Source organism: Aquirufa avitistagni, from assembly GCF_042715545.1.
GTDB classification, from domain to species: Bacteria; Bacteroidota; Bacteroidia; order Cytophagales; family Spirosomataceae; genus Aquirufa; species Aquirufa avitistagni.
The window spans coordinates 234041-291711 of record NZ_JBBKXZ010000001.1 but is presented as its reverse complement, the minus strand read 5'-3'; the positions used below and the strand labels follow the sequence as shown (position 1 = coordinate 291711).

Genomic DNA, 57671 nt, shown 5'->3' with positions numbered 1-57671 from the left:
GATCAAATCCCACAGATATCTTAGCGTACATTGGACCTTGCATCAGCCTGGAGCATTTCGAAGTGGGTGATGAAGTCGCGGAGCAATTTGAATCTAAGGAAAAGCGGGGCACGCGCTGGCATGTGGATTTAAAGTTGGCAAATGCCACGCAATTGCGCGATTTAGGCATTACCCAAATTGAAATTTCTAACTATTGCACGGTGGCGAATAACGATGTGTTCTATTCACACCGGAAAGAGAACGGGACTACGGGCAGGATGCTGGCGGTGATTGGATTTCAGCGAAGGGGGTAAACTGCCTGCCGCCCTTTACTTCCGATTCAAATCCCGCATAAACTGCGAAGGCGAAATCACCTGCTTCGGTTGAATCTCAAAAGCTGGCTTCCAATCCTTCCGCTTCAGATCTCCATTTTTGACCGATTTAATAAAACTCATCCACGCAAAAGGATTCGTTAAGGCGAGCATCGGACTCGCAAAAAATGTTCGATTCGCCTGAGAAGAAACCATCATGTCTGAGAAATTTCTAAAATTGGCACTCGCCCCCATCCCCGCCTGCAACGCAAAAACGTTCAACTTCGACTGCTCTAAATTATCGGCCAATATCCGCTTTTGACGCTCATCACGCACTTTCATGCTCAAAAAGGCTTTCTTGAATTCGTCCTCATTGGCATGTAAAAAAACCTTCACCTCCGACAACATCTTATTATCCTCCTGCATCTCAATGATCGCCTGATGCACCACATCCGTCTTCCGCGGAATCACATAATACTTCGGCTTATACCCAATGTACGTGAATACCAAACTATCCCCCGGAAAAACCAATAGATCTACTTGACCGAAATTATCACTTAACGCGCCCCGACCAGCCGCTGGATTGTAGACATATGCTAAAGGCAAATACTCAGAATTGGTGGATGAAACGACACGGGCATTGAATAATACGGTTTTGTCCTGCCCTTGGGCAAAGAGACGACTCGAGAAAGAGACGAAGATCAGAAGACAAAGTATACACCGACTAAACATCTTGCAAGATAAGTCAAATTACGATTGACGAAACATTAAAATTCGTTAACGAACTAATTTTAGAAATGTTATAATAAATGGAATAGAAAGTAACAAACCATCGAAACGATCCAGAAATCCACCATGACCCGGAATCGTATCCGCCGAATCTTTAATGTTGATGCTGCGCTTAAACAACGATTCCACCAAATCTCCATACGTTCCCGCGACCACAATAATAATCCCAATCGCATACCACTGAAACGCGGTGTAATTCGTAAAATAATTTCCTAACAGTGTAGCCACCACCATCGCTGTCACCAAACCACCAATACTTCCCTCCCAGGATTTCTTCGGGGATACACGCTCAAATAATTTCGTCTTGCCAAATTTCGTCCCCGCAAAATACGCCCCCGAATCACTCGCCCACAACAAAAACAAACAACCCATCACGATGTTGGGGTCATATTTTTCATCCTTGATAAAGGCTAAAACGGTCAACAACGCAAAGGGTAGTGCGACGTAAATAATGCCTAAAAACGTGTAAGCAATGTTTTTAAACGGCTTTTCATCTTTAGACTTATATAATTTGATGAAAAAAATCAGCGTCAATAAGGGTGAGAGTATGTAGTAATTCTGATACGCCACATCCCCCTTTTCAATAAAGAAGGTCAATAAATGCAATACAATGCCGCAAAATGTTCCGTAAAAGGTCAAGGGTAGGTTGTCACCCATGCTGCCCACCAGCTTGTAAAATTCCAACTGGGCTAATGCCCCGATGATCAAGAACAAGCCCAAAAACGTGTAATCTGAATAAATGATGCAAAACAACAAAATCGGGACGCCAATCAGCGCGGCGATAATCCGTTGTTGTAAATTTGACATTTGACGTAATCCCATATTATTTCACGACTAAAGTTCTCGCCTCCACTTCATCCTCCACATGTACATACAATTCCCAATTCCCTAAATCATAGGCACTCACTTTCTGGTTCAATACCACGGCGCGAATCTCCGCCTGCTCCCAAAGCAATGCTTTGTCCATTTCTAAATCGATTCCCGTGCGCGATTCCGCGATTTTGACCCAGTCTTTCATGATTCTTCTGTCCGCAAAAGGTACAATCTACGTAAATAAAACACGATCAATACCACGGATAGGGCGGCCGACCACCAAGGAATCTCCGAACCTAACTGCTCCGGATTGATTGAAATACTTTTCTTTTGATACATATAATGCATCGTCAGCGTCCATGCATTATTGAAGAAGTGTGCCAAAATCGGCACCCAAATACTTCCATACCACACATATAAATACCCAAAAAACGCACCCAAAAACATGCGTGGGAAAAATCCATAAAACTGGAAATGTATGAAACTAAAGATCGCCGCGGCCACCCAAATAGCCACATGCTTATTGCCGAAATACCGAACAAACATCGACTGCAACACCCCTCGGAAAAAGATCTCCTCACCTAGCGCCGCGATCCCAGCAATGACCATAATGGCCATAGCGAAGTCCATGTCCGACTGGAAATTCAATAAAAATTTAGTCAATTCCGCTAAACTACTTTCCGACGATTTCATCCACTGTTCCACCCCCTCAAATCCCGCCGGCAACACGATGTTTTCATTCCACTGAATGACATATTCCATGAAAGGCATGGATACCAAAACCGTCAAAACAGCCCAAATAAAGATCTGAAATCGAGGTGTTTCTCCCTGATTTAATTCCAAAATCGAACGCTTCTCCACAAATGATAAATAGGCCCAAGGACCCAAAACGAACGTGAATAAGGCCGAAAACCACTGCAAGGCCATCATGCCATGAAAGGCATTTCCATACTTTTGCGGATGCGCAATGAAGTCAATAAGTAATTTCTGAAACTGGTTTACATCGGTTGTGGGCAATTCCAAAATGGCCACCACCGCAAGCAATCCAAAAAACTGTCCCAAAAAGCTTCCCAAGAGGAAAAAACCAAAGAGACTTAAGAGGTTCGAAGCGAGGCCAAACCAACGAGTTGGCCCTGAATACTGGTTTTCTTGCATAATGGTCGTAAATTTACACAATTTTTAAACAGCATGGTAAAAATCGGCAACATCGAGCTAGGCTCATTTCCTTTACTTCTTGCCCCCATGGAGGACGTCTCAGACCCTCCATTCCGTGCAGTTTGTAAAGCAAATGGGGCAGATTTGATGTACACCGAATTTATTTCTTCGGAAGGCCTCATTCGTGACGCCGCAAAAAGCGTTCAAAAATTAGATATTTTCGAATACGAAAGACCGATCGGCATCCAGTTATTTGGCAGTTCCATCGAGACGATGGCTTCCTGCACGGAAATTGCCACCAAAGCTAGCCCCGATTTAATCGACATTAATTACGGTTGCCCCGTTAAACAAGTCGCCTGCCGCGGAGCTGGAGCCGCACTCCTACAAGATATTCCCAAAATGGTCGCGATGACGCAAGCCGTTGTCAAAGCTACCCACCTACCCGTGACCGTGAAAACGCGCCTCGGCTGGGATGACTCCACGAAAAACATTGAGGAAATTGCGGAACGTTTACAGGATATTGGCATTCAAGCATTAACGATTCACGGTCGGACCCGCGTGCAGATGTACAAGGGCGAGGCCGACTGGACGTTAATCTCCAAGGTCAAAGAAAATCCCCGCATCAAAATTCCGATTTTCGGTAATGGCGATATCGATTCACCTCAAAAAGCCCTCGAATACCGGGACAAATACGGCGTGGACGGCATCATGATCGGTCGGGCATCCATCGGTTATCCGTGGATTTTCAACGAAATCAAACATTATTTGGCCACAGGTGAGTTTTTAGCACCACCTAGCCTAGAGGAACGCATCGCCGTTTGTGAGTCACATTTGGACTTTTCAATTCGTTGGAAAGGTAACCATGGCGGCATCGTCGAAATGCGCCGCCACTATTCGAATTATTTCCGCGGCATGGACCATTTCAAACCATTCCGAATGAAACTGGTTACGAGCTATTCACTCGAAGAAATCAAAGAAACCCTACACGAAATTGCCATGCATTATGCCGGAGAATAAAAAATCAACACTTATTATTTTCCTGTCTATTTTGGCATTGGCTTTGATTTGGGGCAGCTCATTTATCCTCGTTAAAAAATCACTCGTTCATTATTCGGCCCTGCAAGTAGGCGCACTGCGCATCTGCTCCGCCAGCCTCTTCTTCTTCCCCATTTTTTTGAAGCGGTTCAAATACATGGAGAAAAAACATACGAGCTCATTTTTGCTCGCAGGTCTGACGGGCAACTTGATTCCTGCGATGTTGTTTGCGATCGCCGGCCAACACCTTTCCAGTGCCTTATCGGGTATGCTCAATGCCTTTACCCCACTTTTTACGCTATTTATCGGCATCGCATTTTTCGCCCAACCCTTCATTTGGAAGCAAATGACTGGGATTTTAGTGGGACTCGCAGGTTGTCTAGGACTTTTGTTTGCTGGCCAAGGATTGAATATAGATTTTAACATCCATGGGCTTTGGGTCGTATTAGCGACGTTCTTGTATGGCATCAACATGCACATTGTCAAAACCCGTTTGAGCGATATGCATCCCTTGACTTCCACCGCGGGTATTTTCATGGTGATCGGTCCATTGGCGCTCGGCGTATTGATTTACACGGGATTCTTTAGCCTTCCACTGGATCAAGAACACCTGTGGTCATTCATCGCGGCGATGGCTTTAGGTCTTTTCGGCTCAGCCATCGGGATGCTGGCCTTCAACCAAATCATCAAATGGACCAGCGCCATCATCGCCAGCTCGGTCACTTACATGATTCCCATCGTCGCATTAGGTTGGGGTTTCGTGGATGGAGAAGCCATTTATATGCTGCAAGTCGCGTCCATGTTCGTCTTATTGGCCGGTATTTATTTGGTCAATAAATCAAAAAACTGATAAGCTTTTCGCGTTTTTACATTTACCAAAAACCTGATTAAAAGAGCCCGTACATTCGTTCATCCAAGCACAAACGATGAACGAGCTCACCATGGCCTACCTCTGGAAAAATCAGGAATTTTCCAGTAAATCCTTATCCCTCACAAACGGCGATCAGGTACACATTTTGCATCCCGGGATCGAGAATAGGCATGCGGGGGCAGATTTCCAACAAGCCAAAATTAGGATTAACGACCTGCTGTGGGTGGGTGCCGTGGAGTTGCATGTGCGCGCATCCGATTGGAATGTACATGGGCATCACACCGACCAGAGTTATGAAAATGTCATTTTGCACGTCGTCTGGGAACATGACCGGGAGATCAGCTATGTGAATGAACAGCAAATCCCAACCTTCTGCTTATCCACCTGGGTTTCCCAAACCGCCATCTTAAACACGACATCAGGTGAACTCGCCTGCGCCGCATTTTTCCCGAGCATCGCACAGGCAACCAAACAAGAAATGCTCGACCGTTGCCTCGAGGAGCGCCTCCTCGAAAAACAGGCACATATCACGACTTTGTTACAAGCCACTGGCTACGATTGGGAGGAAACATGTTACCAGTCACTCGCGAAGTCCTTTGGCTTTTCACTCAATGCAGAACCGATGCTACGACTGGCTCAAAATTGTCCACTCAAACTCATCTTGCGTTACCGCGATCGTCCTTATGCCGTCGAGGCAGCGCTGTTTGGTTTAGCGGGTTTATTGGAAGAACCTGTCCACGATGCCTACCAATGGGAACTGCGGCGTGAATACATTCATTTGAAAAAGAAGCATGGCTGGGAAGCAAACTACCTGCATATCACCGACTGGAAATTATTGCGCCTCCGCCCGTCGAATTTTCCGAGTATCAGACTCGCGCAATTTGCGGAGGTGGTTAGATCCAACTGTTCGTTGATTTCCCTCCTGCTCGAAATGCAGGATTTGAAAACACTGCGCCAGCTCTTTGAAATTCCCACGATTGACTACTGGGCGACCCACACGCATTTCGGTAAAACGAGTAGCACCCATCAAACCCGCTTGGGTCAAGGAGCCTTTGAATCCATTTGTATGAATACCCTCATTCCATTGCTTTTTGCCTATTCTACAAGTAAGAGTACCTCTATTTATGCAGAAAAAGCGCGGCGCTGGCTTAGGGAGCTCAAGGCGGAAAACAATGTGATTACGCGGAAATTTACTTCACTAAATACGACCTTGCGGCATGCAGGCGACTCGCAAGCCGCGCTCCAATGGCATAAAAATTACTGTGCCAAGAAACGCTGCTTGGCCTGTGCCGTGGGGGCAGAAATTCTTACTCCGACTTAATTATCGGCCCGCGCGTTCCGATTCCATTTTCATTAAACGCTTCGATTTGGAAATAATACGTACGGTCTTTATCCATGGATTTGAAGTAATATTCGTTGGCCCCGAATACCTGCACCGACGTATACATTTTATCTGGCGCGATGCCCGAATAGATCACATAACCAGTCGCATTTGTTACATGACCCCATTTCAACCACGCACTGCGTTTGTCATGATCGCCACGTAAAACAAGTAAATCTTTCACCGTTGACGGTTTTTCATCATGCCCTAAACCGAAAACACGCAAACCGCTAATCGCAAATTTACCTGCCGCCATGTGGCGATTCGTCAAACGGATAATGCGCGCTTCAATCGGTTTGGCTAATTCGATGTAATCATGCGGCACATCGGTTTTGTTTTTTGATTTATCTACGGCTATAGTCCAGCGTTTCCCATCCACACTGTATTCGATGACGTATTGATGGTAAATACCATTGATCTTACCTAGAAAAGAGGAGTCTACATCTTGATCAGCGTAATTTACTTGAATCGCACGCACGGTGGAAACCGCGCCTAAATCAGACTCGATGAATTCACCGGGCTTCGCAGACCGCGCCGACCAGTACGTTTTCATTTGTTCGTCCACCGCGTAATTTGCCCCGTAGCCCGGCAAACTCGATGACACGCGCACGGGTTTGTTGTAATTTAAGAGCATCCAGCCCGTGAATAAATCACGTGGATTTTCGGTGCGCGTTGTAGGCATCCGATGTGGATAATCGCCATATGCCGTATTCGTATACAATATTCCATCCGCGTCGAAAGCCGTTGGCCATAAACCTAGTCGGCGTTCAAAACTATTTTTCACCGCAATTGTAATCGTGGACACATGCCACCAATTTCCATAACGCCCTTCAAATGTGGCCCCATGCCCCGCCCCGCGTGTAAATCCACCCGGCTTAAACGAGAACGGATTATGTGCTTGATAGGTAAATGGCCCGAAAGGCTTGTCGGCCGTATACACCCCATCTCCATACGCTGAAAACTCCGTACCCGGCGCGCCGTATTGCAGGTAATATTTTCCTTTGTATTTATTCATCCAGGCACCTTCCATAAAGGGTTTTAGGAACGTGTTGTCTTGGTATTCACCAAATCGCTCCCAGCCATGTACATCATCATGTAAACGAATTAAATCATGGCGCTCGCCGATGGGCTGAAGTGTTTTTCGGTCGATTTCCTGCCCATACATCGGGTAAAAATTGCTGGACCCGTGATATAAATAAACGCGTTTGTCGTCGTCTTCAAAGAATGCGGGATCCCAAGCTCCGGCGGTGAAAGCATGAACGGCTTCTTTCCAGGTATCGGTTTGGGGTTTTTGGCTATACCACAAGGTGAAATTTTTCTCATAAGTGGACCCGATGACCAATAAACTATCGCCTAACACGAGGGTGGCTGGTGCACATAATTCATCGTACACCTTGTTGTAGGGTTGTAAAAATTTACGTGAAATAAATTTCCAATCCACTAAATCATCACTGACCCAATAGCCCCATTGGTTGGTTGAGAACAAATAATATTGGTCTTTGAAATAGGCAATGACCGGATCTGCGGTGGCCCGGTGACGCCCTTGCTCTGAAAAATTAGGGATGGGTGTAAACCCGTAATCCAAATTCATCGGATTGCAAAAAGTCTTTTGGGCGTAGGTGGCAGTGGAAAGTGAAAGAATGAATATCAGAATGGAAACAATTTTCATCTTTAATTGTATTAATTTTGAAGTCATCAATTAATCATGGGCAATTTAAAAAAATTCAAGGGAATATGTTGGGGCATTTTGCTAGTGACCTTGTGGTTTGCCCATTTGGCCTATTTGCTCAGTCGGCCTTTCGATCCCGCCAGCCCCTGGACCTACCTGGGCATTCTGATTCAAATGCATTTATATACCGGTTTGTTCATCACGTCTCACGACTCGATTCATGGTGTAGTTAGCGTGGAATATCCTGTTGTAAATAATGCGATTGGTCGGTTCTGCACGATTTTATTTGCCTTCAACAACTACACGGTTTTGCGCAAGAAACATCATGAGCATCATGCCCATGTGAATACGGCGGGTGACCCGGATGTGCATCAGGGTAATTTTTTTGTATGGTGGTTTAAGTTTATGTGGCAGTATGTGACGTGGCAACAAGTCCTCGCGATGGCCATTACCTACAATATTTTGAAATTATGGATTCCGATGTGGAATTTGATCCTTTTCTGGGAATTGCCAGCGATTTTGAGTACGCTTCAATTGTTTATTTTTGGGACGTATTTGCCACATCGCGGGGAGCATACACCGGGAAATAAAACACAGTCACGGAGTCAGTCCCGGAATCATGTATGGGCATTTATTTCCTGTTATTTCTTTGGCTATCATTATGAGCATCATGACCAACCGTATTTGCCGTGGTGGAAATTAGCGGCGGCAAAAGATCAGGCTGAAAATTTTACCAAATAGCGAATAAATTTTCTAAATTTGCACCGCACAAATCACGACAAACACCCTTTTTCCATGCAAGAAACTAAATACAAACGTATCCTCTTGAAGCTTTCTGGCGAGGCATTATCGACAAAAGATGAAGTGATTGACCCGGTTATTTTAGGTCAATACGCCGCAGAAATTAAAAAGGTACATGATTTAGGGGTAGAAGTAGCGATTGTGATCGGCGGAGGAAATATTTTCCGTGGTGCGAGTGCTGCCAAAGCGGGCATTGACCGCGTGCAAGGAGATTACATGGGTATGTTAGCCACCGTAATCAATGGGATGGCTGTTCAAGCTGCTTTAGAAAAACAAGGATTATATACGCGCATGATGACTGCCTTAAAGGTAGAAGCGGTCTGCGAACCATTTATTCGTCGGCGTGCTATTCGTCACCTCGAAAAAGGCCGTATTGTGATTTTCGGCGCAGGTACGGGTAACCCGTATTTCACGACGGATTCCACAGCCTCGTTGCGTGCAATTGAGGTGGAAGCGGATGTGGTTTTAAAGGGTACGCGTGTGGATGGTGTGTACACGGCGGATCCAGAAAAAGATCCTACGGCTACTCGATTTACCCAATTAAGCTTTTCGGATGCGATTCAAAAAGGCTTGAAGATTATGGATACAACGGCATTTACTTTATGCCAAGAAAATAATTTACCGATCATTGTTTTTGACATGAATAAGCCAGGAAATTTGGCAGATTTAGTGTCTGGTGCGGATGTGGGCACGTTAATTAGTTAATACAACATGGAAGAATTAGAGTTTTTTATTGAAGCAACGCAAGAGACCATGGACGGTGCGATTAAGCACTTGAACATTGAGTTATCTAAAATTAGAGCTGGAAAAGCGAGTACGTCGATGCTGGATGGATTGATGATCGATTACTACGGCATGCCTACGCCTATTTCAGGTGCGGCGTCTATCACAACTCCTGATGCGCGTACGATTGCCATCAAACCTTTTGAAAAAGGGATTTTTGGTGAAATCGAAAAGGCGATTCGCAATTCAAGTTTGGGTTTAAATCCCATGAATGACGGCGAGTTAATTCGTTTAGCCATTCCACCGTTGACAGAAGAGCGTCGTCGCGATTTAGTAAAGCGGGTAAAGCAGGAGATTGAGGTGGCGAAAATCAACATTCGGAATGCACGCCAAGATGGCAACAACAGCATCAAGAAATTAAAAGGCGATGGTGTATCGGAAGATGCAATCAAAGCCAGTGAAGATAAGATTCAAAAAATCACAGACGGATTTATCTCCAAAATTGACCAAATCTTTACGGACAAAGAGAAAGATATCATGTCGGTGTAAACCACAACCCAAGCCCGGTCATCGATCGGGCTTTTTTTATGCCTGACTTTTCACGACGGCGTAACCTACTTCGAGCATCCGCCGAATATCTAATTTAGTGAAATGCTGCATGTCCACAGTCAAGGGCTGAATAGGTCGAATGTTCTTGATTTTTACGCGCTGGAAACCTGTAAATGGCCCCTCGGCCTGAGGTGATCCATCGATGGGTAAGGTACTGTTGATTAACATGGTTTCGCGCAGGTCAGCATTTAGAATTTCGTTAACGGCGATGTCCATGACCCGGTCCACGAGGGCCAATAAATCACCGGTATCAAACATACCACCTTCGATGGTTTCGGGGTGACAACTTACACAGACAATTTCCGTGGCGCCGTCTTCGAGCGCTTTTCGAATGGGTGTCACATCGCGTAAACCTCCGTCTAAAAAACTTCGCCTGGCTTCGCCGTTGATTTGGACAACTGGCATCAAAATAGGAATGGCAGATGAGGCCATCAAATAGTCAAAAAATGCCTCCTCACTGGGATCAACATAATGCATTCCTCCATCGATGACATTCACCGCGCCTATTTTCAGTGCGACGGGACTGGCATTTAAATTACGAGGGCTCAACTCTTCTTCGAGCAGCGTGCGCAAAGGTTGTGTAGAGACTAAACCTTTAAACTTTTTCTTCAGTGCGGACCAACCCAATTCGAAAATAGACAAGGGTTTAGATAAGCTATCTGGGCTCGTGATGCGCGTCTCCCAAAAATCCCATAAATCACCTGCCGCTTGGGCGAAAGAAACATGTCCTGTCGCTAAGGCTTGTTGGCCTATCCGATTCACCAAATATGCCGCATTCAAACTCCCTGCTGAAATTCCATAAATCGCGTCGGGTTGAAATCCTTGCTCGGCCAAAGCTTTGATGGCGCCGGCCTGAAAAGCACCTTTGACGGACCCTCCAGCGAGGACTAATATCTTGCTCATATATTTTAGTTTATTTAGCGGAGCGGAAACAATTTATTCCAATAAGTGGTTAAATTTACACAAATTATAACGCCACCTACTAGGCTCTTCCACGAAAATATGCCCTATTCCATCTCCTCCATTCAGGCGCCCATTGCGGAACCCATGAAGGCATTTGAAGGTAAGTTTCGGCAGTTCATGAAGACCAAGGTCATGTTGCTCGATACGATCATGAATTACATCGTGCAACGCAAGGGCAAGCAGATGCGTCCGATGTTCGTGTTTTTGATGGCAGGGACGGTGGGCGAAATCTCCGAGAAAACCCATCGCGGGGCCGCATTAATCGAACTATTACACACAGCAACTTTAGTGCACGATGACGTCGTGGATGAATCGGATTATCGTCGGGGTTTTTTCTCCATCAATGCCGTTTGGAAAAATAAAATTGCGGTTTTGGTAGGCGACTACCTGCTCTCGAAAGGACTTTTGCTTTCGGTTGATCACAAGGATTTTGATTTGTTGACCTCCGTGTCTACCGCAGTACGCGAGATGGCGGAGGGAGAATTACTGCAAATTGAGAAAGCACGAAAATTAGATATTACCGAAGATGTTTACTTTGACATTATTCGTAAAAAGACGGCTACGTTGATTTCAGCTTGTTGTGCCGTGGGTGTACAGTCGACTAAAGCGGATGAAAAATATGTGGCTTTAGCTACTGAGTTTGGCGAGAAAGTGGGAATCGCATTTCAGATCAAAGATGACTTGTTTGATTACGGGGATGCGGAGATTGGAAAGCCGCTAGGCATTGACATCAAAGAAAAGAAAATGACGTTGCCGCTGATTTATGCCTTGCAAAACACGGATAGGTCAACACGGAAATTCATGATCAATACGATTAAAAACGATTCGGAGAACCCGAAGAAAGTACGCGAGGTGATCGAGTTTGTTAAATCAACTGGAGGCTTGACTTATGCGACAGCGAAGATGCATGCGTTTGCCCAGGAAGCCAGAAGCATTTTGGCTCAATTCCCTGAATCCAACTACCGAGATTCGCTCGGGGATTTATTATCCTATACCATCGAAAGACAGAAATAAAAAAGGAGACCACATAATGGGTCTCCTTTTTTTTGCAATCTATTTAGAAATATTTCTAGCGAGGTCCGCCGAAGCCTCCGCCTCCGCCACCCATACGCATGCCTGGCATACCCATTGGTGCAGGAGATGCTGGAGCGGCATCGCCACCACCTTCACCTTTGGTATCGTCATTATTCACCGACTTCTTCTTTTTCGTAGGACCAAAAGTCATCTTACCGATTCGGTACGTGAAATTGATTTTAAAGTTCATGTTACGCAACGTATTTTTTGACTGTTGGTCAATCGTTGGCGTCTTCGTCTCGCTACGAATCACAAAACCGTTTGGTGTAAAGAAGTTTTCAGCACCAAAACCTAAACTTCCTTTTTTGTTCTTAAAGTCTTTTCTAAAGCCTAGGCTGTAAATTCCAAAGCCCCCTTGAGATCCTTGCAATTGAATTTGATTCACACGATAGAATGAGAACACTTGCGCACCCCATCCGTTACCGATATTGTAGTTACCAAACACACGGAAGTTTGATTGCAAACCTTCATTGCGAGCTGACAACATTTTATCGGCAACATTATTCGCCAATACCATGTAAGACAAATCACCGCCACCACCTAACATCAATTTGTTAGATAGATTTACGTTCAAGTTAATATTCACCCCATACGCATCTTCATTACCAATGTTCATGGCTGTGGTTTTCACCGTATCTCCGTAAACGGTACGAATGTTACTGATCGCTCCCGTGGTATTACGCATGAAGAATGACGAAGAAATGTAAGTCTGCTTGATGAATTTACTGTACGAAACTTCGTAGTTATTGGTAAACTCAGGCTCCAAATTTGGATTTCCTTGCGAAATATTCAATGGGTTTGTCGCGTTGATATTCGGGTTTAAGTTTTGAATACCTGGACGTTGAATACGGCGGTTATAACTAAATCTCCACGTACCTGACTTGAACGATTTAGACATATTGAAACTTGGTACTAAAACACCATATGGAGGGATCTTCGTATTTTGACCTTCGTTCTTCAAGAAGCTCGCTGTAATGTCTGTTTGCTCAAAACGTGCACCTGCTTTGATTGACCACTTATTTTTAGTCGTCAAGGTGTAAGACGAATACGCTGACCAAATGCTTTGGTTGTAATCGAATACGTTACTTGGTAAAATTAAATTATTTACCGGCGTGTAGATTCCGTTCTTGTCTCCTGTAAACGACGCATAATCTGAAGTCACATCACGTGAGATGGCTTTGGCACCAAACTCAACCATGGACATTTTATTAATTGGCGTTTGATAATCCATTTGAATCGTCGCCTCTTGATTGTACGAATCATTCACGTTTTTGATCGAACTCATGATTTCACTCATCGTAGAATTTGGATTCAAGATCGAGTTATAAAAATCGTTCGTCCGGTTGTTCCGACTAAACATCGTTAATACCGAAAATTCTTTTTGCGCTTTGGCAAACGTTTTCGTGTAATCGATATTGATATCGACGTTGGCCGACTGATCCAAGGCGTTCGTGTTACGTAAGCTAAACAACTTATCGTTACGAATCTGTGACAAACCATCTTGCCAGTTATTTCCATTACGTAAACCAAAACGCACACTTGAAGTCACGGAATTGTACTTGTTGATATCCCAATCAAAACCCAATTGGTAGTTTCCGAAAATACCTTCGCGACGCGTTTCAGCTGTTTGAATGTTGGTATTACGAACTCCATTAGCTGCGTTTGTGATTTGCGTACTTTCAAACTTTCCGTTCACATTGTATTCCGAACGACCGAAACCTCCCAAAGAAAGACCCCAGTTTTTATTTCTGAAGTTACCATTTAAGGACAAATTAGACCCTCGGTAACCAGCACTTGTATCTAAATTCAACGTCAAACCTTGTAAAGTATTCTTCTTTGTCACAATATTAATGATACCCGCAGAACCTTCTGCATCATAACGTGCTGATGGCGAAGTAATTACTTCAACCGTCTTAATCATATCTGCAGGAATTTGTCTCAAGGCATCTGATAAACTAGACGCCATGATCGTTGAAGGCTTGTTGTTGATTAACACCTTCACGTTGGTAGAACCACGTAAAGAAGGATTTCCATCCAAATCCACCGATAACATCGGAACCTTTTTCAATACATCCGTTGCGTCACCGCCGCGGTTTGTTGCATCTTTTTCCGCATTGTACACGGTACGATCGACACGTTCTTCGATCAAGGCGCGCTGTCCTTCCACAGTTACCTCTTCTAACATTTTTGTGCTAGATGCCATAGAAATCACGCCCAAGTCTTGGTCGTCATTTTTGGCAGAAATAGAAACAAATAACGTTTTGCTATTGTAGCCAATGAACGAGACGATTAATTTATAATCACCTACGGCTACTTTACTGATGGTAAATTTACCTACTTGATCAGCAACCGCCCCATCGACTGGTCGGCCTGTCGTTTTGTTAATCAATGCAACCGAAGCAAATTCAACGGGTTTTTTGTCGGTGGAATCTAATAGATATCCAACAATCTTAGCTGATCCTTTAGGAGCGGCCTGTGCAGTTCCTGGAATAACTGCTTCTTTTTTCGCTGGTGCCATTCCGAAGCCTCCGGGAATTTGAGCATCTACAGTGAAGACGGTAATTAGGCTGGTAATTAAAATAAAAAGGTATTTCATATATAATTTAGTTTGGCAATAATTCGTTTCAATCAATTCCGGTCACAAAAATCTGCATACATTTAGTATACCTTTTAATTTTGCGACCAAAACAGGTAATTTGTAGGTCAATTTGTACAAGCCCTTATGATCTCATTGAAATCTTCACGCCTGCAATTGATTCCGCTAGACAATAGTCTATTGAAAAAATGGCATCAAATGGGTCGTCAGGCGCTCGAAAAAGAATTGAACTTGAAACCTAACAACTTAATGTTGGAAAAGTTTTATGCTCAGGAAATGAATGATGCAATGGTCAATTTTTGGCTACCCATGACCCATAAATTCCCGTTGGATTTCATGTGGTACACAAATTGGGAAATAATCCTAACCGAATCATCCTGCTCTATCGGGGGGATTGGCCTATCAGGATTGCCTGATGATGCAGGAACGACGGAAATTGGCTATGCGCTAGATCAAAAATACCGAGGGCATGGATATGCGCGCGAGGCGGTGGATACATTGAGTAAGTGGGCATTTCAAGATTCCGGTTTACGGGTTATTCGGGCAGAAACGCCTTGTGAAAATTTAGCTTCTCAGCGGGTTTTAGAAGCAAATAATTTTCAGCAAACCGACAAAAAAACGATTCAATGCCCAAATCCCATCGACGTGTTCATGTGGGAACGCCTGCGATAAATTTCATTTATCTCGCAAAAATGGTAATTTTACCGGATTGCCAATATTCTAAGGTCGCAAGACCACCCTTTATATGCAGCATTTTACTTCCGTTAAAGACGCGTACAACATCGACAAACTTGTCAATGAGGCTTTGTTGATGAAAAAATCTCCGTATGCCGATAAGCACATAGGCAAAAATAAAACCATGGGTTTGTTGTTTTTCAATTCCAGTTTACGGACTCGTTTGTCTACGCAAAAGGCGGCTCAAAACTTGGGAATGGAAGTTATGGTGATGAATGTGGGTACAGATGGCTGGCAATTAGAGATGAATGAAGGCGTCATTATGAATGGCGACAAGGCGGAACATGTGATGGAGGCCGCGGCCGTGATTGGTCAATACTGCGATATCGTGGGCGTTCGGAGTTTTCCGGGCTTAGTCGATCGCGATTTAGATTATTCCGAATTGGTAATTAACCAATTCATCAAATATACTGGCAAGCCGATTGTTAGTTTGGAATCAGCTACGAGACACCCGTTGCAGTCGCTGACCGACTTGATTACGATTACGGAAACAAAGCAAGTGGACCGTCCCAAAGTGGTATTAACCTGGGCGCCACATGTGAAAGCATTACCGCAGTGTGTTCCTAATTCCTTTGCGGAATGGATGAATATTGCGCATGTCGACTTTACTATCGCCCATCCCAAGGGATACGAATTAGCTCCTGAATTTGCTGGAAATGCGAAGATCTGCTACGATCCACAGGAAGCGTTTGTGGGCGCTGATTACATCTACGCGAAAAACTGGTCTTCCTATTCAGACTACGGAAAAATACTTTCTTCCGATCCTGCCTGGACGGTCTCAAAAGCGAAGATGGATTTAACCAATAATGCCAAATTCATGCATTGCCTACCGGTTCGTCGGAATGTGGTCGTGGATGATGCGGTGATTGATTCGGAGAATTCGATCGTAATCCAACAAGCGGGAAATCGGCTTTGGGCGGCGCAAGCAGTCATCAAAGAAATCTTATTGTCGCAAATGCGGGTAGAAAGCCCCTATTTATTTTAATGAAAAAGCAGGCCTTACATATGGTTAAAATTGGCGGGAACATCATCGATGCCCCCGAGGCCTTAGCTTCCTTTTTAGCAAATTTTGCTTCGATGCCAGGGCCAAAATTACTGGTGCATGGAGGTGGAAAAATCGCTACATCCATGGCCGCAGATTTGGGGATTCAAAGTCAGATGATCGATGGACGCCGTGTAACAGATACGGAGAGTCTGCGCATTGTAACCATGGTGTATGCGGGCTGGATTAATAAATCTATTGTCGCATCCTTACAAGCATTGCAATGCAATGCAATCGGTTTAACTGGGCCAGATGGCGGGTTTGTGGTGTCGAAAAAAAGAAATCCAGTGCCTATTGATTATGGATTTGTGGGCGATATTGAACACGTCAATGCAGCAGGTTTACGTAATTTGATCAGCGCAGGATTAAGTCCTGTTTTTGCCCCAATCACAGCCGATGTTTCGGGACAATTATTAAATACCAATGCGGATACGATGGCACAAGCGTTGGCCATTGCCTTAGGCGCACATTTCGATGTAACGCTCACGTATTGCTTTGAAAAGCAAGGTGTTTTAAGGGATCCCTCGGACGATACTTCGGTGATTCCGCAGATTAATCAGGCAAATTTTACGCAATTAAAGGCAGATGGTATTGTATCAGCAGGTATGATTCCCAAGCTCGAAAATGCATTAAAAGCGATTGACGAAGGCGTTCAAACCGTCCGCCTTTGCCATGCAGATTTTGTTTCACAGCCCGATAAAGGCACGTTAATTCAAGCCTAGATGTATACGGAACAACAATTTCTTGATGCAAAAGTCCTGTTGGCCCAGCTTCTCGCCTGCTCGTCTTTCAGTCGGGAAGAGCAAGGAACTGCTGCCATCATTCAGGATTTTTTGCGTGCTAGAAATATTCCGTCTCATACCGTTGGCCATAATGTCTGGGCAAAGAATCTTTTATTCGACGCAGCCAAGCCTACCATTTTATTAAATTCCCATCACGATACCGTCAAACCGAATGCCTCTTGGTCATATGAACCTTTTGCGGCGACCATCCAAGATGGGAAAATGTTTGGGCTCGGAAGTAATGATGCGGGAGCTAGTTTAGTGTGCTTAATTAGTGTTTTTTGTGCATTTTTCGACCGAGAGCTGCCATTTAACCTCGTTTTAGCGGCAACAGCTGAGGAAGAGATTTCAGGAAGTGGCGGTATTGAATCCGTTTTAAAATCAGCCGATTTTCCGGTGATTTCGTGGGCGATTGTGGGGGAACCGACGGATTGCCAACTGGCCATTGCGGAAAAAGGATTGATGGTGATTGACGCGGAAGTTCGTGGAGTGGCTGGGCATGCGGCGCGGAATGAAGGAGTGAATGCGATTTACTTGGCATTAGAAGATATTAGTAAAATCAAGGCATTTGAATTTCCAGAGGTCTCCCAGGTACTCGGACCTGTAAAATGCACCGTTTCGGTGATTAATGCGGGAAAACAACATAATGTGGTACCGGACGTATGTCACTATACGATAGACTGTCGGGTCAATGAATGTTATTCACTCGAACAAGTACTCGAGATTTTACGTGGTTTGGTTCAAGCGGAATTAACGCCTCGGAGTACCCGCTTGCAATCGAGTAAAATACCTGATGGACATCCGGTGCTCGCGGCAGCTGCTACGTTGGGAATGCCGACTTTTGGGTCTCCTACCCTTTCGGATCAAGCTTTGATGAGTTTCCCATCCGTGAAAATCGGACCAGGGCATTCCGGAAGAAGCCATACGGCGGATGAATTTATTTATTTGGAGGAGCTGAAACAAGGAATCCAAACCTATCAAAATTTACTTTCACACTTAATCTAAGAAGATCGTGGCAAAACTTTGGCAAAAAGAAAATCAAAAAACGGACGCAATCATTGAGCAATTCACGATTGGGAATGACCCTGTTTACGATTTGCAGCTAGCGCGCTACGATGTCATGGGTTCGCTTGCGCACATCACCATGCTCGAGCATGTGGGCCTATTGCCTGCTGCAGAATTAGAGCCGCTTTGTGTGGAGTTAAAAAATATTCTAGAAACCATCGAGGCTGGGACCTTCGTCATCGAAGAAGGCATGGAAGATGTCCATTCCCAAATCGAATATTTACTCACGCAAAAACTCGGCGATTTAGGAAAGAAAATTCACGCGGGCCGTTCGCGGAACGACCAAGTTTTAGTTGACCTGAAGTTATTCATGCGGGCTGAAATCATGGAAATCGCTGACGCGGTGGAGGATTTATTCGATCTTTTAGTAAGCAAAAGCGAGGCGCATAAAAACGATTTATTACCTGGCTACACGCATTTACAAATCGCGATGCCATCTTCTTTTGGATTGTGGTTTGGTGCATATGCTGAATGCTTGGTCGAAGACGCAGAATTGTTGGAGGCCGCATTTCGTTTGGCCAATAAAAATCCATTAGGTTCAGGCGCCGGATATGGTTCTTCCTTTCCCTTAGACCGGAAATTAACGACCGTTTTATTAGGCTTCGAGGCGCCGCATGTGAATGTGGTCAATGCCCAAATGTCACGTGGTAAAACGGAATTTTATGTACTAAACGCCATCAGCCAAATCGCAACGACGCTGAGTCGGCTTGCGATGGATGTCTGTTTATACAACTCCCAAAACTTTGGCTTTATCGAATTACCAAGTTCCCTAACGACTGGCAGTTCGATCATGCCGCATAAAAAGAATCCCGATGTCGCGGAATTATTACGTGGCAAATCGAATAAACTCAAGGCAGTTCCGAACCAAATGCAATTGCTTATGAGCAACTTGCCTTCTGGCTATCACCGGGAATTCCAATTGACCAAAGAATTGTTGATGCCAGCCATCGACGAAATCAAAGATTGCTTGGAAATCACGCAGTATATGGTTTCCAACATGCAGGTCAAAGCTGATCTATTGAAAGATTCGAAATATGACTTATTATTCTCCGTCGAAGAGGTGAATAAATTAGTCGTTGCAGGCATGCCATTCCGGGAAGCGTATGTACAAGTAGGCAAAATGATTGAGGCAGGAAAATTCAATGGCAGCTCACGCGAGCTTAATCACACACACCTAGGAAGCATCGGAAATTTAGGACTGAACGAAATTCAAGCCCAAAAAGATGCGGTTTGGAGTCGCTTTGGATTTGAAAAAGTGGAGGACGCGATTGATAGTCTATTGAGCTAGTTGGCGCGCCAACAACTTCTGCATATACTTTCCGAGAATATCGAATTCTAAATTCACGCGATCACCCACGTTCAGTTGGTGAAAAATCGTGTGCTCATACGTGTACGGAATAATCGCCACAGAAAACGTATCGACTCCTGATTCAACCACAGTTAAACTCGTTCCATTCACGCAAATAGAGCCTTTTTCAACCGTCACATGGCCTGCAGGATATTGAAAATGGTATTCCCACGATCCGTCGTGCGTTTTAATCGAGGTACAAATTCCCGTCAAATCTACGTGTCCTTGCACGATATGTCCATCAAAACGACCGTTTGCGGGCATGCAACGTTCTAGATTTACTTTGTGGCCAACAGCCAAATCACCCAAATTCGTTTTTTGTAAGGTCTCTTGAATCGCGGTTACGCGGTATTGCGGGGATTTAATTTCGACAACAGTTAGGCAAATGCCGTTGTGAGCCACCGATTGGTCAACTTTCAATTCGTCTGTGAATGGAGATGAAAACCAAAAATCAACATTCGAACCGTGCGCTTGCTTGCTTTCCAAAACGCCCATTGATTCCACAATACCTGTAAACATCTGATTAATTTTATATTTTTACGAACCCAAATTTACACGCATTCCTATGAAATTCAATCGCTGGTTCTTGATTCTCATTCCGATTCTTGCTATTCTCACCTATGTGAGTCTTCCCAAAAGCAAGCCAGCTACCGCGCAATCGACCATAGACTCCTTAGCGAGCGTTGAATCCCGCAAAGCAAAAGATGAAGATTTAAGAACAGCCGAAGATTCTCCTATCCCCAATAAAGCCGAATTTACGGGTTTACATTATTTTCCATTTAAGGCTGAATGGTCCATTTTATTTGATGTGACGCGCGCAACGAAAGTAGAAAAAATTGCCTTAAACATGACGGATGGAAGTTTGGATTCGCTGATTGCATTTGGGAAGATAACAGCCACCATTCAGGGAAAAAGTGTTTCGTTGACCGTGTACCAACATGACTCTGGCGATTTTTTCATCCCATTTAAAGACAAAACCGCCCCCACAGAAACCTATGGAGGCGGTCGGTATTTGGAGTTACCCCTAACTAATTTGAGAGAGAACCAACTACGCGTTGATTTCAATCAAGCTTTTTTTCCTTTTTGTGCCTACAACAGCACATTTGCGTGTCCGATTCCCCCGCGTGAAAATGAGTTAGACATCCGTGTGGAAGCGGGAGAGCGTAAACGTTAGTTGGCCCTTCGCACAAAAGATGCCCCCGACAAATCCTTACTAACAGCAGGATTTCCGAGATATGTAATTTTGGAAGCGCCGGAAGCTTCCACGCGCAAGGACTTTTGGACATTCAATTCCACATGGCTGGCCCCGCTTGCATCTACATCTACATCACGTGCAATCATATCAGATAAAACAAGATGACTTGCACCAGAAAGATCGATGGATAATTTCAACACTTGACCTTTCATTTCAATTTTTGATGCGCCTGATAAATCCAGTGTAAGCTTGTCGGCAACAAGCTTCGAAGACATCAATTTAACGGCTCCGCTTCCATGAAGCGTCATTTCTTCTTCGTCCACAAATCCTTCTAAGGTAACTTTTGCAGCTCCGCCAAATTCCGCATCCTTCAAACGCGGCATGGTGATGTTTAGGACGATTTTGCTATTTCCACTACTCCAAGTAATCCATTTAGACATTTTATAATCAATAGATACTTCTAAGGTTGAACCAACTACTTGGACTTCTAAATCTTCTAGATTAGATTCAGTTCCTGTTGCAGAAATGGAATAGGTATTCCCTTTAAAAATATGAACTTCAAATTCATTACCAATTTCGAGGGAATTGAAATTGCCAACTTTATATTTTTTAGTGGTTAGGTCGGCAGAGGCCAACAGGTTGATGGAGACTCCTAGTGCCGCAATCAGTAAGTAGATTGATTTTTTCATAAGATTTTTTTAACGGTTGGCAAGATGTTTCTTCTTCCCAAAAGGTTGCATGTTACTTTAAAATAGTCCAAATTTCTTTCTTTCCGAGCGAATTTGAATTGTTCGCAGTAGCTGATGCATATTTTTTCCCACGTAAAGATTCCGATACATTCAGATCCATCCGGGCTTTCTTATCAATCCAAACGGTCGCATTTTTTACTTTAAAACCAGATGCATCTAATTCGGACCGATCGTAGGTAGAAGCGGCTAGCGCATCCGAACGACCTTCTAGTTTCAAACTATGGAAATCGTGCAGAATCACTTCCATTTTGGCCGCATCGAAACCAGAAATTTCTGTGCGACCAGTTCCCCCTAAATCTACTTTACGCAAATCTGGTGTTTCAATGGTTACTGTCACGTTGCTGGGCAAGGACTTAAAGCGCAATAAGCTACCGTCCACGGATGCGATTTGGCTCCAATTATCCACCGGATCCGAAGATTCCATGGAGATTTTATATTCGGAAGCTTGCTTGATCTCAATCTTAGCCCCATCTGTTTGGCTAATTTCAACCTGTGTAAATGGATTTACCGTCTTGGAGATGGATAAATTAGACGAAGTTGTCCCCTCCTCAGTCTCGGATTCGTTAGAATCTGAAGAGTCATTCGAGCGATTTGGTTCACGATTCAAACAAACTAATCCTTTGTCGGCCGAAAACGTCCACTTAGAACCCACAAATAGGTCGGTACCATTTTCATTGAAATAACCGCTATCCAATACATTTTCGATATAAAGCGCAAACTCCTTCGTCATGCCAAAGCTGACGCCGTACGGAACCAAAATCTTCACACGCATGCGCTGATTTCTAAACTTAAATTGCTTTAGCCCAAAATGTGAATCTAAAATGATTTGATCTCCTTTTTGGTTGAAATGATACTCAATGGATTTGGCATTTACTTCAGCTTCGGCACGGGTTCTACCATTTGATTTAGCAAATTGAATCACTTGAATTGTTTTCCCGTCGTAACCCGCCATCGTTATTTGGGCACGAGAAAATCCATCCCGATTGAAATCATGCAATTCTTCATCATCTAAAAACTGCTCCAAAAACACATCCATTTCCAGGGTATTGCCCAGCATCTTTTCCCAAACACTTTCTTGGGATTCCCGGTGTAAACTAAACACATACGAAGAATCTGTAGGGATATCTTTCACATAATTGACAGAAGCCGTTCGCTGAAAATTACGTCCAACAAAACTAAAGGCAGAAAACAAACCAATCCAGCCCACAATTAGGATTGTTGTAGAAATATATGAATAGGTTTTATTCGTTAATTTCCGGTTGGCCAATAAAGAAACCCCACTAATACCAATTCCCAAAATCATCGGAACAATAGCTGCGTAAGCCGCCCATATTGCCCAAGCAGGCAAATCCTGAGCTAACAGATAAAAAGGAATTCCTGTTTCTCCAAAATTAAGACCGACTACCCCATGATCGAAACCAGATACACCAGCAGTTGTTGCAACAATTAAAGCAAAAGCTAGTGCGATGGAAATGATGATCAATACAATTCCGACAAGGTATTGGACAAACCATTTAACCCCCATCATGACGGGTTTTAGTGCTGTAAAAATCGTTGCTAAGGTGCGAAATGGGAATAATAATAAACGAGTTAGCGGCTTTTCCTCTGTAGAATCTGGCTGAAAAGTATCTTTGATATTTTTCTCTATGTTCTCCAGTGTGATGGGCTCGCCCGTCATCGCCATTTTGTCGGTGACTGTTTTTGCCTTAGGCGTAATGGCCATGATGATGATGTAAGCGACCGCACCGGTACCAAAAAAGAATAAAGAAATCACTGCGAGTACACGTAATAAACCTACGTCCCAGCCGGTATATGCGGAGATTCCGGCCATCACACCGCCCACTACTTCATTTTCCGGATCACGGTAAAATTTGCGGTAAGACTTGTCAGTTTCAACAGTGATTTCACCAGGAATAGCGATCCAACAAGCCACATAGGCCCAGAAAACAAGGTTAGCCGCGTGTAATAATGGGAAAAGACCAAAGAAACCTACGATTAAAATTAGTCGAACCCAGATTGGATCAATTTCAAAATAATTAGCCACACCGGAAGCCACACCACCAATTTGCTTGTTGGTCAAATCCCGACGGAAAATCTTCTTTTCCCCAGTATGCGTGGACGAATTTTGTGTCTGCTCCTGCTTCCCATCCTCACCTTCGATTTCTTTAAAGTCGGCAACCGTCCCTAGCGAAGCAATTAAAGCATCTACATGCGCTTGTGTGATTGCCTCCGTTTTCTCGGTCTCGCGGATGTTCCAGAATTTTTCTGCGATACGCGCTTCGATGTCGTCAACGATGTCTTTGGCGCCTTCGAAATTTTTGAAATATGCATGGATGGATTTTAAATATGCATCCAATGTTGCGAAAGCATCTTCCTCGATGTGGAATACAATGCCGGCTATATTAATTGATAACGTCTTTTTCATATCTGAAAAGTTTATGCTTGGGGTGGTTGAGGATGAATGATTTGGGAGACAGAGGCATGTAAATCATCCCAAGTTCCGTGTAACTCCGCTAAAAAGGTGGTTCCCTTTTCAGTTAAAACGTAATACTTACGTGGCGGACCTGAAACAGATTCCACCCATTTGTAATCGAGAAATCCCGCATTTTTTAATCGAGTCAATAAAGGGTATAAGGTTCCCTCCACGACCATGATTTGAGCGGAGGTTAATTCAGTCAGCATCGTAGACGCATAGACCTCACCCCTCGAAATAATTTGCAGAATACAGAATTCTAAGATTCCCTTCCGCATCTGCACCTTGGTATTTTCAATATCCATCGGTTTATTTTTTTAATTTGATGGGACAAATGTATAAAAGGTACTATGTATTGCAAAGTACCTTAGAAAAAATATTTTTGATTTGTGGATAAACGGTGAGTAATTTGTGTCGAATGGCATAATCTGCCCTACTCGAAACCAAACGCATGTTTAAAGAAGTCTCCTTACCGCTGGCCTTTTACAATCGGGATACCTGGTTGAAAGTGGCGTTTTTCGGCGTATGTGTCTTCATGGCTGGTTTCTCCTTGTATTTCACGGATGGCCTAGTGAACAAACTCGAGGAGCGGGAAAAACAGCAGATCGAATTGTATGCGGAAACCATCCGCTACGTGATGACAAGTGATGAAAATGCCGATATCAATTTTTTCTTTGAGCGCATTAAAAAAATCAACGAAAACAATACGATTCCAGTGATTTGGAAAGATGGTAGTGGGCATTTAAACTCCATCAATATCGCCATGTCGGAGTCGCTTTCTACAGAGGAAAAGCAAACATTGCTTCAATCCAAACTCCAAGAGATCATTGCAGAAAACAATAAACCCATCGAAATGGACATGGGTTTTCAGAAGGAATACATCTATTATGGCAATTCTAAATTGCTGAAATTATTGCGCTACTACCCGCTGTCCCAACTCCTAGTTGTACTGATCATCGGATTTTTGGGCTACATCTTTTTCTCCTATTCACGCCGTGCCGAACAAAATCGCGTATGGGTTGGACTTGCCAAAGAAACCGCGCATCAGCTCGGCACTCCACTTTCGTCACTCACTGCGTGGGTTGAAATTTTACGAAATGAACAGAGCATCAATCCGGAAATCGTAGTTGAGTTATCTAAGGATATTCAACGGCTCGAGACGATTACGACCCGTTTTTCAAACATCGGCTCCATGCCTATTTTGAAAGAGGAGGATTTGGAAGAATTAATTTCCAGCTTCATCAGCTACCTGAAAATCCGCATTTCAACCAAGGTCCACATCGAGATCAAGTCGGCCTTAATCGCGAATCAAGTGGCGAATGTCAACAAATATCTGTTCGAATGGGTGATTGAAAACGTATGTAAAAACGCGGTGGATGCCATGGGAGGAACGGGAGACATGTTGATTTACTTACATGAAGGAAAGAATAATCAACTTTACATAGACATTAGCGATACGGGAAAAGGAATTCCTACAGCTAATTTGTCGAAGGTATTCGCACCTGGATTTAGCACCAAAAAGCGTGGCTGGGGCCTAGGACTAACCTTGGCCAAGCGGATTATCGAGAATTATCACGAGGGGAAACTAAGTATCAAATCTTCTGAGCTGAACAAAGGAACCACCTTCCGCATTTCACTGCCTAAACCAGCTGTGTCATGAGTTCATCCAATGTCGTTTTCGGTTCTGCCCTGATCGTCATCGCCATCGGATACGTATTGAAAAGTCTCGGATTCATTCAAGCGCACGACGCTAAATCCGTCTCTAAATTCTTAATGCACACCACCTTTCCGGCCTTGGTTTTCGCCACCATGACGCATATTGAGTTGTCGGCAAACCTCATGTGGCTCCCGCTAATCGCCATGGTTTTCGGCATGGTTTCTTCCTACATTGGATTTTTAATGTTCAAAAATGAGCCGAGCGAATACCGGGGAATATTAACGATGGGATCGGCCGGCTGGAACTTAGGATTATTTGCATATCCGCTGATTGAGGGCATTTGGGGATGGGAAGGCCTGACCTATGCGATCATGTTTGACCTAGGAAATTCAGTGATAAATTTCATGGTCAACTATGGTATGGGGACCTATTTATCGGGTCAAAAACGGGAAGGAAATACCTGGGTTCATGTGACGAAGCGAATCTTTTCGCTACCTCCATTTTTGGCCATGTTATTGGGCTTAGCCCTAAACTTAGGGAATGTGGAAGTACATGCCTTAGCGATGGAAATTATCGATACCATAGCCAAAGGCAACAAACCCATGGTTTTATTGCTCATGGGAATCTATTTCAGTGTTCGTTTACCCAAGCGGACCTATGCCAAAGTTTTTCAAGTACTAGGTTTTCGCTATGCCTTTGGTTTGAGTGTAGGTCTACTACTGTACTACACGACGCCATTTGCCTTTGAATATCGCAACATGATACTCATCTGCTTGGTACTTCCGGCAGGTATGACATTAATTACCTATGCAGATGACCTGAATTTCGATACAGGAATTGCTGCGGCATTAGTGAATTTTTCAATGCTGATTAGCTTTGCGCTGATGTGGCTACTTGTGGGCATTTTCCAAATGACCACCCATTAAACCAAATAAAATTGGTATTTTTGCCTGAACAATTACAGCCCGAATCGGTTAGTAATTGGTAAATCAACATATTTTATGGTCGTTCCGTATAAAAACCAGAACAAGGGCAAAAAAGAGCAAGTTGCCGACATGTTCAATTCCATCTCGCCTAAGTACGATTTCTTAAATCACTTATTGAGTGGGGGAATTGATATCATCTGGCGCAAGAAGGCCATCAAATTACTGAAAGACAAAGGCATTAAAAGTGTACTTGACATCGCGACCGGAACAGGAGATTTCGCGATCGAAGCACTCAAAATAAATCCCGATAAGATTGTGGGCGTAGACATCTCCGCCGGCATGCTCGCATTCGGAAAAGAGAAAATCAAAAAACTAGGCTTAGAAGACAAGATTTTCCTACAAATGGGGGATTCCGAAAAACTACCCTTTTCAGACAATAGTTTCGATGCGATCATCGTTAGTTTTGGAGTGCGTAATTATGAGAATTTAGAAAAGGGATTAACGGATATGCTGCGCGTATTGAAACCGGATGGCTATTGTTTGATTTTGGAATTCTCAAATCCACGCAGCTTTCCGATGAAGCAATTGTATTCGTTCTACTCAAATTACTGTTTACCGCTTTTAGGCAAGCTCATTTCAAAAGATCCAGCTGCGTATACCTATTTACCTGAATCCGTAGAAGCATTTCCTGATGGGCCCAATTTCATCTCCATTTATGAAAAAGTTGGCTTTATCAAGACCAATTGGATTCCCATGACGGGTGGCATTTGTTCGATTTATTTGGGCAGAAAAGCACCTAAAGTTAAAGCAACCAAAACCCAAAAACTTGAGACGGCATAAACTTATTTTTAGCCTATTAATCAGTTTGATTGCCTTTAACGTGCAAGCGCAAAAGAAAAAATATGTGCGGGTGTTTCACGAGTTCTACGATGAAAAACCACTGCATTTTGGATTTTTGTTTGGCTTTGGCTCCTCCAATTTTAATCTAAGTACCCGAACAGAATTACCCACTGGGACCTACCTGTATTCCCCTCGAAATTTTGGATTTCAAATTGGCGGTCTGGCAAATTATGCCATCAATCCACACTGGGAAGTAAAATCAGGCGTAAACATCGCCTTGTATGATCGGCAGCTGAGTTTAGATGCAGGCACAGGTGGCGGCACTAGTGCCGTGCCGGAAGTTTTAACACGTGAATCAACTTGGCTAGAAATTCCAGCACTCATTAAATACCGCTCTATCCGACGCAAAAATCACCGGGTTTATATGATCGGAGGATTGAAATTTGGCATAGAAGCCAATGTGAAGAAAAAGAGTTCTGCGTTAACGACAAATACGGCCGATTTATCCTTGGAATATGGAGTTGGCCTAGAGCAATTCTTTCAGTTTTTTAAGTTTACCCCGGAAATTCGCTTTTCACATGGTTTGGTGAACATGTATTCTCCACCCGGAAGAACGGGGACGCTGTGGTATACAAATGTTAATAATCTCAAAACTCACACCGTGAGTTTGATCATCAACTTTGAATAGCTAAGGCAAATTCTTTCTCGCTTTGGCAGGATCAATAATCGTTTCTAAAGTAGAAACAGCCGAAACACCGAACCAACCAGAACCCTGTAATTTTGAATTTTTATTCGTGTTCACAAAGTTCGTGGGGATATTCGCCGCCGGACGTGCAAAGAGTCCCGCATTATTTAATTCCAAGCGCGCTTGGGAGTAAAAACTGAATTGATCTAACGAAATAGAATACAGTTCTAAGCTAAGCTTATCCTTAGCCACGTATAATTCAGGGTTAATAGCCCGGCGAATCGGAAGGTTAAACATTAAGCCATCCGTTCCTGAAACTTTTTGCAAAGCGGAGTCATAAAAAACCAATAAATCTGAGGTCGCATTAAAAAGTTTACCGTTTTTGTAAAACTTCAAGCGGTAGCAATTGCCCTCCCCTTTCAAATCAGTTCCAAAAAACCGCGCCTCAAAACCCTCTTCAGGCTTTCCTTCGCCTGATTGACCCGGATTTGCGGTGGCTTTCTTATACGCAATGGAGTCAATGGGTGGCACGGGATTCATTTTAGCCGATGCAATAAACGTATCGGTTCCTGTCTTGACTGTCAACTGATATGTCCGACCCACTTGGCCTAATCGTCTCGTTGAATCAGCAGGAGCCCAAACGTAAACACCCGGAGTTTGTGTACTTTCCACAAAGCGATATTCATTCGTTGCATCATCTTTCACGATGACCTCAGCAGCTCGAATGGCAGGTGCAGGTCCGTTGTCGAAAAAATCTTGCGAACGCGTCAATATAATTTTCTGTGTTCCTGGAAGATTCGTCAGGGTCGCTTCCACAACCAAAAAACGATCAGATGAAGGACTATCTAAGGTCACAACATCTTCGCAAGAGAAAAGCAATAAGGATAAAAATAGAATGAGGTAGCGCATCTTAAAACGTAAAATTATAGGTGACAGCCGGAACAAACGAACCAATGATTGACAATTGAACAGCCTCCGTTTTCATTGTATTTGTTTCATTAGGCTGCGTGTAAATGGAGAACGGATTTCTTCGGTTATAAACATTATAAACCGAAAATACCCACTCAGAAGAACCCTTACCAAATAAGGCTTTCTTGTTTTTCTTAGTAGCTGAAAAATCCAATCGATGGTAATCTGGAACCCGAATGTTACCGCGCGTACCCGGCAAGGTTTGCGGATAAGCAATTCCCTCAAAAATATATTTCTGCGAAGGAATAGAGTAAGGCACACCTGTTATGTAAGCAAAATTAGCCCCAAATGACCATTTGGCCGACAACGCATATTGGCCTACTACATTTAACGTATGTGTACGGTCATAGCGATTCACATACCATTCATCGTTGTTTAACCCTTCAATTAAACGCTCGGATCTGGCCAAGGTATAACTAACCCAACCCGTTAACTTACCCACATTCTTTTTCACATAAAATTCAGCTCCATAGGCGCGACCTTTGCCAAAAAGCAAATCCTTTTCGAACAAGGGATTCAAAAACAAATTCGCCCGATCTGCATAATCAATCTGATTTTGCATTTCCTTATAATATACCTCCACCGAAGTCTCATAATCATTGCCACTTTCTCCCAAATTCTTAAATAAGCCTATGGCTACCTGATCCGCAATTTGAGGTTTGATGTTATTGGTAGACGATGTCCAAACGTCCAAAGGTGTGGAAGCAGCCGTGTTAGACATTAAATGAACATATTGGGCTAAGCGATTATAAGATGCCTTGAACGAAGAATTCTCTCCTACTTTCAAGTTCATAGCAAAACGTGGCTCCCAATTTCCATAATTCGCCACGGAGGCAGTTGGTGCAATTTGAATAGGCTTCAGTGTAAATGAAGTTGGATTCTCAATACTTGCAGGCACTGCGATACGCTCATAATAAACGCCATCATCACTGCGGTAATCATAATTCGAATAACGTATACCGTATTGAATGGAAAGACGTGGACTTAATTTCCATTCGTCCCCTACGTAGGCCGACAATTCCACGCCACTTTTATTTGACTGACCAAACTCACGTCTGTCCCCATTAGATGACGCAACCGCTTTACCCGGAGAAAATTGATACGTTAAAACCTGTGCCCCAAACGTTAACGTATTATCCGGCGTAAGGTAATACGTGAAATCAGGTTTGAAACTTAAATTTTCGATATTCGATGTCCAGCGAAATGCATCCGATGGACGCTTATTTTTTAAATCTGAATCCAATAAATAATCATAATTACTGTAGAAAGCAGTGGCATTCAAGAACAGCTTATTCGAGAAGACGTGGTTCCAACGCGCAGAAATCGTGCTATTTCCCCAATTGAATCCAAAGCCGGTGCCAAAAACATCCCGACCAAAGTAACCGGATAAAAACACGGTATTCTTCGAATTGATATTATAATTCACTTTGGCCGTCAAGTCGTAAAAATTGAACGCCGCATCTGCATTGTTTCCGGTTAAAAACGGCTTAGCCAATACATCAATGTAGGAACGGCGCGCAGCTACGATGAACGAAGCCTTGTCTTTAATTAATGGAGCCTCAATGGAAATACGAGAGAAAATAACCCCAATTCCCCCATTTACCTCGAGTTTTTTGGCATTACCCTCCTTCATTTTTACATCTAAAATGGATGAAACGCGACCACCATACTGCGATGGAATTCCTCCCTTAAACAACTTCACATCCTTAACTGCATCCGGATTAAACACTGAGAAAAAACCAAATAAGTGAGAGGAATTATACACCGGCGCATCATCCAATAAAACCAAATTCTGATCTACACCACCGCCTCGCACGTTGAATCCCGAAGCGCCTTCGCCAACGGTCGAGACGCCAGGAAGTAATTGAATCGCACGAACTAAGTCAACTTCACCTAATAAAGCAGGAATTTTACGAATGGTCTTAATGTCAATTTTATTGACTGACATTTCAATGCCCTTGACATTTTCATCTAAGGCATTCGCTAATACACGGACCTCAGCTAACTCATTTGAAGCAGGAGCTAATTCGATATTTAAGGTTTGATTCTTAGAGGAAAAAGTAACTTTTCGCTCTTGCTTCACATATCCAGACGAAGAAAAAACTAAAGTGAAATCACCCGGCTGCACCGACAAACTAAAGAAACCATACGTATTAGTTACGTTACCCGTCTTTAATTCCTTGATATAAATACTAGCTCCGATGATCCCCTCTCCACTCGTGGCGTCTTTGATATAACCACTTAATGTTGCCTTTTGGGCAAATGAGGTAAATCCGAAGAACAAAAAGGTAAAAATCAAAAAGTGGCGTGCCGACATACATATTAAAAATAAACCACAAAGATAACGCCAAAAACACGGATTTGTTTTATTTGGCTATTTTTTAAGCACATCAGTAATATAATTCCGTTATGTTTTTTAAATAAGATTTTTTAGTAATTTGCTTTCACTAGCCAATAAACCTACGCATGGACCTGAAAATTTTTGGAAAAATCATTCGCGAAAAAAGAAACAACCTCAATCTAAGGCAAGAAGAATTAAGTGAGAAGAGTGGCGTAGCCATCAAAACGATCCATTCCATCGAACTCGGAAAAGGAAACCCAGCCATTAAAACAATCTTACGCATTTTTGATACACTTGAACTCGATTTCATCGTCGTTTCAGCCAAAACAACTGCAAATCAATAAATTATGGAACAAGCCATTAGTTTCGAACGGGTACCCACCCACATCTTTGATGACTCAGAAAAAGCCTCCAAGGCTGTTGCACATGAAATCGGTGCACTGATTAGACAGCACAACCAGGACAAAAAACCAACGGTACTGGGATTAGCCACTGGCTCATCTCCAAAGAAAGTCTATCAGGAATTAATTCGCCTCCATAAGGAAGAAGGTTTAAGTTTCAAGAACGTTCATACCTTTAATTTGGACGAATACTATCCGATGGAACCAGATTCCGTGCAAAGTTATACCCGCTTCATGAAAGAGCAATTGTTCGATCACGTGGATATACCGGTAACAAATTACCATATTCCTAATGGAACACTAGCCTACGATAAAATTCCAGAGTTTTGTAGAGACTACGAGGAGAAAATCGAGAAACTAGGCGGGTTTGACTTCTATTTATTAGGTATTGGTCGCAACGGACACATTGGTTTCAATGAACCAGGCTCCATCATTACCTCTAAAACGCGTTTAATGACGCTCGACATCCTAACGAAAATAGATGCAGCGATTGACTTTGGTGGATTAGAAAAAGTACCCAAAAAAGCCATTACGTTAGGGATTGATAAAATCATGAACGCCAAACGTATCGTTTTGCTCGCTTGGGGAGAACATAAAGCGGAAAGCGTTGCCCGGGCTGTTGAAGGACCTGTCACCTCCGAAATCCCTGCTTCCTATTTACAGCAACATCCTAACACCACTTTCATTTTAGATGAAACGGCTGCTTCCCTACTGACTCGTATAAAAACGCCTTGGGTGGTAGATTCGGTGACTTGGGATCGCAACATGATTAAAAAAGCGGTTACGCACCTGTCATTAGCGCTGGGTAAGCCTGTACTCAAACTGACCACTAAAGATTATAATGAACATGGCATGTCGGAATTATTGTCCCTCTACGGCCAGTCGCACGACATTAATATTGAAGTTTTCAATTACCTGCAACACACGATTACGGGTTGGCCCGGAGGCAAACCGAATGCCGACGATACCCATCGACCGGAGCGCGCCTTTCCTGCACGTAAAAAAGTCATCATTTTTAGCCCCCACCCGGACGATGACATCATCTCCATGGGTGGAACTTTTCAGCGCTTGCATGACCAAGGGCACGATGTGCATGTCGTTTATCAGACATCAGGAAACATCGCGGTGGCGGACGATGAAGCACTCCGATTTGCTGAATTTGTGATTGATTTCAACGAGAAATTTGAAAGTAGCAATGCCAAAGCAAATAAGATCTACAAGGAATCCGTTAAGTTTCTCAAAGGAAAACGTGACTCTGAAGTGGACATTGAATCCGTTCGCGAGATCAAAGGACTCATTCGTCAAGGGGAAGCAAAAAATACCTGCCGCTTCGTAGGCATCAAAAAAGAGAATGCACATTTCTTAAATATGCCATTCTATGAAACGGGTACCATCCGTAAAAAACCTTTAACTGAACCTGATATTCAGTTAATTATGAATGTCATCGAGGAAATTCAGCCGCATCAAATCTACGCCGCAGGCGACTTAGCAGACCCACATGGAACACACAAAGTGTGCCTAGATGCTATTTTTGAGGCAATTACGCGTCTGAAACACCGGGAATACATGAAGAATTGCTGGGTTTGGTTATACAAAGGTGCTTGGGCAGAATGGGATATCGACCAAATTGAAATGGCCGTACCTATGTCACCTGACCAAGTTTTCAAGAAACGTATGGGTATTTTCAAACACCAATCCCAAAAAGATGGTGTCGTTTTCCAAGGAGAAGACTCGCGGGAATTTTGGCAACGTGCCGAAGAACGTAACCGTGGAACCGCTGAATTGTACAATAAATTAGGCCTCGCAGAATACGAGGCCATGGAGGCTTTTGTTCGCTGGCGTTTCTAACTAAGCCAGCGCCTCAAATAATATCTCGGCGGTATGCTTCGCGTGGCGTTGCGTACCGTCGTGAATTTGATGTCGGCAACTTGTCCCCGAAGCCACAATTTCCACCTCTGGCCCCTGTGCGCGCACCGTAGGGAACAACACTAATTCCCCGATTTGCATAGACAAATCATAGTGCTCTTTCTCGTATCCAAACGAACCCGCCATTCCACAACATCCCGAAGGAATCAATTGTACCTCAAAATTTGCCGGCAACGACAAGGCTTTTTTAGCAGCCACTAAAGAGCTCATAGATTTTTGTTGGCAATGTCCATGCAACTTCAACAACCGCTTATCTGCTTTAAATAACGATTTATTAATCCGCTTCGCATCTGCTTCGCTCGCGATGAATTCTTCTAACAAGAGTACATTTTTACTTAAATCTTGGGCTTTGGCTAACCAAGCATCGGAAACTAAATCCGGATATTCATCTCGGAAGGTTAAAATTGCTGATGGCTCAATGCCTACTAATGGAATGTCTGCCGTCACAAGTGCCGACCATAACTCAACATTTGCCTGCGCTAATTTGCGTGCCTCATCGAGCATACCTTTCGACAAGAACGATCTACCCGAAATCGGATGCGCCATCGTGCGGACTTCATAGCCTAAAGCTTCAAGCAATAGCACTGCTTTCCGCCCCACTTCCGCATCGTTATAGTTGGTGAACTCATCCACAAACAAATAAACTGCTTTCTTAGCATCGATTGACTTACGCCCTTTCAGCCAAGACCAAAGCGATTGCTTAGCCAACAAAGGCATGGTACGATCTGGATGGAAGCCCACTAATCGATTCGAGATACGACGCAAAAATGGCGTACCCATCACCGCATTATATAATGCAGGAACATACGAAGCTAAGGAAGAAACGGTCGCGAAGTGACCTACTAACCAACTGCGTAAAGGCGTTCCATTTTCTTTTTGGTACTGGTAAAGAAATTCCATTTTCAGCTTGGCCACATCGACATTCGATGGGCATTCCGCTTTACAACCCTTACACGCCAAACACAAATCCATCACCTCTTTAATCTCTTTGTGATTAAAGCGATTAGGCTGCGAAGAGTGCGTTAAAAATTCACGAAGAATATTGGCCCGAGCACGCGTGGTCTCTTTTTCATTTCGAGTCGCCATGAACGAAGGGCACATCGTACCCCCAGAAACAGGCGTTTTCCGGCAGTCACCTGATCCGTTGCACTGCTCGGCATGTTGCAAAACATCTTGATCTTTATATCGAAATGCTGTTTTAAACTCAGGGGTTTGTTGGCCCGCCTCATATCGCAAAAACGTATCCATCGGTGGCGTATCCACAATCTTGTTGGGATTAAATATCCCTTTCGGATCCCACCACGATTTCAACTCGCGCATTAATTGGTAATTCGCCTCACCCACCATCCACGGAATAAATTCTCCACGTAAACGGCCATCTCCATGTTCTCCTGAGAGCGAACCTTGATATTTTTTAACCAAACGCGCAATCTCTTCCGCGATATGGCGAAACTGTTTGTGGCCTTCTTCAGTCTTTAAATTAATGATCGGGCGCAAGTGTAATTCGCCTGAACCAGCATGTGCATAGTGCACACAGTATAAATTATTGGCCGTTAAAATCTCATTAAATTCGGCAATGAACGCAGGCAGGTCATTTACATCCACCGCCGTATCTTCAATCACGGCAACCGCTTTTTCGTCACCTGGAAGATTAGAAAGCAAGCCTAAACCTGCCTTACGCAAATCCCACACCTTCTTCACATCACCTCCCGTAACATAAGGGAAATGATATCCCAAATCAGCAGCACGCATCGCTTGCTCAACTGCTTGAGCTTGTTTAGCTAAACTGTCCGCGTCATCTGCACGTAACTCAACAACTAATATTGCACCGGGATCTCCTTCGACGAAGAACCGGTTTTGACTCTGTTCAGCATTCGCCTTGGTACATTCTAAAATATAATGATCCATTAACTCAGAAGCGGACGGATTGAATTGTAACGCAATCAAGTTGGCCCGCAACGCCTCATCAATCGTATTAAAATGCGCGCAAACCAAACCCAAATGTGCGGGAGGCAACGGATCTACATGTAACTTAATACGCGTTGCAAAACACAGTGTACCTTCAGAACCAGCTAATAAATTACAAAAATTGAACGCAGGTTTATCGGCAATAAATGCATTGGAATTCAATAACATATCCACGGCGTACCCCGTATTCCGGCGCTTAATACTAAGCTTAGGAAATTCTGATTGGATATTTTGTTGATTCGTTGGGTTACTCAACGCAGCTAGCGTCTGCGTATATATCGTATGTAAACGACTCCCTTCTGGTAATTGCTTCACCGTTTCAAACGGATCTTCTGCCTCAAAAGTCACAAAAGTACCATCGGACAAATAACCTTCCACCGCGAGTACGTGGTCACGGGTAGATCCATAAACAACTGAATTAGATCCGCAGGAGTTATTTCCCAACATCCCTCCCATCATCGCGCGATTCGCGGTAGATGTTTCAGGACCAAAAAATAAGCCATGCTTCTTCAACTCCACATTCAACACATCGCGCACAACACCGGGCTCTACCCAAACATAGGATTCGTCCTTATTTACTTCCAGAATGCGATCGAAAAATTTTGAGACGTCTACGACTAATCCAGCGCCGACTACCTGACCGGCTAACGACGTACCAGCCGTACGGGGAATCAAGGGAATTTGATGCGTATCCGCAAACGAAATCAAGGTTTTGATATCTGCTTGGGTTTCAGGAATCGCAACACCAAGCGGCATTTCACGATAAGCTGATGCATCCGTTGCATACAAGGTCCGCATGACGGTATCTGTAAAGAGACTTCCTTGTAATTTTTCTGATAATTCTGCTAAAACAGATGCAACTTCCTGCTTGATCATAAGAACCCCGAATTAATTCGTAAGCTGCAATTTACGTAAACGCGAGATTAGTAACAATTGTGCTAGTATATAAGTACTCATAACCAAGAATGAATTCCCCGGAATAGTATAATAAAACTTGCCTAAAGCCAATAAGCTATCAGAAATAACAAATAATAATGCGCCCCAAAAGATGACCTTATCCTTCAATTTGGCACCAAAATACAACATAGCCCCAAGTGCTATCGCATAAACAACCACGGGAATACGCAAACCTTCAGCCACATGTGGCCATAAGAATCTTAGTAAATTCACCACATAGACCATAATTGCACCTATCGACCAATGCCAAATTTCCTTTGACCGGAGATGAAACAAGCGGATATAAGCAAATTGCATGAGTAAAAAACTCCCCAAGCCTAACTGGAAAAATAAGGGATTATCACCCGGGATAAGCAAAAAAACATCACCCAACCAGGCAAAAAACAGAACAACTAATAATGATTTAGATTCTAGACCCACATGACCTGCTAAAAGAAGCATGAGTAAGGGTTTGGTCACATAACGAGCTTCAGGAAAAACCCATGGTGCCAAGAGTTCAAGGACCGCATCCACATAAAATAAGCGTAAACACAAGTCCGATAGCCGCATGTTATTCATCTAGGTATTTGCCTGCACAAATTTCTTTTTCGATAATGAAATTTGGCCGACTTTTTGATTGGAAGAAGATACGCAAAATATATTCCCCAAGAACACCTATGGCCATTAATTGTATACCACCAAACAAAATAATCACAAAGAGCAAGGCTGTAAAACCTTCAATGACCTGATCAAAAAACAGTTTCTTAACAATTACAGAAATCAAATAGATTACCGAAGAAACAATAGCAAACCCGCCCAGCGAGGTAACAAACTTGATGGGGAATTCACTAAAATTATAAATTCCATTCAGCGCTAGCTGAACCAATTTGCTAAACGAATATTTTGAATCTCCAGATGCTCGTTCTTGACGATCATACGCAATGCCAATTTGCTTAAAGCCTATCCACGTACGCATTCCACGGATAAAACGGCTCTCTTCAGGCATTTTATTGAGGACGTTAACTACGCGCCGACTGATAAAAGAGAAATCGCCACTGTCCAACGGAATGTCTATGTTGGCAATTTTCTTCAAAATTCGATAAAAAATAAAATAGGCAAAACGCTTATAAAATACCTCTTTACGCTTCTCACGTACAGCATAGACAACGTCATAACCTTCTTTAAATTTGGCATAAAACGTATCTAATAACTCCGGTGGATCTTGCAAATCGCCATCCAACACAAATACTCCTTCCGACCCGCGCGCAACCGAAAGTCCTGCCGTCAGGGCCAGTTGGTGACCATGATTACGCGACAACAAAACTACATGGAAACGTGGATCACTCAAGGCTAATTGCTGCAACATGGTGCGGGAATTATCCCGACTGCCATCATCGATTAACACAGCCTCCAAGGTGATGGGCGATTGATCCATGATTTTCACTAACCGGTCGGCCAACATCGAAAGATTGCTCTCTTCGTTGTAGACAGGAATAACAAATGAAACTTGAGGCGTCGAATTGGGCATAAATTAATAGCGGTATTTACCTTGTTTAAAATCAAAAATCAGAACTTCTGTTCCATTTTTGCGCTTTAAAATTACGGAATCTTTTCGCAGCGTATCGATTCGCTGGATAAATTTATCTGAAGGCGATAAATACAAATTCACTAATTGCGCATCTGCCACGCTATACGAACCTCCAGCAAGATGTTTCGAATTCAGGAAATTGATCACATGCGATGGATACAAAATGGTGTCGCCAACGGTATATTGTGCGCGTAATTTGTCTGCAATATCAATGTATGGATTTTTAATCCGACCGGTAGATGAGGTATACTTTTGCGATTTATCTTGGTAGAGTGGTAAAAAGGCGAAGACCAAAAAATATGCTTGGATAAACACAAATAAGCCTGCGACCAAACGAATCCAAATGGGCTTTTGAAAAACATATTCCATAAAGCCTACCGAAATAAAAATTCCAAAAGGAAGCCCAAACCCTGCGTAACGAATAAAATATCCGGTCGTTGTTCCCGCATTGATGGCCGTTGCGATCAAAACCAAAATAGGGAGCAAAATCTGTAGCAATCCAAATAAATAAAAACGACGTTTTTCAGGATTGAAATCCTTCAACCAAGTATATATTCCATAGCCAAATAGAACCAGTGCAACACCCCCGAACCGATAACCTTGTTTGGCATATAAATCATTTGTCCAAAAGAATAGATCCGACAAAATCATCACGGTACGCTTGAGCAGATTACTAAAATTAGCAGCTTCAATCCAGCCAGGAATTGGTCCATTTGCATTCAAGTAAGCTAAATACTGAGCTCCAGCATCTGCTTGATAAGCTAAAAAGTATTGACCTGGACCCAAGGTCATCCAACCAAGAAACGGTATGATAATGATAACTGCACCGATACTCAAACGCGTCCATATTTCCTTCGAGCGCAAATTCAGGAGGGCATAAATTCCTTGTCCAACAAGCACTAGGGCGGTTAGATAGGTAGAAAAGAGCGCTAATATACTCGTCAATATCCAGCCCAATAAATCTTTAGATTTTATCCCTTGCTCAGGTTTCGGGTAGATCAGTTTCCAATAAAAGAAGTTAGATGCCGTCGCGAAAAACATCGAAGTCGCATAATTACGGGCTTGTTGGCTATACACCACAAAAAACGGCTCAATCACCGCAAATGCTAGCAAGGCAATTTGCCAAGTGATTTTGGGGTAGATTTTACGTGACCAAAAAAACATGAGCCATACGGTCAGCATGTTAAAGATCACCGATATACTCCGAACAGTTCCGTCTCCCTTTCCAAAAATTAACGCTACTATTTTGAGTAGCATGTCATGGACAAGACTATTGCCACTAACATCGCCACGTGCATCCGAGTCCAACCAGGATTTAATACCACGCGGCTCCCAAAAATCGGCAGGCGTAAAAGTCTTCCCAGGTTGCATCAGGTCGTACATACCACCTATATTGGTATTCCCGACTGCGATCATCATGCTTTGCTTTTCGTCCCCAAATAAGCTGAATGACCCAATATGATAAAACCTCAAAACGAACCCGAGTATCATCAGACCAAAAAATGCTGAAACAAGAATCGTTTTATTACCCATGTATTTGGTTAGCTAGTTAAACACAAAAATCACTTAACTGGATAGCTAAGTGATTTTTGACAAGTTATGCTTTCAATTTATTTATGATCCACATGCTTCACATGCCTCTGGATTATCCAATGAACAGGTCATGTCAGCCTTATTTTGCGCATCGTCCGTCGTAAATGATGCAGCTGCTTGTGCTGCGTGAGAGGCATATTGCAACTCAGTCTCATTCACTTCATTTGTTTGCTCGATAGCCACATCAGCTTGCTTTTCGATGGTAAACTTGATCGCATCTGCTGCAGCTTTCGTACGTAGGTAGTACATACCCGTCTTCAAACCAAGCTTCCAAGCGTGGAAGTGCATAGATGTTAATTTACCAAAGTTGACATCTTGAATGTGGATATTCAAACTTTGTGATTGGCAGATGTACGCGCCACGGTCTGCAGCCATCTCCAAGATTGTTTTTTGCTTGATCTCCCAAACTGTTTTGTACAGTTCTTTCAAATTTTGTGGGATTTCAGGAATGCTTTGAACAGAACCATTAGCTGAGATCAATTTGTTCTTCATGGTCTCATTCCAAAGATTCAATTTGATCAAATCTTTCAACAAGTGTTTGTTGACAATCGCAAATTCACCTGACAATACGCGACGTGCGTAGATGTTTGATGTATATGGCTCGAAACACTCGTTATTTCCTAGGATCTGGCTAGTTGATGCAGTTGGCATTGGCGCAACTAACAAGGAGTTGCGTACACCGTGTTCTACGACATCGCGACGTAAGGTTTCCCAATCCCAGTTTCCTGATGATGGAGTTACGTTCCACATATCGAATTGGAAAACACCTTTAGAGATTGGTGAACCTTCCCAAGTTGAATATGGACCTTCTACTTTCGCTAATTCCATCGATGTTTCCATCGCTGCAAAATAAATTGTTTCGAAGATATCTTTATTCAATTGTTGCGCTTCTTCTGACTCGAAAGGCATACGTAACATGATGAATACATCAGCTAAACCTTGAACCCCTAAACCGATTGGGCGGTGACGTAGGTTTGAATTACGTGCTTCAGGTACCGGATAGTAGTTGACATCAATTACTTTATTCAAGTTACGCGTAGCTACTTTAGTTACCTCATAAAGTCGTTGGTGATCAAATGCTGGCGCACCCGTCTCCGTTGTACGAACGAATTTAGGTAAGGCTAAGGATGCCAAGTTACATACGGCTACTTCATCTTTCGATGTGTACTCCATAATCTCCGTACATAAGTTCGAAGACTTGATTGTTCCTAAGTTCTTTTGATTAGACTTGTTGTTCGCATGATCTTTGTACAACATGTATGGTGTACCTGTCTCTGTTTGCGACTCTAACACTTTGAACCAAAGTTCTTGCGCTTTCACCACGGAACGCGCTTTACCTTCTAATTCATACTTCGTATATAATGCTTCAAATTCGTCACCGTATACATCAGATAAACCTGGACACTCATGTGGGCAGAATAGAGACCACTCTTCGTTGCTCTCAACACGCTTCATGAATAAATCTGGAATCCAAAGTGCATAGAACAAATCACGCGCACGCATTTCTTCTTTTCCGTGGTTCTTTTTCAACTCTAGGAATTCGAAAACATCCGCATGCCAAGGCTCTAAATAAATCGCAAATGACCCTTTACGCTTTCCACCACCTTGGTCTACATAACGTGCTGTGTCATTAAATACACGTAACATAGGAATAATACCATTAGAAGTACCATTCGTTCCCTTAATATAAGAGCCTGTTGCACGGATGTTATGAATACTCAATCCGATACCTCCAGCCGACTGTGAAATCTTCGCAGTTTGCTTTAAGGTATCATAGATTCCTTCGATGGAATCATCTTGCATGGCTAGCAAGAAACAAGATGACATTTGGGGCTTCGGAGTACCTGCATTAAACAAGGTTGGCGTAGCATGTGTAAACCAACGCTCCGACAATAAATTATACGTCTCAATGGCAGCTGCGATGTCAGTTCCGTGGATACCAACAGCCACACGCATCAACATGTGTTGAGGACGCTCAGCAATTGCTCCGTCTAACTTAAGTAGGTATGATTTCTCTAGGGTTTTGAAACCGAAATAATCATAACCAAAATCCCGGTCATAAATGATCGCCTCATCTAACTCAACCGCATTCTTTTTAATGATGTCGTAAACCTCTTTAGACAACAAGGCTGCATTTTGCCCTGTCTTTGGATCTACGTAAGTAAATAAACGTTTCATCGTCGCAGAAAACGACTTTAACGTATTCTTGTGCAGATTTGATATCGCAATACGCGCAGCTAGAATGGCATAATCTGGGTGCTTTGTTGTCAAAGACGCCGCCGTTTCAGCCGCTAAATTATCCAATTCGGTCGTTTTTACCCCGTCATACAGACCCGAGATAACCTTTCTTGCCACCTCTAAAGGCTGCACAAAAAAGGGATCCAAGCTATAGCAAAGCTTTTCTATTCTGGCTGTGATTTTGTCAAACTTGACAGATTCGCGACGACCGTCTCTTTTAAATACGTACATGTGTTTCTTATAAAATAATATAAATGAATACTTCGTTTGGCACCCAGTCAATCTTAGACAATACAATCCCGCTTAAGAATTTTTTTCTTTTCAATTTTGGTCGCTTGAACTGCTTCAATTTGACCTGTTGGCGGTTTTGTTTTTTTGCTTTTAGATTACCAAAAATTGAGGCACTTTTGGTTGCTTGGGCACTTGTGTAAAATTAGAAAAAATCACCTCCGCTTGCAAACTATTTTTTGGCTAAAAACGAAAGTAAAAAAGGTCATATTTAAATTACCATATATAAGTGTCCACCTGTCAAATCATTACGCCCCATGCATCTTGGAAAAGTACTAGAAAAATATTTTAAAATAATTTTTTTGTGTGTTTAAGGTCAACGAAGTCCGAAAAATTACTTAGTAAAATATTTTGGTTTTAAATTCAAAAATGATAATTTTGCAACCCGATTAAATGAGACTATATCCCGTAAGTCTCTTATAGCACAAACAAACAGACGGCCGGGAATCGTCCACAATTAAAGACATGAAAAAAGACATCCACCCAGAATACAAAGAGGTAGTATTTCACGATTTGTCAGCTGATTACAAGTTTTTGACTCGCTCATGCGTTGCAACAACTGAAACAACTGAATTCGAAGGCGCAACATATCCAGTTTACAAGCTAGAGGTTTCTTCTCAATCACACCCTTTCTACACAGGAAAGAATGTGTTATTAGACACGACTGGTCGCGTAGACAAGTTCAACAAGCGTTACGCAAAGAACTAATACTGCTAACAGCATAAAGAAAAGCCTCTTCCATTTTTTGGTCGAGGCTTTTTTCGTTTAATTTGCGCTATGTGGAATTCGAGCCTACTGATCAATGATCCAATAATCGTCCAGCAATTGCTGCCACTTACGTACACACGTGAGTTGAAAGACTTATTAATTGGCATCAGCACCATCGAAACAAAATGGGAAGCGATGGCAGACCGCATACCAAGCGACTGCCATATATTAGGTTCTTGTATTCCTACCGAGGAGTTAGTAGACGCACTCACAAATCAAGCCGAAGACACTTGTCTAATGTGGCAAAATCAGTGGATCGCTTACCGCGCAAGTACGCAGCAACATCCGAGTGAGCTGGAGGCTAGCCAACTAGTAAAACAGCCACTTTTCGTCGCCTACCCCGAGGATTGTATTGTGGCCAACAACCATGCGTTGCGGACTGAGATACAACCCAATAAGCCTGATTTAGCGGTTCTTGCTGAATGTGGTACGAGTTTCATCGCAGCAGAAAACTGCTACGTGGATCCCAGTGCCACGATACATGGTAGCATCATCGATGCAAGCCAAGGCCCCGTTTATATTGGACCTAATGTAAACATACAAATAGGTACATTGATTCAAGGACCTGCTGCTCTTTTAGCAGGAAGTACCACCAACCTAGGAGCCAAAATTCGCCCGAATACCACCATCGGTGAAAAATGTAAAGTTGGCGGCGAAATCAGCGCATCCATCCTGTATCCTAATTCAAATAAATCGCATGATGGATTTTTAGGGAATTCCATACTAGGTTCCTTCTGCAACTGGGGAGCGATGACGACCACGTCCAATGTGCGCAATGATCTGCAAAACGTGAACGTTTATGATTATACGAAAAAAGACATGCGGCCAACGGCAGTCAAGTCATTTGGTGTACTCATGGGTGATTTTGTCACGACCGGTATCAGTACAAAATTTAATACCGGAACGGTGGTGAGCTGCCATTGTAATATCAGTGGAACTGACTTTCTTCCCAAATTCATTCCTGCATTTACCTGGGGCGAATTTCCCAAGGTACTCACCTATCGATTCGAAGAAGCAAAGCGAAGTGCTGAGGCATGGATAAACGCCAAAAATGAAGAAATTCCAGAAAATCTGGAATCGAACATGCAAGCGATTTGGAAAGCGGAAGCAAAAGACCGAAATTAGAGGATGCGTTTTCAGGATATTCCCGGACTTCATACGACTAAAAAACAATTGAGCCAAGCGGTGTTAACTCAACACATCGCACATGCGCAATTATTTCATGGCCCGAACGGAGGCGCACAATTAGCCATGGCACTGGCGTTTACTTCCTTTTTATTTTGCACTGACAAACAAGGGGAAGATTCATGTGGGCAATGCCCTAGTTGCCAAAAGGTCCAGCGAGGTGTCCATCCGGATCTTGTCTTCATGTTTCCTACGGTGACAACCAAAAAAGTCAAAGAAGCCGAGTCAGATGTTTTCCTTCCTGAATGGCGAAAATTTCTATTGGATTCTCCCTACAGAACCTTACCCGAATGGCTAGGAGCCATGGGAGCGGAAGGAAACAAACAAGGAAATATCCCCGTTGAAGAAACCAGAAAATTACTCCCAAAAATAAGCCTTAAACCATTTGAGGCACCCTTCAAAGTTGTTCTCATTTGGCATCCAGAATCATTGAATTTATCGTCTGGAAATGCACTACTAAAAACGTTAGAAGAGCCACCTACATCTACGTTATTTTTCTTAGTATGTGCTGATGCACAAAAGTTATTAACAACGATTCTTTCACGTACCCAACGCATTGCTATTCAGGCAGTTGACGAATTCGATTTAGCCAATTTTTTAACACAAAAAGAGGGAATCGATCTCGATCGAGCCCAAAATTTAGCTTATAGTTCCGAAGGAAATATTGCGTGGGCACTGGAAAAAGCAAAAACAGAAAACCTGAGTACATCCACCTGGTTTTCCGACTGGATGCGGGCAGTTTACAGTAAGAATTTAAGCAAATTAGCCACACTTGCCGATCAATATGATGCGCTTCAAAAAGAAGAACAAAAAGGACTTCTTGAGTATGCGCTACATATTTTCAGACAGTGCCTATATCAAATTGCAGATGCCCCTAGTTTAATCAAGGCGCTCGAAAAAGAACGTGGGTTTATTACTAATTTCTCCAAAACATTGAATCGAGAGTCCATTGAACGCATCAGTGAATTACTATCGACTGCATATTATCATTTGGAAAGGAATGGTCGTGCCAAAATGATCCACCTCGACTTATCTTTGCAAATTATTCGAATCGCGAATGCAGCTAAAAAATAACATACGGATCGGCACGCGAAATTCCGCGCTAGCGCTGTGGCAAGCCCATCATATCGGTCGGCTATTAGAAACTGCCGGCATGACGTATGAATTAGTTGCCATTAATACCATTGGAGATAAAATTCTCGATCGTTCACTTTCGAAAATTGGCGCAAAAGGCGTATTTACGGAAGAACTAGAAACGATGTTACGTGCTGGGGAAATTGACATTGCGCAACATTCTGCCAAAGACCTCCCCTCCACACTAGCTGATGATCTTCCACTCATTGCATTCACGGAACGTGAAGCGGCACATGATGTGGTATTGAGTATGAACCCATCCATTCGATTAGGCCAATCAGCTCCTTTACGGATCGGAACTTCATCTACGCGTAGACGTGCATTCTTAGCCCATCAGTATCCACAGCATGTGGCGGTAGAGATGCGTGGAAATTTGCAAACACGATTAGAGAAATTAAAAAATGGAGATTGTGATGCGATGTTGCTCGCTTACGCTGGCGTTCACCGCATGGACATGGAAGCCTATATCGTGGAACATTTAGATTTACAAGCTTATGTTCCAGCGGTGGGACAAGGTAGCGTGGCAATCCAGTGTTCAAGTCGGCTTGATTCTAACATACGTGAAGCCATCCGAGCAGCCTGCAATCATGCAGCATCTGAATCTTGTATTGTAGCTGAACGTAGCTTGTTGGCCATGCTAGACGGCGGATGCAGCGTGCCGGTATTTGGACATGCGAAGCTTGTGGCGGGTCAGATTCACTTACATGCGGGTGTGCTTAGTTTATCCGGAGATCAAAAAATCGAATCGAGTGGTATAGGCGCTGAGCCTAAATCAGTAGGGAATCAAGTGGCAACCGAATTAATCAAGCAAGGGGCCCAACAACTATTAAAGGAAATACGCGTACAATTAGCATCGCAATCATGAAAAAGACGATTTTAATCACTGGGGCCAATGGGCTATTGGGACAGAAACTTGTTGAACTTTTAGTTCAAGAATCTACAGTAGATTTAATCGCAACAGCTAAAGGCGAAAATCGATTGCCAAATTCAGCTGGCTATCGGTATGTTTCTTTAGACATCACAAATTCGGGAGAAGTAAATACGGTTTTTGATACCTATCAACCGCATGTGGTTATCCATACCGCGGCTATGACCAATGTGGATACGTGCGAAACAGACCAAACAGGATGTGAATTACTCAATGTGACGGCAGTTGCCTATTTAATCGAAGCATGTCAAAAGCACAACACGTTTTTATGTCATTTATCCACCGACTTTATTTTCGATGGAGCTGATGGACCCTATACAGAAGAGGCAATACCTAACCCAATCTCTGTGTATGGTGCCAGTAAATTACGTGCAGAAAAATTACTCGAGGCTTCGTCTATCCGCTGGGCAATTGCCCGTACGGTTTTAGTATTCGGCATTGTTTCGGATATGAGCCGGACAAATATCATTCTTTGGGTCAAAAAGTCATTAGAAGAAGGAAAGCAAATTAATGTGGTGACGGATCAATTTCGCACACCTACCCTCGCAGAAGATCTCGCCATGGGATGCTGGCTTATTGCCCATAAAGAAGCGAAAGGTATTTTCAACATCTCGGGATCAGACTTTTTAACTCCTTATGAGATGGCTATCAAAACAGCAAATTTTTATGGTTTGCCGGTCGAACTTATCCAACAAGCAGATTCGTCAACCTTTTCGCAACCGGCAAAGCGTCCGCCTCGTACCGGATTTATCTTAGATAAAGCACGACGGGAGTTAGGGTACCAACCGCGTACGTTTGATGATGGTATTGCGTTAATGGCTAAACAAATCCAATAAAAATTACTCGATGCTACTCGGAACTTGGGTAGCCACTTCTTTATTTTCTTCTTGAAGCGTTTCCCAAAGTAGGTCTTTCAATTCTTGAATTCCAGATTGAGTGATCGAGGAAATAAATACCAAAGGAAGATCTTTGGGAAGACTTTCGCGCATTTCAGGCTCCATTTCAGGGATGGATAAATCCATTTTAGAAACAACTAAAACACGACGTTTATGTAATAATTCGGGATTGAATTTAGTTAATTCGCCAACGAGAATGTCGTATTCTTTTCCCCAGTTCTCTGCATCGGAGGGAATCAGAAAACAGAGGATAGAATTCCGTTCAATATGACGTAAAAACCTCAATCCCAACCCTTTACCTTCAGCAGCTCCTTCGATAATACCTGGAATGTCTGCGACTACAAATGATTTATAATCGCGGTAAGCAACCACACCTAAATTAGGCACTAAGGTTGTAAATGGGTAGTCGGCAATTTCCGGCTTCGCAGCAGATAATACCGAAAGCAACGTTGACTTACCTGCATTAGGGAAACCTACCAAGCCTACGTCTGCTAGAACTTTCAATTCCATAATCACCCAGCGATCTAAACCGGCTTCACCAGGTTGTGCATGGCGAGGTGATTGATTTGTGGATGATTTAAAATGTGTATTTCCTAAACCACCACGTCCACCAGGAACTAACAATACTTTTTGGCCTTCTTCGGTTACTTCCGCTAAGAATTCGTTCGTTTCTGCATCTTTCACGATGGTTCCCAAGGGAACTTCGACAAATATATCCTCACCTTCTAAACCAGACCGACGGCCACCTTCGCCACCTTTACCATTTTCAGCAATGATGTGCTTTTGGAATTTAAGGTGTAACAAAGTCCAATGCTGGGCATTGCCCACGATGTACACATGACCACCACGACCTCCATCACCTCCGTCAGGTCCACCTTTAGGTACGTGCTTTTCACGACGAAAATGGGATGAGCCACTTCCTCCGCGTCCAGAACGCAGATTTATTTTGACGTAATCGATGAAATTTGAAGTCATTAGTTAGTTGTTAGTCAATATTTAGTGGTCAGTAGCTAGTAATCAGTGGTCAGTAATCAGTAGATAGTCCGTAGGGAATGAGTCCGAAGGTTAAAATATTTACCTCTCACCTCTTACTTCTTACCTCTTAATTCTAACCTCTTACATCTCAATAATAGAAAGTATCTGACCGAAAATAAATTCAATCTCTCCTACTCCATTGATACCCGTAAACTTTCCTTGGTTATCATAATAACCAGCTACCGGGGCTGTCTTTTCCATATATTCTTGCACGCGTTTACGAATCAACGATTCGTTTTGATCATCTGGTCTACCGGATGATTTACCACGTTCTAGAAGTCTTTGGGTTAATTCTTCCTCAGCAACCTCGAGCGCAATCATTTGGGTGATGCTCAACGAATGGCTAGCTAAAAGTGAGTCTAATGCTTCTGCCTGCGCAACTGTGCGGGGAAAACCGTCGAATATAAATCCGGCAGCTGACTTATTCTCATTTAATTTATTCTCAATCATGCCGATAACAACAGCGTCAGGAACCAAAATTCCTTGATCCATTAGTTTTTTGGCCTCTAATCCCAGTGTGGTGCCTGCAGAAATCTCTGCACGCAACAAATCACCTGTAGAGAGATGTATTAAACCGTATTTTTCAATGAGTTTGGCCGATTGAGTTCCTTTGCCTGCCCCTGGGGGCCCGAATAAAACTAAATTTAACATAATTGATGCGCGGAAAATTCCTTTGAAAGCGTAAAAATGAATAGACCCACAAAGGTAAACAAAGGATTCAGATTAACCTATGTTCAAATAGAATTGAACTTGTGTTCATTACCTAGAAATTATATTTATGATAAATATTAAAAAAAATCTTAAAAAAATTAAAATAACAGTGTAGCATGTAAGATTTATTTCATTAATTTGGCCCTATTAAACGTCGACACAATTAGTAAATTGGTCGGCAAACACTCAAAAACACTTATTCTATGAAAAACAATTTCTACGTAAGCCGAGTGGTCTTTCTAATGGCGTTAATGTTATCCGTAACCTGGACAGCGTTAGCTCAAGACCGAAAAATTACGGGTTCAGTCCAAGACGCCAAGGGCGGCGGGATTCCCGGTGTATCTGTTGCAGTTAAAGGAACAACAACTGGTACGACAACAGATGGTAATGGAGCTTACTCCATTACAGTAAAATCAAACAATGCTGAATTAGTCTTTAGTTCAGTAGGTTTCGTTTCAAAAACTTCATCCGTAGCTAATCGTTCAACGATTAACATTGTTTTGGATGAGGATGTAAGTCAATTGAGCGAGGTTGTTGTAACAGGTTACACCTCCCAACGTAAGAAAGACATTACAGGAGCGGTAGCGGTTGTAAGTGCGAAAGAACTTACAGCAGTTCCAGCAGCCTCCGTAACACAAATGTTACAAGGACGTGCTTCTGGTGTTACTGTTGGTAATGATAACTCTCCGGGTGGTGGAACGATGGTTCGTGTCCGTGGTTTTGGATCTATTAACAACAATTCACCTTTATATGTGATTGACGGTGTTCCTACTCAAGGTACCCTAAACCAAATCAACCCAAATGATATTGAGTCAATGCAGGTATTGAAAGATGCATCTGCTGCTTCTATCTATGGTGCCCGTGCTGCGAATGGTGTCGTGATCATCACGACAAAGCGAGGTACTGAGGGTGAGCCGAAGATTAGTTTTGATATGTATACGGGAACTCAGCAAGTGGGTAAGCTTTTGGATTTAATGAACACCAAAGAAATGGGGCAGTATTTCTACGAGTCGCAAATTGGTGCAGGAAGACCAGCGGGTACTTCTCCATCAGCACAATACCGTTTTGGTGCAGATGGATCTCAGACTATTGCAGATTACATCTATCCAAACGTATATGGGGCGTTGCCTGCCAACTTCACGTACACAAATGATATCGCTGATCCAAAATTGGGTGTTACAGCGTTTAACATTACGAAAGCCAACAAGGAAGGTACAGATTGGCAACGTGAAATTTTTGGTCCAGCTAAAATCTCCAACTATCAGATTGGTGCAACAGGTGGTTCAAAATATGGCAAATATGCCATTTCTGCTAGTTACTTTGATCAAGAAGGTATCTTAAAATACACAGGCTATAAGCGTTATTCAGTACGTGCGAATACAGAATTCAAAAAAGGTGCTATTACCTTTGGAGAAAACGTTACTGTTTCAATCGATGAGCGTGTAGGTATTCCTTCTGGAAACAACAGTGAATCAAACCCAATCATGTTCGCGATTCGTATCCAGCCGATCATCCCCGTATTTGATATAACAGGAGGTCCAGTAGCCTTAGGAGGAACAAATACTTCATTTTTAAATGGTTTTGCAGGACCACGTGGTTCTAACTTAGGTAACGCACCTAACCCATTGGCTCGTCAGTACAGAGAAAAAGATAACCCAGTAACTTCTACGCGTATCTTTGGTAACGTATTTGCTGAAGTTGAAATCATGAAAGATTTAAAGGCTCGTACAAGCGTTGGTTTTGAATACAACAACTTCAATCAATCAGCTTTTTTTAATCGTGATATTGAGGCGGCTGAAGCGCGAAATGCGAACAGTTTGACAGTTTCAAATAACTATGACCGTGCGGTAACATGGTACAATACCTTGAATTACTCAAAGAAGATTGGAGATCATGATTTTAACGTATTAGTGGGTACAGAAGCTGTATCTACGTATGGATTTGGTTTTTCAGCACAACGAAGCAATTTCGCCTTTGACGATTTATCATATCGTTACTTGAACAATGGTTCTGCTGCAGGTTTAACAAATGCAGGATCTGGAGCAACAATCACTGCATTGTTCTCTCAGTTCGGAAAAGCAAACTACTCATACAAAGATTTCTTATTAGCGGATTTCACGTTACGTAGAGACGGTTCTTCTCGTTTTTCTCCAGCGTATCGTTATGGTGTGTTCCCTGCATTCTCTGTAGGTGCGCGTCTTTCTGAATTAGCTTTATTCAAGAACATCACACAACTTAATGATTTAAAAGTTCGTGCAGGATGGGGTAAAACAGGTAATCAGTTGATTCCAAACGTATACAATGCATATACCTTGTTTACACCAGATCCTAACAACAATGCCTATGACATTGGTGGAGCAGGTAACGCGATTGCATCTGGTTTTGATATTGCACAGTTTGGTAATTCAAATGGCCGTTGGGAAACAAATACATCAACCAACATCGGTTTAGATGCTAGTTTATTCAACAACAAATTGGATGTGGCTTTTGACTGGTATACGCGTACAACATCTGATATGTTAACGCAGGTGCCAATTCCAAGATCATCTGGAACTGGAAGTATCCCATTTGTGAACATTGGTGAAGTAAACAATACAGGTATTGACTTAAATGTAACGTATAGAGATCAAATCGGCCAATTACGTTATTCAATTTCTGGACAAATTAGCCAGTACAAAAACAATGTGGTTAAGTTAAATGATGATCCAAATGCACAAATCTTTGGATTTACAACTCGTCTTCCAGCCATTTCAGTTACAAAAGCTGGATTACCGATTGCTAGTTTCTTTGGATACGTAGTAGAAGGCGTTCTTAAAGATGATGCAGAAGCAGCCGCAGCAGTACAAATTCCAGGATATACACGTGCAGGTGTATTTAAATTCAAAGATGTAAACGGCGATGGAAAAATTAATGCTTCTGATAGAACCATTATTGGTAATCCACACCCAGACTTCACCTATGGTTTAAATGTTAATTTAGGATACAAAAACTGGGATTTAACTGTGTTTGCACAAGGTGTTCAAGGAAATGAGATCTTCAACTACTTGAAGTACTGGACAGACTTTAATACGTTCCAAGGAAACCGTTCAACAGATATGTTGTACAAATCATGGAAGAAACAAGGAGATGTGGCTCAATTACCTCGTCTAAATGCGAGTGATACATTTAGCCAGCAAATTTCAACGTACTTCGTTGAAGATGGTTCATACATGCGTATCAAGAACATCCAATTAACATACAACGTACCTAATACGGTATTGAAGCGAATTAAATTAAGCTCGATGCAAGTGTATGTACAAGGACAAAACTTATTGACTTTAACTAAATACAAAGGTTTAGATCCTGATATCAACATTAGAAACTCAGGAGCAGACAATCAAGATATCCACATGGGTATTGATGAGGGTGCGTTCCCTGTGGCTAAATCTTACAATGTAGGTTTAAGAGTAGGATTTTAATTAACTATAATTTAAAATAGATACAAAATGAAAAAGTTAATCATATTCGCATTGTTTGCGACAGTTGGAATAAACTTTTCTTGTTCAGAGTCGTTTCTCGAGGTACAACCTCAAGGGGCAGCATCTCTAACGTCTCTATCTAATAAAAGTGGAGTAAATGCCTTATTAATAGGCGCATATTCATTATTAGACGGAGTAGGTGCAGGAAATACAGGACGTCAATCCACCATATCAAACTATGTGTTTGGTGGAATTACATCTGGTGATGCCGTAAAAGGTACCGATGCTGGTGACCAACCAGAACAAAGTTTTATTGAGCAATTCACCTGGTTTGCGGAAAACACCTATTTTAATGGTAAATGGCAACATACATATGATGGCGTAGCTCGTGCGAATGAGGCTATCTTATTGGCTAAAAGCCCAGATGTGAAGGACATGACTGATGCAGAGAAAACGCAAGTGATTGCAGAAGCTCGTTTCTTACGTGGACACTACCATTTCGAAGGAAAGAAAATGTGGAACATGATTCCTTACATTGACGAGAATACGTACAAGCGTGATGATCCGAATTCAACTAAAGTAGCCAATGACAAAGACATTTGGCCAAACATTGAAGAGGATTTCAAGTTTGCTGTGGCTAACTTACCAGCTACCCAAGCTCAAAAAGGTAGAGCAACTAAATGGGCTGCGATGGCATATCTTGCAAAAACATATATGTTCCAAAAGAAATATAGTTTAGCTAAGCCTTTATTGTTAGATATCTTACAAAACTCTGGAAAGAGACTTGTTGATTATCATGACAACTACAGAAATACCACAAACAATAATGCTGAGTCAATTTTTGAAGTTCAATTCTCTGTGAATGATGGTTCAACAGGAAATAATGGAAACGCTGGAGATAACTTAAATTGGCCATATAGTGCAGCCGCGCCGGGTCGTGGATGTTGCGGATTTTACCAGCCATCTCAAAATTTGGTAAATTCATTTAAAACCACTGCAGAAGGACTTCCAATGATTGGAAAAAACAAAGCAGGATTGGAGGATACTTACAACGAAGTTGATTTGCCTAACGATCAGGGTGTTGCAGCTAATGCTAATTTTGTTTTAGATGTTTCTCAACCTGTAGATCCAAGATTAGATTGGACAGTTGGCCGTCGTGGAGTTAATTTCCTTGATTGGGGTAAAATGCCAGGTTTTTCTTGGATTCGTGACCAAAATTATGCGGGTCCATATACAGGTAAAAAATGGATGTATTATTTAGCTGACGAAGGAAGTTCGACACACTCAACCAGCCGTCGTTCAGTTAATAACAACTACCGTCTTCTTAAGTTATCTCATGTTATTTTATGGTTAGCTGAGATCGAAGCTGAAGAAAATAACCTAGCGAAAGCGGAGGAATATGTTAACTTGATTCGTAACCGTGCAAAAACTAGTAAAGTTCAAGATGCATCTGTTAAAAATGTTGTTAATCCATATCCAGCTGGCACATTTGCTGCTAACGGAAAAGATTATGCATTAAATGCAGTATACATGGAAAACCGCTTAGAATTTGCGATGGAAGGTCACCGTTTCTTCGACTTAGTTCGTTGGGGAATTGCAGAAGACTTCTTGAACAAAATGTACATTCCTAAGGAAGGTGCACCAGGTAAAGACTTAACAGGAAGAACCTACAACAAGAGAAGTTATATGATTGGAAAATCATTTACTGCTAAAAACAGATACTTCCCGCTACCAATCGATGAGATCTTAAATTCTCAAAAAGGTGGAAAGCCTACATTGAAACAAAATGACGGATATTAATCTATCTTGAATTTTTAAAAAAAGTCAGAACCTTGTGTTCTGACTTTTTTTGTTTTAAGACCTACCAACAATTCCTGTATATTTGACAAAATTTATTCCTATGCTAGCTGATTCTTTTGAAACGATTATTCAACGCCGCCGAAGTAACAGACGATTTGATCCCGCAATTGCTGTTGCGGACGAAGTCATTGAACGAAGTTTAAAGCGTGCCATTCTCTCACCGAATAGTAGCAATATGCAATTGTGGGAATTCTATTGGATACAAAGTCCAGAAGAAAAAGCAAAATTTCATGCCCTATGTTTAGGTCAGTCCGCAGCAAAAAATACGGCACACCTTGTTGTGTTTGTGACGAGACAAGACCTATGGTCCCAGCGTGCTAAATGGAATTTATCTCGTATCCAGGAATCACTTCAAGGTAAAGAACCTGGAAAAATGGAGAAGCGAGGCTTGCAATATTACAGCAAATTAATGCCGCTTCTTTACCGTCAAGATCCATTTGGCCTCTTCACTGGTATTCGAAAAGCGATGTGCTTTTTCATGGGGATCCGGAAACCATTTATGCGTTTTGGTGGAAAAGCAGACCAACGCGTTACTGTGCATAAATCATGTGCCTTAGCTGCACAAACATTTATGCTATCCATTGCTGCCGAAGGGTATGAATCTTGTCCAATGGAAGGATTTGATGCGGTACGCGTTAAGAAAGAACTTGGATTACCTTCCGGAGCAGAAATCAACATGATTGTATCTGTTGGCAAAGGAACCGATGAAGGTATTTGGGGAGAGCGCTTCCGACTACCTTATGAAAATGTCGTTTTTAAACGCTAAAGACAATCTACATCTGGGATAACCTGAACTCCTTTAAAGAGCTTATTTGAAGGAAGTTCATCCAGACATGCTCGTAAGCTTTCTTTAAACTTAGCCAAAGAAACACCCTTCTCCAGTTTAATTAAGATTTCCATGGCATATTGATTCCGAATACGCTCAATGAGGGGTTTTTCAGGACCGAGTACCCTCCCATGCCCAAAACGCTCCTTCAATATCCCACCTAAATACCTCGCTGCTTGATCCACCGCTTGTGCCTCCATGTGCCGAAGCGTTAATTTAATTAAACGCGAGAAAGGGGGATAATGATATCCTTCACGCTCAACAATCTCATCTGCATATAACGCAGCATAGTCTCCACGCTGTATAAAATCAAAAAGGCGATGACTCGGTTGATTTGTTTGTACATAAACTTGACCTTGCTCATCCCGTCTTCCTGCCCGACCAGCCACTTGGGTGATTAATTGAAACGCACGCTCATGCGCCCGGAAATCAGGGAAATTAATAATTCGGTCCGCATCAAAAATGGCTACGGTAGATAAACCCTCAAAATCGAGGCCTTTAGCTACCATTTGCGTGCCAACAAGTATATCAATGTTTCCCGATTGAATCTCGCTTAAAAGGCTATTAAATGCTGTTTTCGAGCGTGTCGTGTCTAAGTCCATCCTACCGATACGGGCATCTGGAATTAAAAGTTGTAATTCTTCCTCTAATTTCTCCGTTCCATAGCCCATCGTTTTCAATTGGGTACTTCCACAAGCACCGCAACGCGTTAATAAACCTTCGCGGTAACCACAGTAATGGCAGCGTAATTCTTGGTCTTTGGCATGGTAGGTTAAACTCACATCGCATTGATTACATTCAGCGATCCAATCACAATCCTGGCATTGGATATAGGGCGAATAGCCTCTCCTATTTTGAAATAAAAGACTCTGTTTTCCTCGTTCAAAATTTGACTGCAAAACAGAAACAAGATCTGCGGAAAAACCACCCTTCATCTGCTTCATGCGTGTCGCATATTTGGTATCTAACACACGTAGTTCAGGTAGTTGCGCTTTCCCAAATCGCTCAGACAACGTCACTAATCCATATTTACCTTGCTTCGCTTGGTAATAGGTTTCTATAGAAGGAGTCGCAGATCCCAAAAGTACCTTAGCCCCTTGTTGGTTTGCCAGTACCATCGCTACATCACGCGCATGATAACGCGGTGCCGGATCCGTTTGTTTAAACGAAGATTCATGCTCCTCATCGATAATGATCAGACCTAAGCGTGAAAAAGGTAAAAACACCGAAGAACGAACGCCCACTACAAAGGGATATTTTCCTTCCACAATTGATTTCCAAACCTCAACGCGCTCGTTATCTGAAAATTTGGAATGATAAATCCCCACTTGCTCACCAAAAATCTTTTTCAAGCGCGATACGATTTGGGTCGTTAACGCAATCTCAGGAAGCAAATACAAGACTTGGTCACCATTCGCTAATGCCTCTTGAATTAATCGTATGTATATTTCCGTCTTACCGCTACCGGTGATACCATGTAACAATACGGTTTCTTTCGTTTGAAATTGATCTAAGATCGATTGATAAGCCTTTGTTTGTGGTTCATTTAAATCAAATGTCGCTGGGATAAAGTCATCTTGATCTGATCCAAAACGCGAAACAATCACTTCAAAGGATTCAAAAATTCCATTTTTTAGCAGTGTCTGCAAGGAACTATCAGATAGTTCTGCCAGCGAAAAACTAGCCTTTTCTAAACCTTTCTGATTCGTTGATGGATCACGCAAAACAGGGATAAAGCGCAAATAATGAAGTAACACACTTATTTGCTTTGTCTTATCCTCTAAACTTTTAATCAATTCGGTCAGTGCGCCTATATCCTCCCATGCTTTGCACAAGCGAATCTTACGAATTACTTTGGGCGTGTAGCGATCCTTGAGCTCGTCAAAAATCAAGACAGCACCTTTGCCAACCAATGCTTTTATGTGATGGTATGGACTTTTAACTTCGGCAACACGTGCGACCTCATCGTAGGTTAAGGCCCCTTTCGCTTGAATTGCTTCGACAATCACACGCTCCTTTTCGGTCAATTCATTGAGTTGATCGAATTCAGGATGCACTTGCACTTTTGATTGACTTGAGATTTTTAAACCTGCGGGTAACGCAACTTGAAAAACTTCTCCTGGATAGCACATATAATAATTGGCCACCCATTGAAACAAGGCAATTTGAGATGTGGTTACGAGCGGTGCATCATCCAAAATCTCCAGCAGATATTTGGCCTGATACTGCTTGGGCGGTTGGTGATGAACGGATACGATTACCGCAGTCAAGACTTTGGTACTACCAAAAGGAACTACGATTCGAAGTCCTGACTCAACAACCTGTGCCCATTGGCGCGGAACGCGGTAGGTAAAAA

The 57671-nt window shown here is 42.7% G+C and carries 49 protein-coding genes (2 of these 49 running past the window's edge); 28 read left to right on the top strand and 21 right to left on the bottom strand.

Going from position 1 to position 57671, the window contains the following annotated elements; translation table 11 throughout:
- Positions 1-293: the final stretch of a peptidoglycan editing factor PgeF gene (gene pgeF, locus U0R10_RS01235; RefSeq protein WP_377981862.1), read on the top strand. The gene continues 445 nt to the left of window position 1, outside the view; only the last 293 of its 738 coding nucleotides appear in the window; the start codon falls outside the window, past its left edge; it ends in the stop codon at positions 291-293.
- 15 nt (positions 294-308) lie between these two features.
- Here pgeF and U0R10_RS01230 read toward each other — a convergent pair whose 3' ends face one another.
- Genes U0R10_RS01230 through U0R10_RS01215 form a run of 4 tightly spaced genes read right to left on the bottom strand, consistent with a single transcriptional unit; the run spans position 309 to position 3047 of the window.
- On the bottom strand, positions 309-1022 hold the full coding sequence (locus tag U0R10_RS01230) for a carboxypeptidase-like regulatory domain-containing protein (protein ID WP_377981861.1): 714 nt from the start codon (positions 1020-1022) through the stop codon (positions 309-311).
- 45 nt (positions 1023-1067) lie between these two features.
- On the bottom strand, positions 1068-1901 hold the full coding sequence (locus tag U0R10_RS01225; RefSeq protein ID WP_377981860.1) for a phosphatidate cytidylyltransferase: 834 nt from the start codon (positions 1899-1901) through the stop codon (positions 1068-1070).
- 1 nt (position 1902) lies between these two features.
- A complete protein-coding gene (locus U0R10_RS01220; RefSeq protein WP_377981859.1) occupies positions 1903-2097 on the bottom strand; it encodes a putative signal transducing protein in 195 nt (64 codons plus the stop codon).
- Positions 2094-3047 (bottom strand): CPBP family intramembrane glutamic endopeptidase, encoded by a 954-nt coding sequence (locus U0R10_RS01215; RefSeq protein ID WP_377981858.1) that lies wholly within the window; start codon positions 3045-3047, stop codon positions 2094-2096. Before U0R10_RS01215 ends, U0R10_RS01220 begins: the two co-directional genes overlap by 4 nt.
- Before the next feature lie 33 nt (positions 3048-3080).
- On the opposite strand from U0R10_RS01215, the gene dusB reads away from it, so the two are divergent.
- The 3 genes from dusB to U0R10_RS01200 all read left to right on the top strand — a co-directional run bounded on the left by dusB (position 3081) and on the right by U0R10_RS01200 (position 6274).
- Positions 3081-4064, top strand: coding sequence for a tRNA dihydrouridine synthase DusB (dusB, locus tag U0R10_RS01210; protein WP_377981857.1), 984 nt, complete (start codon positions 3081-3083; stop codon positions 4062-4064).
- Positions 4051-4932, top strand: coding sequence for a DMT family transporter (locus U0R10_RS01205; protein WP_377981856.1), 882 nt, complete (start codon positions 4051-4053; stop codon positions 4930-4932). The genes dusB and U0R10_RS01205 overlap by 14 nt, the downstream gene beginning before the upstream one ends.
- Positions 4933-5008: 76 nt before the next feature.
- A complete protein-coding gene (locus tag U0R10_RS01200) occupies positions 5009-6274 on the top strand; it encodes a DUF2851 family protein (RefSeq protein ID WP_377981854.1) in 1266 nt (421 codons plus the stop codon).
- Here U0R10_RS01200 and U0R10_RS01195 read toward each other — a convergent pair.
- A complete protein-coding gene (locus U0R10_RS01195) occupies positions 6261-8003 on the bottom strand; it encodes a family 43 glycosylhydrolase (RefSeq protein WP_377981853.1) in 1743 nt (580 codons plus the stop codon). The two genes, U0R10_RS01200 and U0R10_RS01195, sit on opposite strands and share 14 nt — an antisense overlap.
- 36 nt (positions 8004-8039) lie before the next feature.
- On the opposite strand from U0R10_RS01195, the gene U0R10_RS01190 reads away from it, so the two are divergent.
- From U0R10_RS01190 to frr, 3 genes are read left to right on the top strand one after another with little or no spacing between them, the layout of a single operon-like run.
- Positions 8040-8744 carry a fatty acid desaturase gene (locus tag U0R10_RS01190; RefSeq protein ID WP_377981852.1) on the top strand — a complete coding sequence of 235 codons (705 nt, stop codon included), beginning with the start codon at positions 8040-8042 and terminating at the stop codon, positions 8742-8744.
- 54 nt (positions 8745-8798) lie between these two features.
- On the top strand, positions 8799-9509 hold the full coding sequence (gene pyrH, locus U0R10_RS01185) for a UMP kinase (RefSeq protein WP_377981851.1): 711 nt from the start codon (positions 8799-8801) through the stop codon (positions 9507-9509).
- 6 nt (positions 9510-9515) lie between these two features.
- The gene (gene frr / locus U0R10_RS01180; RefSeq protein ID WP_377981850.1) at positions 9516-10076 is read left to right on the top strand and encodes a ribosome recycling factor; all 561 of its coding nucleotides are present in this window, start codon (positions 9516-9518) and stop codon (positions 10074-10076) included.
- Positions 10077-10112: 36 nt separating this feature from the next.
- Here the strand turns inward: frr and U0R10_RS01175 are convergent, their stop codons facing one another.
- On the bottom strand, positions 10113-11039 hold the full coding sequence (locus tag U0R10_RS01175; RefSeq protein ID WP_377981849.1) for a patatin-like phospholipase family protein: 927 nt from the start codon (positions 11037-11039) through the stop codon (positions 10113-10115).
- Positions 11040-11138: 99 nt separating this feature from the next.
- Between U0R10_RS01175 and U0R10_RS01170 the strand changes: the two genes are divergently transcribed.
- Positions 11139-12113, top strand: coding sequence for a polyprenyl synthetase family protein (locus U0R10_RS01170; protein ID WP_377981848.1), 975 nt, complete (start codon positions 11139-11141; stop codon positions 12111-12113).
- A 55-nt stretch (positions 12114-12168) separates the two neighbouring features.
- Here U0R10_RS01170 and U0R10_RS01165 read toward each other — a convergent pair whose 3' ends face one another.
- On the bottom strand, positions 12169-14769 hold the full coding sequence (locus tag U0R10_RS01165; protein WP_377981847.1) for a TonB-dependent receptor domain-containing protein: 2601 nt from the start codon (positions 14767-14769) through the stop codon (positions 12169-12171).
- 126 nt (positions 14770-14895) lie between these two features.
- Between U0R10_RS01165 and U0R10_RS01160 the strand changes: the two genes are divergently transcribed.
- The 5 genes from U0R10_RS01160 (at position 14896) to argH (ending at position 19681) form a co-directional block, all read left to right on the top strand.
- Positions 14896-15441: a GNAT family N-acetyltransferase gene (locus U0R10_RS01160; RefSeq protein ID WP_377981846.1), complete on the top strand. Its 546-nt coding sequence runs from the start codon at positions 14896-14898 to the stop codon at positions 15439-15441.
- A gap of 73 nt (positions 15442-15514) precedes the next feature.
- Positions 15515-16489, top strand: coding sequence for a Rossmann-fold NAD(P)-binding domain-containing protein (locus tag U0R10_RS01155; protein WP_377981845.1), 975 nt, complete (start codon positions 15515-15517; stop codon positions 16487-16489).
- Entirely contained in the window at positions 16489-17268 is a 780-nt protein-coding gene (gene argB / locus U0R10_RS01150) for an acetylglutamate kinase (protein WP_377981844.1), read from the top strand. Before U0R10_RS01155 ends, argB begins: the two co-directional genes overlap by 1 nt.
- The gene (locus U0R10_RS01145) at positions 17269-18333 is read left to right on the top strand and encodes a M20/M25/M40 family metallo-hydrolase (protein WP_377981843.1); all 1065 of its coding nucleotides are present in this window, start codon (positions 17269-17271) and stop codon (positions 18331-18333) included.
- A gap of 7 nt (positions 18334-18340) precedes the next feature.
- Complete coding sequence (gene argH / locus U0R10_RS01140; protein WP_377981842.1) at positions 18341-19681, top strand: argininosuccinate lyase; 1341 nt, start codon at positions 18341-18343, stop codon at positions 19679-19681.
- On the opposite strand, the gene U0R10_RS01135 is transcribed toward argH, so the two are convergent.
- On the bottom strand, positions 19670-20260 hold the full coding sequence (locus tag U0R10_RS01135; protein ID WP_377981841.1) for a riboflavin synthase: 591 nt from the start codon (positions 20258-20260) through the stop codon (positions 19670-19672). The genes argH and U0R10_RS01135 overlap by 12 nt on opposite strands.
- A gap of 46 nt (positions 20261-20306) precedes the next feature.
- On the opposite strand from U0R10_RS01135, the gene U0R10_RS01130 reads away from it, so the two are divergent.
- Positions 20307-20915 (top strand): DUF1684 domain-containing protein, encoded by a 609-nt coding sequence (locus U0R10_RS01130; RefSeq protein WP_377981840.1) that lies wholly within the window; start codon positions 20307-20309, stop codon positions 20913-20915.
- On the opposite strand, the gene U0R10_RS01125 is transcribed toward U0R10_RS01130, so the two are convergent.
- The 3 genes from U0R10_RS01125 to U0R10_RS01115 are packed head-to-tail and all read right to left on the bottom strand — an operon-like array spanning position 20912 to position 24463.
- Positions 20912-21625 carry a head GIN domain-containing protein gene (locus U0R10_RS01125; protein ID WP_377981839.1) on the bottom strand — a complete coding sequence of 238 codons (714 nt, stop codon included), beginning with the start codon at positions 21623-21625 and terminating at the stop codon, positions 20912-20914. The two genes, U0R10_RS01130 and U0R10_RS01125, sit on opposite strands and share 4 nt — an antisense overlap.
- Positions 21626-21677: 52 nt before the next feature.
- Entirely contained in the window at positions 21678-24110 is a 2433-nt protein-coding gene (locus U0R10_RS01120; RefSeq protein ID WP_377981838.1) for a PspC domain-containing protein, read from the bottom strand.
- Positions 24111-24121: 11 nt separating this feature from the next.
- Positions 24122-24463 carry a PadR family transcriptional regulator gene (locus tag U0R10_RS01115; protein ID WP_377981837.1) on the bottom strand — a complete coding sequence of 114 codons (342 nt, stop codon included), beginning with the start codon at positions 24461-24463 and terminating at the stop codon, positions 24122-24124.
- Positions 24464-24609: 146 nt separating this feature from the next.
- Here U0R10_RS01115 and U0R10_RS01110 point away from each other — a divergent pair, with 146 nt between their 5' ends.
- The 4 genes from U0R10_RS01110 (at position 24610) to porT (ending at position 28269) form a co-directional block, all read left to right on the top strand.
- Positions 24610-25818: a sensor histidine kinase gene (locus tag U0R10_RS01110; protein ID WP_377981836.1), complete on the top strand. Its 1209-nt coding sequence runs from the start codon at positions 24610-24612 to the stop codon at positions 25816-25818.
- Positions 25815-26741, top strand: a complete 927-nt coding sequence (locus tag U0R10_RS01105) for an AEC family transporter (RefSeq protein WP_377981835.1) — start codon at positions 25815-25817, stop codon at positions 26739-26741. Before U0R10_RS01110 ends, U0R10_RS01105 begins: the two co-directional genes overlap by 4 nt.
- A 75-nt stretch (positions 26742-26816) precedes the next feature.
- Positions 26817-27581: a bifunctional demethylmenaquinone methyltransferase/2-methoxy-6-polyprenyl-1,4-benzoquinol methylase UbiE gene (gene ubiE, locus U0R10_RS01100; protein ID WP_377981834.1), complete on the top strand. Its 765-nt coding sequence runs from the start codon at positions 26817-26819 to the stop codon at positions 27579-27581.
- Complete coding sequence (gene porT / locus U0R10_RS01095; RefSeq protein ID WP_377981833.1) at positions 27568-28269, top strand: type IX secretion/gliding motility protein PorT/SprT; 702 nt, start codon at positions 27568-27570, stop codon at positions 28267-28269. The genes ubiE and porT overlap by 14 nt, the downstream gene beginning before the upstream one ends.
- Here the strand turns inward: porT and U0R10_RS01090 are convergent, their stop codons facing one another.
- Positions 28270-29175: a DUF4249 domain-containing protein gene (locus tag U0R10_RS01090; protein WP_377981832.1), complete on the bottom strand. Its 906-nt coding sequence runs from the start codon at positions 29173-29175 to the stop codon at positions 28270-28272.
- Between the two features lies 1 nt (position 29176).
- On the bottom strand, positions 29177-31552 hold the full coding sequence (locus U0R10_RS01085) for a TonB-dependent receptor (RefSeq protein ID WP_377981831.1): 2376 nt from the start codon (positions 31550-31552) through the stop codon (positions 29177-29179).
- A gap of 149 nt (positions 31553-31701) precedes the next feature.
- On the opposite strand from U0R10_RS01085, the gene U0R10_RS01080 reads away from it, so the two are divergent.
- Complete coding sequence (locus U0R10_RS01080; RefSeq protein ID WP_377981830.1) at positions 31702-31920, top strand: helix-turn-helix domain-containing protein; 219 nt, start codon at positions 31702-31704, stop codon at positions 31918-31920.
- A 3-nt stretch (positions 31921-31923) separates the two neighbouring features.
- Positions 31924-33825 carry a glucosamine-6-phosphate deaminase gene (nagB, locus tag U0R10_RS01075; RefSeq protein WP_377981829.1) on the top strand — a complete coding sequence of 634 codons (1902 nt, stop codon included), beginning with the start codon at positions 31924-31926 and terminating at the stop codon, positions 33823-33825.
- Here nagB and U0R10_RS01070 read toward each other — a convergent pair whose 3' ends face one another.
- The 5 genes from U0R10_RS01070 to U0R10_RS01050 form a co-directional block, all read right to left on the bottom strand.
- Positions 33826-36747, bottom strand: a complete 2922-nt coding sequence (locus U0R10_RS01070) for an FAD-binding and (Fe-S)-binding domain-containing protein (RefSeq protein ID WP_377981828.1) — start codon at positions 36745-36747, stop codon at positions 33826-33828. It abuts the gene before it with no gap.
- A gap of 12 nt (positions 36748-36759) precedes the next feature.
- Positions 36760-37377 carry a lysoplasmalogenase gene (locus U0R10_RS01065; protein ID WP_377981827.1) on the bottom strand — a complete coding sequence of 206 codons (618 nt, stop codon included), beginning with the start codon at positions 37375-37377 and terminating at the stop codon, positions 36760-36762.
- Position 37378: 1 nt separating this feature from the next.
- Positions 37379-38335 (bottom strand): glycosyltransferase family 2 protein, encoded by a 957-nt coding sequence (locus tag U0R10_RS01060; RefSeq protein WP_377981826.1) that lies wholly within the window; start codon positions 38333-38335, stop codon positions 37379-37381.
- 3 nt (positions 38336-38338) lie between these two features.
- The gene (locus U0R10_RS01055; RefSeq protein ID WP_377981825.1) at positions 38339-39814 is read right to left on the bottom strand and encodes a glycosyltransferase family 39 protein; all 1476 of its coding nucleotides are present in this window, start codon (positions 39812-39814) and stop codon (positions 38339-38341) included.
- A 195-nt stretch (positions 39815-40009) separates the two neighbouring features.
- Positions 40010-42457, bottom strand: coding sequence for a ribonucleoside-diphosphate reductase subunit alpha (locus U0R10_RS01050; protein ID WP_377981824.1), 2448 nt, complete (start codon positions 42455-42457; stop codon positions 40010-40012).
- A 522-nt stretch (positions 42458-42979) separates the two neighbouring features.
- Here U0R10_RS01050 and U0R10_RS01045 point away from each other — a divergent pair.
- The 5 genes from U0R10_RS01045 to U0R10_RS01025 all read left to right on the top strand — a co-directional run bounded on the left by U0R10_RS01045 (position 42980) and on the right by U0R10_RS01025 (position 47365).
- Positions 42980-43222 carry a type B 50S ribosomal protein L31 gene (locus tag U0R10_RS01045; RefSeq protein ID WP_377981823.1) on the top strand — a complete coding sequence of 81 codons (243 nt, stop codon included), beginning with the start codon at positions 42980-42982 and terminating at the stop codon, positions 43220-43222.
- 69 nt (positions 43223-43291) lie between these two features.
- The gene (locus U0R10_RS01040; RefSeq protein ID WP_377981822.1) at positions 43292-44407 is read left to right on the top strand and encodes a putative sugar nucleotidyl transferase; all 1116 of its coding nucleotides are present in this window, start codon (positions 43292-43294) and stop codon (positions 44405-44407) included.
- 3 nt (positions 44408-44410) lie between these two features.
- Positions 44411-45541, top strand: a complete 1131-nt coding sequence (locus U0R10_RS01035; RefSeq protein WP_377981821.1) for a DNA polymerase III subunit — start codon at positions 44411-44413, stop codon at positions 45539-45541.
- A complete protein-coding gene (gene hemC, locus U0R10_RS01030) occupies positions 45525-46466 on the top strand; it encodes a hydroxymethylbilane synthase (RefSeq protein WP_377981820.1) in 942 nt (313 codons plus the stop codon). Before U0R10_RS01035 ends, hemC begins: the two co-directional genes overlap by 17 nt.
- Complete coding sequence (locus U0R10_RS01025; RefSeq protein ID WP_377981819.1) at positions 46463-47365, top strand: SDR family oxidoreductase; 903 nt, start codon at positions 46463-46465, stop codon at positions 47363-47365. The genes hemC and U0R10_RS01025 overlap by 4 nt, the downstream gene beginning before the upstream one ends.
- Before the next feature lie 3 nt (positions 47366-47368).
- Here the strand turns inward: U0R10_RS01025 and obgE are convergent, their stop codons facing one another.
- Complete coding sequence (gene obgE, locus U0R10_RS01020; RefSeq protein WP_377981818.1) at positions 47369-48400, bottom strand: GTPase ObgE; 1032 nt, start codon at positions 48398-48400, stop codon at positions 47369-47371.
- Between the two features lie 141 nt (positions 48401-48541).
- A complete protein-coding gene (locus tag U0R10_RS01015) occupies positions 48542-49111 on the bottom strand; it encodes an adenylate kinase (RefSeq protein WP_377981817.1) in 570 nt (189 codons plus the stop codon).
- 263 nt (positions 49112-49374) lie between these two features.
- Here U0R10_RS01015 and U0R10_RS01010 point away from each other — a divergent pair, with 263 nt between their 5' ends.
- The 3 genes from U0R10_RS01010 (at position 49375) to U0R10_RS01000 (ending at position 55255) form a co-directional block, all read left to right on the top strand.
- The gene (locus U0R10_RS01010) at positions 49375-52629 is read left to right on the top strand and encodes a SusC/RagA family TonB-linked outer membrane protein (protein ID WP_377981816.1); all 3255 of its coding nucleotides are present in this window, start codon (positions 49375-49377) and stop codon (positions 52627-52629) included.
- Positions 52630-52656: 27 nt separating this feature from the next.
- Positions 52657-54429, top strand: coding sequence for a RagB/SusD family nutrient uptake outer membrane protein (locus U0R10_RS01005; protein ID WP_377981815.1), 1773 nt, complete (start codon positions 52657-52659; stop codon positions 54427-54429).
- 100 nt (positions 54430-54529) lie between these two features.
- Positions 54530-55255, top strand: coding sequence for a nitroreductase family protein (locus U0R10_RS01000; RefSeq protein WP_377981814.1), 726 nt, complete (start codon positions 54530-54532; stop codon positions 55253-55255).
- Here the strand turns inward: U0R10_RS01000 and priA are convergent.
- A protein-coding gene (priA, locus tag U0R10_RS00995; protein ID WP_377981813.1) for a replication restart helicase PriA crosses the window boundary here: on the bottom strand, positions 55252-57671 show its 3' portion. 82 nt of this gene lie beyond the right edge of the window; 2420 of the gene's 2502 nt are visible here — the last part of the coding sequence; its start codon lies off the right edge, out of view; it ends in the stop codon at positions 55252-55254. The two genes, U0R10_RS01000 and priA, sit on opposite strands and share 4 nt — an antisense overlap.

Excerpts from the sequence above, each read along its gene's own strand:
- ubiE (WP_377981834.1), top strand. The coding sequence starts at position 26,817 with ATGGTCGTTCCGTATAAAAACCAGAACAAGGGCAAAAAAGAGCAAGTT.
- U0R10_RS01080 (WP_377981830.1), top strand. The coding sequence starts at position 31,702 with ATGGACCTGAAAATTTTTGGAAAAATCATTCGCGAAAAAAGAAACAAC.
- U0R10_RS01010 (WP_377981816.1), top strand. The coding sequence starts at position 49,375 with ATGAAAAACAATTTCTACGTAAGCCGAGTGGTCTTTCTAATGGCGTTA.
- U0R10_RS01050 (WP_377981824.1), bottom strand. The coding sequence starts at position 42,457 with ATGTACGTATTTAAAAGAGACGGTCGTCGCGAATCTGTCAAGTTTGAC.
- argB (WP_377981844.1), top strand. The coding sequence starts at position 16,489 with ATGAAAAAGCAGGCCTTACATATGGTTAAAATTGGCGGGAACATCATC.
- U0R10_RS01065 (WP_377981827.1), bottom strand. The coding sequence starts at position 37,377 with ATGCGGCTATCGGACTTGTGTTTACGCTTATTTTATGTGGATGCGGTC.
- pyrH (WP_377981851.1), top strand. The coding sequence starts at position 8,799 with ATGCAAGAAACTAAATACAAACGTATCCTCTTGAAGCTTTCTGGCGAG.
- U0R10_RS01120 (WP_377981838.1), bottom strand. The coding sequence starts at position 24,110 with ATGAAAAAGACGTTATCAATTAATATAGCCGGCATTGTATTCCACATC.
- U0R10_RS01145 (WP_377981843.1), top strand. The coding sequence starts at position 17,269 with ATGTATACGGAACAACAATTTCTTGATGCAAAAGTCCTGTTGGCCCAG.
- U0R10_RS01200 (WP_377981854.1), top strand. The coding sequence starts at position 5,009 with ATGAACGAGCTCACCATGGCCTACCTCTGGAAAAATCAGGAATTTTCC.
- U0R10_RS01070 (WP_377981828.1), bottom strand. The coding sequence starts at position 36,747 with ATGATCAAGCAGGAAGTTGCATCTGTTTTAGCAGAATTATCAGAAAAA.
- frr (WP_377981850.1), top strand. The coding sequence starts at position 9,516 with ATGGAAGAATTAGAGTTTTTTATTGAAGCAACGCAAGAGACCATGGAC.
- U0R10_RS01085 (WP_377981831.1), bottom strand. The coding sequence starts at position 31,552 with ATGTCGGCACGCCACTTTTTGATTTTTACCTTTTTGTTCTTCGGATTT.
- U0R10_RS01170 (WP_377981848.1), top strand. The coding sequence starts at position 11,139 with ATGCCCTATTCCATCTCCTCCATTCAGGCGCCCATTGCGGAACCCATG.
- U0R10_RS01055 (WP_377981825.1), bottom strand. The coding sequence starts at position 39,814 with ATGATGATCGCAGTCGGGAATACCAATATAGGTGGTATGTACGACCTG.
- U0R10_RS01045 (WP_377981823.1), top strand. The coding sequence starts at position 42,980 with ATGAAAAAAGACATCCACCCAGAATACAAAGAGGTAGTATTTCACGAT.
- U0R10_RS01090 (WP_377981832.1), bottom strand. The coding sequence starts at position 29,175 with ATGCGCTACCTCATTCTATTTTTATCCTTATTGCTTTTCTCTTGCGAA.
- U0R10_RS01115 (WP_377981837.1), bottom strand. The coding sequence starts at position 24,463 with ATGGATATTGAAAATACCAAGGTGCAGATGCGGAAGGGAATCTTAGAA.
- dusB (WP_377981857.1), top strand. The coding sequence starts at position 3,081 with ATGGTAAAAATCGGCAACATCGAGCTAGGCTCATTTCCTTTACTTCTT.
- U0R10_RS01040 (WP_377981822.1), top strand. The coding sequence starts at position 43,292 with ATGTGGAATTCGAGCCTACTGATCAATGATCCAATAATCGTCCAGCAA.
- hemC (WP_377981820.1), top strand. The coding sequence starts at position 45,525 with ATGCAGCTAAAAAATAACATACGGATCGGCACGCGAAATTCCGCGCTA.
- U0R10_RS01015 (WP_377981817.1), bottom strand. The coding sequence starts at position 49,111 with ATGTTAAATTTAGTTTTATTCGGGCCCCCAGGGGCAGGCAAAGGAACT.
- U0R10_RS01165 (WP_377981847.1), bottom strand. The coding sequence starts at position 14,769 with ATGAAATACCTTTTTATTTTAATTACCAGCCTAATTACCGTCTTCACT.
- U0R10_RS01105 (WP_377981835.1), top strand. The coding sequence starts at position 25,815 with ATGAGTTCATCCAATGTCGTTTTCGGTTCTGCCCTGATCGTCATCGCC.
- U0R10_RS01160 (WP_377981846.1), top strand. The coding sequence starts at position 14,896 with ATGATCTCATTGAAATCTTCACGCCTGCAATTGATTCCGCTAGACAAT.
- U0R10_RS01215 (WP_377981858.1), bottom strand. The coding sequence starts at position 3,047 with ATGCAAGAAAACCAGTATTCAGGGCCAACTCGTTGGTTTGGCCTCGCT.
- U0R10_RS01190 (WP_377981852.1), top strand. The coding sequence starts at position 8,040 with ATGGGCAATTTAAAAAAATTCAAGGGAATATGTTGGGGCATTTTGCTA.
- U0R10_RS01175 (WP_377981849.1), bottom strand. The coding sequence starts at position 11,039 with ATGAGCAAGATATTAGTCCTCGCTGGAGGGTCCGTCAAAGGTGCTTTT.
- U0R10_RS01155 (WP_377981845.1), top strand. The coding sequence starts at position 15,515 with ATGCAGCATTTTACTTCCGTTAAAGACGCGTACAACATCGACAAACTT.
- U0R10_RS01025 (WP_377981819.1), top strand. The coding sequence starts at position 46,463 with ATGAAAAAGACGATTTTAATCACTGGGGCCAATGGGCTATTGGGACAG.
- U0R10_RS01135 (WP_377981841.1), bottom strand. The coding sequence starts at position 20,260 with ATGTTTACAGGTATTGTGGAATCAATGGGCGTTTTGGAAAGCAAGCAA.
- U0R10_RS01060 (WP_377981826.1), bottom strand. The coding sequence starts at position 38,335 with ATGCCCAATTCGACGCCTCAAGTTTCATTTGTTATTCCTGTCTACAAC.
- U0R10_RS01220 (WP_377981859.1), bottom strand. The coding sequence starts at position 2,097 with ATGAAAGACTGGGTCAAAATCGCGGAATCGCGCACGGGAATCGATTTA.
- U0R10_RS01035 (WP_377981821.1), top strand. The coding sequence starts at position 44,411 with ATGCGTTTTCAGGATATTCCCGGACTTCATACGACTAAAAAACAATTG.
- U0R10_RS01230 (WP_377981861.1), bottom strand. The coding sequence starts at position 1,022 with ATGTTTAGTCGGTGTATACTTTGTCTTCTGATCTTCGTCTCTTTCTCG.
- U0R10_RS01225 (WP_377981860.1), bottom strand. The coding sequence starts at position 1,901 with ATGGGATTACGTCAAATGTCAAATTTACAACAACGGATTATCGCCGCG.
- U0R10_RS01195 (WP_377981853.1), bottom strand. The coding sequence starts at position 8,003 with ATGAAAATTGTTTCCATTCTGATATTCATTCTTTCACTTTCCACTGCC.
- U0R10_RS01110 (WP_377981836.1), top strand. The coding sequence starts at position 24,610 with ATGTTTAAAGAAGTCTCCTTACCGCTGGCCTTTTACAATCGGGATACC.
- U0R10_RS01005 (WP_377981815.1), top strand. The coding sequence starts at position 52,657 with ATGAAAAAGTTAATCATATTCGCATTGTTTGCGACAGTTGGAATAAAC.
- U0R10_RS01125 (WP_377981839.1), bottom strand. The coding sequence starts at position 21,625 with ATGAAAAAATCAATCTACTTACTGATTGCGGCACTAGGAGTCTCCATC.
- U0R10_RS01130 (WP_377981840.1), top strand. The coding sequence starts at position 20,307 with ATGAAATTCAATCGCTGGTTCTTGATTCTCATTCCGATTCTTGCTATT.
- U0R10_RS01000 (WP_377981814.1), top strand. The coding sequence starts at position 54,530 with ATGCTAGCTGATTCTTTTGAAACGATTATTCAACGCCGCCGAAGTAAC.
- obgE (WP_377981818.1), bottom strand. The coding sequence starts at position 48,400 with ATGACTTCAAATTTCATCGATTACGTCAAAATAAATCTGCGTTCTGGA.
- U0R10_RS01205 (WP_377981856.1), top strand. The coding sequence starts at position 4,051 with ATGCCGGAGAATAAAAAATCAACACTTATTATTTTCCTGTCTATTTTG.
- nagB (WP_377981829.1), top strand. The coding sequence starts at position 31,924 with ATGGAACAAGCCATTAGTTTCGAACGGGTACCCACCCACATCTTTGAT.